The organism is Variovorax sp. KBS0712 (genome assembly GCF_006323185.2).
In the GTDB taxonomy this organism is placed as follows: Bacteria; Pseudomonadota; Gammaproteobacteria; order Burkholderiales; family Burkholderiaceae_C; genus Variovorax; species Variovorax boronicumulans.
Window position 1 is genome coordinate 1,184,244 of sequence record NZ_VCCD02000002.1, and the last position, 54,565, is coordinate 1,238,808.

Annotated in this window: 62 protein-coding genes and 4 pseudogenes (1 of these 66 running past the window's edge); 22 read left to right on the forward strand and 44 right to left on the reverse strand. The window is 62.5% G+C overall.

The window, feature by feature from the left end; translation table 11 throughout:
- Positions 1 to 284: 284 nt before the first annotated feature.
- From FFI97_RS22425 to FFI97_RS22460, 8 genes are all read right to left on the reverse strand, one after another.
- Positions 285 to 1,070 (reverse strand): hypothetical protein, encoded by a 786-nt coding sequence (locus FFI97_RS22425; protein WP_260685108.1) that lies wholly within the window; start codon positions 1,068 to 1,070, stop codon positions 285 to 287.
- Between the two features lie 271 nt (positions 1,071 to 1,341).
- The gene (locus FFI97_RS22430) at positions 1,342 to 1,584 is read right to left on the reverse strand and encodes a hypothetical protein (RefSeq protein WP_139701254.1); all 243 of its coding nucleotides are present in this window, start codon (positions 1,582 to 1,584) and stop codon (positions 1,342 to 1,344) included.
- The gene (locus FFI97_RS22435) at positions 1,565 to 1,816 is read right to left on the reverse strand and encodes a hypothetical protein (protein ID WP_144004511.1); all 252 of its coding nucleotides are present in this window, start codon (positions 1,814 to 1,816) and stop codon (positions 1,565 to 1,567) included. The genes FFI97_RS22430 and FFI97_RS22435 overlap by 20 nt, the downstream gene beginning before the upstream one ends.
- Positions 1,817 to 1,830: 14 nt before the next feature.
- Positions 1,831 to 2,142, reverse strand: coding sequence for a hypothetical protein (locus FFI97_RS22440; RefSeq protein WP_139701252.1), 312 nt, complete (start codon positions 2,140 to 2,142; stop codon positions 1,831 to 1,833).
- Positions 2,139 to 2,678: a hypothetical protein gene (locus FFI97_RS22445; RefSeq protein ID WP_139701251.1), complete on the reverse strand. Its 540-nt coding sequence runs from the start codon at positions 2,676 to 2,678 to the stop codon at positions 2,139 to 2,141. Before FFI97_RS22445 ends, FFI97_RS22440 begins: the two co-directional genes overlap by 4 nt.
- A 187-nt stretch (positions 2,679 to 2,865) precedes the next feature.
- Positions 2,866 to 3,162 carry a hypothetical protein gene (locus FFI97_RS22450; protein WP_139701250.1) on the reverse strand — a complete coding sequence of 99 codons (297 nt, stop codon included), beginning with the start codon at positions 3,160 to 3,162 and terminating at the stop codon, positions 2,866 to 2,868.
- Positions 3,149 to 3,754, reverse strand: a complete 606-nt coding sequence (locus FFI97_RS22455; protein ID WP_139701249.1) for a hypothetical protein — start codon at positions 3,752 to 3,754, stop codon at positions 3,149 to 3,151. Before FFI97_RS22455 ends, FFI97_RS22450 begins: the two co-directional genes overlap by 14 nt.
- On the reverse strand, positions 3,745 to 4,143 hold the full coding sequence (locus tag FFI97_RS22460) for a hypothetical protein (protein ID WP_139701248.1): 399 nt from the start codon (positions 4,141 to 4,143) through the stop codon (positions 3,745 to 3,747). The genes FFI97_RS22455 and FFI97_RS22460 overlap by 10 nt, the downstream gene beginning before the upstream one ends.
- A 140-nt stretch (positions 4,144 to 4,283) precedes the next feature.
- Here FFI97_RS22460 and FFI97_RS22465 point away from each other — a divergent pair, with 140 nt between their 5' ends.
- On the forward strand, positions 4,284 to 4,514 hold the full coding sequence (locus FFI97_RS22465; protein ID WP_139701247.1) for a hypothetical protein: 231 nt from the start codon (positions 4,284 to 4,286) through the stop codon (positions 4,512 to 4,514).
- 11 nt (positions 4,515 to 4,525) lie between these two features.
- Here FFI97_RS22465 and FFI97_RS22470 read toward each other — a convergent pair whose 3' ends face one another.
- The 4 genes from FFI97_RS22470 to FFI97_RS22480 form a co-directional block, all read right to left on the reverse strand.
- Complete coding sequence (locus tag FFI97_RS22470; protein ID WP_185993683.1) at positions 4,526 to 5,230, reverse strand: YqaJ viral recombinase family protein; 705 nt, start codon at positions 5,228 to 5,230, stop codon at positions 4,526 to 4,528.
- Positions 5,231 to 5,355: 125 nt separating this feature from the next.
- Positions 5,356 to 5,484, reverse strand: coding sequence for a hypothetical protein (locus tag FFI97_RS34055; RefSeq protein WP_260685109.1), 129 nt, complete (start codon positions 5,482 to 5,484; stop codon positions 5,356 to 5,358).
- The gene (locus FFI97_RS22475) at positions 5,481 to 5,939 is read right to left on the reverse strand and encodes a DUF945 domain-containing protein (RefSeq protein ID WP_139701245.1); all 459 of its coding nucleotides are present in this window, start codon (positions 5,937 to 5,939) and stop codon (positions 5,481 to 5,483) included. Before FFI97_RS22475 ends, FFI97_RS34055 begins: the two co-directional genes overlap by 4 nt.
- A 364-nt stretch (positions 5,940 to 6,303) precedes the next feature.
- Positions 6,304 to 6,546 (reverse strand): hypothetical protein, encoded by a 243-nt coding sequence (locus FFI97_RS22480; protein ID WP_139701244.1) that lies wholly within the window; start codon positions 6,544 to 6,546, stop codon positions 6,304 to 6,306.
- A 180-nt stretch (positions 6,547 to 6,726) separates the two neighbouring features.
- Between FFI97_RS22480 and FFI97_RS22485 the strand changes: the two genes are divergently transcribed.
- The gene (locus FFI97_RS22485) at positions 6,727 to 6,972 is read left to right on the forward strand and encodes a hypothetical protein (RefSeq protein ID WP_139701243.1); all 246 of its coding nucleotides are present in this window, start codon (positions 6,727 to 6,729) and stop codon (positions 6,970 to 6,972) included.
- Between the two features lie 22 nt (positions 6,973 to 6,994).
- On the opposite strand, the gene FFI97_RS22490 is transcribed toward FFI97_RS22485, so the two are convergent.
- The 4 genes from FFI97_RS22490 to FFI97_RS22505 form a co-directional block, all read right to left on the reverse strand.
- A complete protein-coding gene (locus FFI97_RS22490) occupies positions 6,995 to 7,576 on the reverse strand; it encodes a TetR/AcrR family transcriptional regulator (protein ID WP_139701242.1) in 582 nt (193 codons plus the stop codon).
- 195 nt (positions 7,577 to 7,771) lie between these two features.
- Positions 7,772 to 8,338, reverse strand: a complete 567-nt coding sequence (locus FFI97_RS22495; RefSeq protein WP_260685111.1) for a cupin domain-containing protein — start codon at positions 8,336 to 8,338, stop codon at positions 7,772 to 7,774.
- Positions 8,339 to 8,393: 55 nt separating this feature from the next.
- A complete protein-coding gene (locus FFI97_RS22500) occupies positions 8,394 to 9,401 on the reverse strand; it encodes a fumarylacetoacetate hydrolase family protein (protein WP_260685112.1) in 1,008 nt (335 codons plus the stop codon).
- 10 nt (positions 9,402 to 9,411) lie between these two features.
- The gene (locus FFI97_RS22505) at positions 9,412 to 10,410 is read right to left on the reverse strand and encodes a fumarylacetoacetate hydrolase family protein (protein ID WP_260685113.1); all 999 of its coding nucleotides are present in this window, start codon (positions 10,408 to 10,410) and stop codon (positions 9,412 to 9,414) included.
- Between the two features lie 224 nt (positions 10,411 to 10,634).
- On the opposite strand from FFI97_RS22505, the gene FFI97_RS22510 reads away from it, so the two are divergent.
- From FFI97_RS22510 to FFI97_RS22520, 3 genes are read left to right on the forward strand one after another with little or no spacing between them, the layout of a single operon-like run.
- Positions 10,635 to 11,519: a 3-keto-5-aminohexanoate cleavage protein gene (locus tag FFI97_RS22510; protein ID WP_139701240.1), complete on the forward strand. Its 885-nt coding sequence runs from the start codon at positions 10,635 to 10,637 to the stop codon at positions 11,517 to 11,519.
- Positions 11,520 to 11,522: 3 nt separating this feature from the next.
- Positions 11,523 to 12,005 (forward strand): PaaI family thioesterase, encoded by a 483-nt coding sequence (locus FFI97_RS22515; protein ID WP_139701239.1) that lies wholly within the window; start codon positions 11,523 to 11,525, stop codon positions 12,003 to 12,005.
- Positions 12,002 to 12,475, forward strand: coding sequence for a MarR family winged helix-turn-helix transcriptional regulator (locus tag FFI97_RS22520; RefSeq protein WP_139701238.1), 474 nt, complete (start codon positions 12,002 to 12,004; stop codon positions 12,473 to 12,475). Before FFI97_RS22515 ends, FFI97_RS22520 begins: the two co-directional genes overlap by 4 nt.
- A 779-nt stretch (positions 12,476 to 13,254) precedes the next feature.
- Here the strand turns inward: FFI97_RS22520 and FFI97_RS22525 are convergent.
- Together FFI97_RS22525 and FFI97_RS34445 are read right to left on the reverse strand one after the other, a co-directional pair.
- Positions 13,255 to 13,422, reverse strand: coding sequence for a heme-binding protein (locus FFI97_RS22525; RefSeq protein ID WP_139701237.1), 168 nt, complete (start codon positions 13,420 to 13,422; stop codon positions 13,255 to 13,257).
- A gap of 54 nt (positions 13,423 to 13,476) precedes the next feature.
- Positions 13,477 to 13,611, reverse strand: a complete 135-nt coding sequence (locus tag FFI97_RS34445) for a hypothetical protein (RefSeq protein ID WP_409574641.1) — start codon at positions 13,609 to 13,611, stop codon at positions 13,477 to 13,479.
- Between FFI97_RS34445 and FFI97_RS34065 the strand changes: the two genes are divergently transcribed.
- The 4 genes from FFI97_RS34065 to FFI97_RS22545 are packed head-to-tail and all read left to right on the forward strand — an operon-like array spanning position 13,610 to position 17,308.
- Positions 13,610 to 13,957: a hypothetical protein gene (locus FFI97_RS34065; protein ID WP_260685167.1), complete on the forward strand. Its 348-nt coding sequence runs from the start codon at positions 13,610 to 13,612 to the stop codon at positions 13,955 to 13,957. The genes FFI97_RS34445 and FFI97_RS34065 overlap by 2 nt on opposite strands.
- Before the next feature lie 23 nt (positions 13,958 to 13,980).
- Complete coding sequence (locus FFI97_RS22535) at positions 13,981 to 15,153, forward strand: pyridoxal phosphate-dependent aminotransferase (RefSeq protein ID WP_260685114.1); 1,173 nt, start codon at positions 13,981 to 13,983, stop codon at positions 15,151 to 15,153.
- Between the two features lie 38 nt (positions 15,154 to 15,191).
- The gene (locus tag FFI97_RS22540) at positions 15,192 to 16,073 is read left to right on the forward strand and encodes an alpha/beta fold hydrolase (RefSeq protein ID WP_139701236.1); all 882 of its coding nucleotides are present in this window, start codon (positions 15,192 to 15,194) and stop codon (positions 16,071 to 16,073) included.
- Positions 16,070 to 17,308, forward strand: coding sequence for a M20 family metallo-hydrolase (locus FFI97_RS22545; RefSeq protein ID WP_139701235.1), 1,239 nt, complete (start codon positions 16,070 to 16,072; stop codon positions 17,306 to 17,308). Before FFI97_RS22540 ends, FFI97_RS22545 begins: the two co-directional genes overlap by 4 nt.
- Positions 17,309 to 17,358: 50 nt before the next feature.
- Here the strand turns inward: FFI97_RS22545 and FFI97_RS22550 are convergent, their stop codons facing one another.
- Positions 17,359 to 18,075 carry a GntR family transcriptional regulator gene (locus FFI97_RS22550; protein ID WP_139701234.1) on the reverse strand — a complete coding sequence of 239 codons (717 nt, stop codon included), beginning with the start codon at positions 18,073 to 18,075 and terminating at the stop codon, positions 17,359 to 17,361.
- Positions 18,076 to 18,435: 360 nt separating this feature from the next.
- Here FFI97_RS22550 and FFI97_RS22555 point away from each other — a divergent pair, with 360 nt between their 5' ends.
- The 7 genes from FFI97_RS22555 (at position 18,436) to FFI97_RS22585 (ending at position 25,874) form a co-directional block, all read left to right on the forward strand.
- Positions 18,436 to 19,284, forward strand: a complete 849-nt coding sequence (locus FFI97_RS22555) for an SDR family oxidoreductase (RefSeq protein ID WP_139701233.1) — start codon at positions 18,436 to 18,438, stop codon at positions 19,282 to 19,284.
- 174 nt (positions 19,285 to 19,458) lie between these two features.
- Complete coding sequence (locus tag FFI97_RS22560; protein ID WP_139701232.1) at positions 19,459 to 20,283, forward strand: ABC transporter permease; 825 nt, start codon at positions 19,459 to 19,461, stop codon at positions 20,281 to 20,283.
- A gap of 55 nt (positions 20,284 to 20,338) precedes the next feature.
- Positions 20,339 to 21,118 (forward strand): ABC transporter ATP-binding protein, encoded by a 780-nt coding sequence (locus FFI97_RS22565; protein WP_139701231.1) that lies wholly within the window; start codon positions 20,339 to 20,341, stop codon positions 21,116 to 21,118.
- Positions 21,119 to 21,168: 50 nt separating this feature from the next.
- A complete protein-coding gene (locus FFI97_RS22570) occupies positions 21,169 to 22,179 on the forward strand; it encodes an ABC transporter substrate-binding protein (RefSeq protein WP_139701230.1) in 1,011 nt (336 codons plus the stop codon).
- 68 nt (positions 22,180 to 22,247) lie between these two features.
- Positions 22,248 to 23,240, forward strand: a complete 993-nt coding sequence (locus tag FFI97_RS22575; protein WP_139701229.1) for an isopenicillin N synthase family dioxygenase — start codon at positions 22,248 to 22,250, stop codon at positions 23,238 to 23,240.
- Between the two features lie 8 nt (positions 23,241 to 23,248).
- Entirely contained in the window at positions 23,249 to 24,409 is a 1,161-nt protein-coding gene (locus FFI97_RS22580; protein WP_185993684.1) for a thiamine pyrophosphate-dependent enzyme, read from the forward strand.
- A gap of 28 nt (positions 24,410 to 24,437) precedes the next feature.
- Entirely contained in the window at positions 24,438 to 25,874 is a 1,437-nt protein-coding gene (locus tag FFI97_RS22585) for an amidohydrolase family protein (protein ID WP_139701227.1), read from the forward strand.
- 433 nt (positions 25,875 to 26,307) lie between these two features.
- Here FFI97_RS22585 and FFI97_RS22590 read toward each other — a convergent pair whose 3' ends face one another.
- The 5 genes from FFI97_RS22590 to FFI97_RS22610 are packed head-to-tail and all read right to left on the reverse strand — an operon-like array spanning position 26,308 to position 30,721.
- Entirely contained in the window at positions 26,308 to 27,099 is a 792-nt protein-coding gene (locus FFI97_RS22590; protein ID WP_185993685.1) for an IclR family transcriptional regulator, read from the reverse strand.
- A 19-nt stretch (positions 27,100 to 27,118) separates the two neighbouring features.
- Positions 27,119 to 27,811, reverse strand: coding sequence for an amino acid ABC transporter permease (locus tag FFI97_RS22595; RefSeq protein ID WP_139701225.1), 693 nt, complete (start codon positions 27,809 to 27,811; stop codon positions 27,119 to 27,121).
- A complete protein-coding gene (locus FFI97_RS22600; protein WP_139701224.1) occupies positions 27,808 to 28,575 on the reverse strand; it encodes an amino acid ABC transporter permease in 768 nt (255 codons plus the stop codon). Before FFI97_RS22600 ends, FFI97_RS22595 begins: the two co-directional genes overlap by 4 nt.
- Before the next feature lie 33 nt (positions 28,576 to 28,608).
- A complete protein-coding gene (locus FFI97_RS22605) occupies positions 28,609 to 29,508 on the reverse strand; it encodes a transporter substrate-binding domain-containing protein (protein WP_139701223.1) in 900 nt (299 codons plus the stop codon).
- A gap of 34 nt (positions 29,509 to 29,542) precedes the next feature.
- Positions 29,543 to 30,721 carry an aminotransferase class V-fold PLP-dependent enzyme gene (locus tag FFI97_RS22610; RefSeq protein WP_139701222.1) on the reverse strand — a complete coding sequence of 393 codons (1,179 nt, stop codon included), beginning with the start codon at positions 30,719 to 30,721 and terminating at the stop codon, positions 29,543 to 29,545.
- A gap of 659 nt (positions 30,722 to 31,380) precedes the next feature.
- On the opposite strand from FFI97_RS22610, the pseudogene FFI97_RS22615 reads away from it, so the two are divergent.
- Together FFI97_RS22615 and FFI97_RS34070 are read left to right on the forward strand one after the other, a co-directional pair.
- A pseudogene (locus FFI97_RS22615) lies at positions 31,381 to 31,962 on the forward strand (alcohol dehydrogenase catalytic domain-containing protein); the annotation flags it as partial.
- Between the two features lie 47 nt (positions 31,963 to 32,009).
- Positions 32,010 to 32,279, forward strand: a complete 270-nt coding sequence (locus FFI97_RS34070) for a glutathione binding-like protein (RefSeq protein ID WP_409574642.1) — start codon at positions 32,010 to 32,012, stop codon at positions 32,277 to 32,279.
- A gap of 66 nt (positions 32,280 to 32,345) precedes the next feature.
- On the opposite strand, the gene FFI97_RS22620 is transcribed toward FFI97_RS34070, so the two are convergent.
- The 14 genes from FFI97_RS22620 to FFI97_RS22685 form a co-directional block, all read right to left on the reverse strand.
- Positions 32,346 to 33,698 (reverse strand): NAD(P)/FAD-dependent oxidoreductase, encoded by a 1,353-nt coding sequence (locus tag FFI97_RS22620; RefSeq protein WP_139701221.1) that lies wholly within the window; start codon positions 33,696 to 33,698, stop codon positions 32,346 to 32,348.
- A 217-nt stretch (positions 33,699 to 33,915) separates the two neighbouring features.
- Positions 33,916 to 34,578 carry an amino acid ABC transporter permease gene (locus tag FFI97_RS22625; protein WP_139701220.1) on the reverse strand — a complete coding sequence of 221 codons (663 nt, stop codon included), beginning with the start codon at positions 34,576 to 34,578 and terminating at the stop codon, positions 33,916 to 33,918.
- The gene (locus FFI97_RS22630; RefSeq protein WP_139701219.1) at positions 34,575 to 35,237 is read right to left on the reverse strand and encodes an amino acid ABC transporter permease; all 663 of its coding nucleotides are present in this window, start codon (positions 35,235 to 35,237) and stop codon (positions 34,575 to 34,577) included. Before FFI97_RS22630 ends, FFI97_RS22625 begins: the two co-directional genes overlap by 4 nt.
- Before the next feature lie 58 nt (positions 35,238 to 35,295).
- Positions 35,296 to 36,168, reverse strand: coding sequence for a transporter substrate-binding domain-containing protein (locus tag FFI97_RS22635; RefSeq protein WP_139701218.1), 873 nt, complete (start codon positions 36,166 to 36,168; stop codon positions 35,296 to 35,298).
- A 54-nt stretch (positions 36,169 to 36,222) separates the two neighbouring features.
- Complete coding sequence (locus FFI97_RS22640; RefSeq protein WP_139701217.1) at positions 36,223 to 36,996, reverse strand: amino acid ABC transporter ATP-binding protein; 774 nt, start codon at positions 36,994 to 36,996, stop codon at positions 36,223 to 36,225.
- Positions 36,997 to 37,030: 34 nt separating this feature from the next.
- Positions 37,031 to 37,807 carry an amino acid ABC transporter ATP-binding protein gene (locus FFI97_RS22645; protein ID WP_139701389.1) on the reverse strand — a complete coding sequence of 259 codons (777 nt, stop codon included), beginning with the start codon at positions 37,805 to 37,807 and terminating at the stop codon, positions 37,031 to 37,033.
- Between the two features lie 61 nt (positions 37,808 to 37,868).
- Entirely contained in the window at positions 37,869 to 38,510 is a 642-nt protein-coding gene (locus FFI97_RS22650) for an amino acid ABC transporter permease (protein WP_139701216.1), read from the reverse strand.
- 9 nt (positions 38,511 to 38,519) lie between these two features.
- Positions 38,520 to 39,173, reverse strand: coding sequence for an amino acid ABC transporter permease (locus FFI97_RS22655; RefSeq protein WP_139701215.1), 654 nt, complete (start codon positions 39,171 to 39,173; stop codon positions 38,520 to 38,522).
- A gap of 30 nt (positions 39,174 to 39,203) precedes the next feature.
- On the reverse strand, positions 39,204 to 40,031 hold the full coding sequence (locus FFI97_RS22660) for a transporter substrate-binding domain-containing protein (RefSeq protein ID WP_139701214.1): 828 nt from the start codon (positions 40,029 to 40,031) through the stop codon (positions 39,204 to 39,206).
- 47 nt (positions 40,032 to 40,078) lie between these two features.
- The gene (locus FFI97_RS22665) at positions 40,079 to 41,074 is read right to left on the reverse strand and encodes a glutamate cyclase domain-containing protein (RefSeq protein ID WP_139701213.1); all 996 of its coding nucleotides are present in this window, start codon (positions 41,072 to 41,074) and stop codon (positions 40,079 to 40,081) included.
- On the reverse strand, positions 41,071 to 42,354 hold the full coding sequence (locus FFI97_RS22670) for a selenocysteine synthase (protein WP_139701212.1): 1,284 nt from the start codon (positions 42,352 to 42,354) through the stop codon (positions 41,071 to 41,073). Before FFI97_RS22670 ends, FFI97_RS22665 begins: the two co-directional genes overlap by 4 nt.
- 12 nt (positions 42,355 to 42,366) lie before the next feature.
- Complete coding sequence (locus tag FFI97_RS22675; RefSeq protein ID WP_139701211.1) at positions 42,367 to 43,446, reverse strand: glutamate cyclase domain-containing protein; 1,080 nt, start codon at positions 43,444 to 43,446, stop codon at positions 42,367 to 42,369.
- A 13-nt stretch (positions 43,447 to 43,459) separates the two neighbouring features.
- A complete protein-coding gene (locus FFI97_RS22680) occupies positions 43,460 to 44,959 on the reverse strand; it encodes an aldehyde dehydrogenase family protein (RefSeq protein ID WP_221937710.1) in 1,500 nt (499 codons plus the stop codon).
- 33 nt (positions 44,960 to 44,992) lie between these two features.
- A complete protein-coding gene (locus tag FFI97_RS22685; RefSeq protein ID WP_260685160.1) occupies positions 44,993 to 45,907 on the reverse strand; it encodes an NAD(P)-dependent oxidoreductase in 915 nt (304 codons plus the stop codon).
- A 220-nt stretch (positions 45,908 to 46,127) separates the two neighbouring features.
- Between FFI97_RS22685 and FFI97_RS22690 the strand changes: the two genes are divergently transcribed.
- Complete coding sequence (locus tag FFI97_RS22690) at positions 46,128 to 47,063, forward strand: LysR family transcriptional regulator (protein WP_139701208.1); 936 nt, start codon at positions 46,128 to 46,130, stop codon at positions 47,061 to 47,063.
- A gap of 128 nt (positions 47,064 to 47,191) precedes the next feature.
- Here FFI97_RS22690 and FFI97_RS34075 read toward each other — a convergent pair.
- A pseudogene (locus tag FFI97_RS34075) lies at positions 47,192 to 47,413 on the reverse strand (IS701 family transposase); the annotation flags it as partial.
- Positions 47,414 to 47,543: 130 nt separating this feature from the next.
- Between FFI97_RS34075 and FFI97_RS34450 the strand changes: the two are divergent.
- The 3 genes and pseudogenes from FFI97_RS34450 to FFI97_RS22705 form a co-directional block, all read left to right on the forward strand.
- The gene (locus FFI97_RS34450) at positions 47,544 to 47,732 is read left to right on the forward strand and encodes a PhzF family phenazine biosynthesis protein (RefSeq protein ID WP_144004512.1); all 189 of its coding nucleotides are present in this window, start codon (positions 47,544 to 47,546) and stop codon (positions 47,730 to 47,732) included.
- Positions 47,729 to 48,205 (forward strand): annotated as a pseudogene (locus FFI97_RS22700) (IS3 family transposase); the annotation flags it as partial. The gene FFI97_RS34450 and the pseudogene FFI97_RS22700, both read left to right, overlap by 4 nt.
- 170 nt (positions 48,206 to 48,375) lie before the next feature.
- Positions 48,376 to 48,694: pseudogene (locus tag FFI97_RS22705) on the forward strand (DUF3363 domain-containing protein); the annotation flags it as partial.
- A 264-nt stretch (positions 48,695 to 48,958) separates the two neighbouring features.
- Here FFI97_RS22705 and FFI97_RS22715 read toward each other — a convergent pair.
- The 5 genes in view from FFI97_RS22715 to FFI97_RS22735 are tightly spaced (at most 19 nt apart) and all read right to left on the reverse strand, a layout consistent with a single transcriptional unit that may run on beyond the window.
- The gene (locus FFI97_RS22715; protein ID WP_139701205.1) at positions 48,959 to 50,506 is read right to left on the reverse strand and encodes a gamma-glutamyltransferase; all 1,548 of its coding nucleotides are present in this window, start codon (positions 50,504 to 50,506) and stop codon (positions 48,959 to 48,961) included.
- 11 nt (positions 50,507 to 50,517) lie between these two features.
- On the reverse strand, positions 50,518 to 51,369 hold the full coding sequence (locus FFI97_RS22720) for an ABC transporter permease (RefSeq protein WP_139701204.1): 852 nt from the start codon (positions 51,367 to 51,369) through the stop codon (positions 50,518 to 50,520).
- A gap of 14 nt (positions 51,370 to 51,383) precedes the next feature.
- Complete coding sequence (locus FFI97_RS22725; RefSeq protein WP_139701203.1) at positions 51,384 to 52,913, reverse strand: ABC transporter substrate-binding protein; 1,530 nt, start codon at positions 52,911 to 52,913, stop codon at positions 51,384 to 51,386.
- Positions 52,914 to 52,932: 19 nt separating this feature from the next.
- Complete coding sequence (locus FFI97_RS22730) at positions 52,933 to 53,877, reverse strand: ABC transporter permease (RefSeq protein ID WP_139701202.1); 945 nt, start codon at positions 53,875 to 53,877, stop codon at positions 52,933 to 52,935.
- Positions 53,871 to 54,565, reverse strand: the 3' portion of a protein-coding gene (locus tag FFI97_RS22735) for an ABC transporter ATP-binding protein (RefSeq protein WP_139701201.1). It continues 322 nt past the right edge of the window; the window shows 695 of its 1,017 coding nt (coding positions 323-1,017); its start codon lies off the right edge, out of view; the stop codon is at positions 53,871 to 53,873. Before FFI97_RS22735 ends, FFI97_RS22730 begins: the two co-directional genes overlap by 7 nt.

Genomic DNA, 54,565 nt, shown 5'->3' on the forward strand with positions numbered 1-54,565 from the left:
GTCCAGGAGGAGCAAGAGAGGGATCGGGGGAGGCAGCTTCCTGGTGCCAGCCGAGGACCACATTCATAGCGGCTTGCTTCGGACAGGTTCTTCGTCTGACAACTGAAGTTGTCGCAACCTCGCTTCCTCTTCGGTGGCACGCCAGCCCGCATCCTGTTGGAACGGATCGGTTTGCTTGCGCCGCAGCATCGTGCGGTCCACACGCTGAAGAAACGCCTCGTCGAGAGTGAATACCTCGTTCTGGCGGGTCGGGCGCGACGCCGGGAACTGCTCGGGGCCCCTTCTCATGAAGACTTACCCTCGAAGAAGATCGCCTGCACGCGCTGCGCACCTGCCCCATGGGCCGGGAAGCCCACGATGGCGACGCGATCGCGTTGCTGACAGATGCCGCAGTTCAAGCAATCGGAATTGCCGGTGCTGGCAGGGCAAACGATCACCTGGCGTCCCGCCGGCGTCCGAGTGGGCTTGGTGACTCCCTGGGGCAACACCACGACCACCGGCGCGATGCCAAGGTCGGCATACGCGTCGGCCTGCGCCAAAGTCTCGGCACTCAGGTTGACCGTGAAGCCCAGCCTGTTCGCGTTGAGGATCGCCGCCTGGTTGCAGGGTGTCGGTGGATAGTGGGTGTAGGTGAATCCACGTCGCCCCCGATTGGCCATAGCCAGTCGCGTGAGCATTCGGGCGTCGATGACACCGGGAGCTTCGGGGGTCAGATCGCCCGCCTGGTTGTGGCGCCACAGGGCATGGCGCCGCAAAGTGGCGATCTCCTGGAGCAACTCACCGAAGGTGCCACCTCGCCGCCCGTCGGACACGTGACGCCAATGGATGGCCAAGGGACCGCTGTCGGCATAGCAGCCGTTTCCCTTGAAGCTGCAGGTCGGTGGGCACGAGTTCGCACTCGTCGTCGTCACCGGGATTGGCCCCGTCTTGCGGTTGCGGCTGGCGCGTACCAGGTGATAGGTGCAGGTGTCCTGCTCGGAAGAAGCTCCGCCAGAGTGATCCAACCGCTTTGGCGGCGGTCGGTTGGAGTACGGGCGAGCTTGTGCCCGCGCCATGATCGAGATGGACAAAGTTGATCCTCTATGTTGTGAGCGCAGCCGTTGAGGGCGACGCCATGAAGTGCCGGCCCCCAAGGGGCGAGCCAGACCCACGCGCGCACATCCACCACGCTTCAGGCCAGAGAGGCCGGGGTGTGGTGGGGGCGTGCGTGGGGATGAAGACGGACCGGGAGGTCCGATACGGGGCGTGGGGGCCCGCTTTCTGTTTGTGTGTGCAGCTGCAGCGAGTCAGCTGCTGCCGCGAGTCAGCTGCTGCCGCGAGTCAACGCTCGTGCGTCGACGACTATGCGGGCGGTCGGCCTGCGTCGTTGCGACCAAGCCTTCTGGCCAGCTTGTCCCGCACCTCTACCGCGCAGCCATGCCAGGCGTGGCCGCTGACCATCGGTGTATCCAGTGCTTCCGGATCCATTGCAGCCACGCGCTGGGCGTACTGCTCCAGCGCCTGCATGATGAACGCCTGGATGAGCGCGCCGTGGGCGCTGAACTCCATCAAATCGGTGACGAACTCAACGTTGGTCGACGGCATGCTCGCTCACCTCGCTCACCTCACATGTCGACTGCAGGATCTCGAAGCCTGCATCGGCCACCAGGCCCGGATCGAGCAGCATGATCAAGTCATCGCAGATGCCCGAACGCATCGATGCCCACACCTCATCGTCCAGGCCATCCTCGCGCGCACGAGCCATGGCAGCGCGAGTCAGTGCGTTCTCGTCGAAAACCGCAAGCTCGATGCTGAACATCACCACCGTGCGGGGCATGGACGGCGCGCCACTCATGCGCCCTCCCCTGCATCGATGCGCGAGATCTCCGCGCCGAATGCCAGCGCCGCGTTGTCTGGGCTGGGCAGCCCGTTCTGGCGAATCCACCAATCGGGCGGGCTGTACGGCACGGTCATCACGCCCAGGTAGCCGCCTTGCGAGGCGTAGCCCACAACCTTGGCGCGGCCGATGCCGTTGATGCGGATGATCACGTCTTCGCCGATCGAGGGAACTTCGAAGTCGGCAGACCACTTGAATACGTCTTGGGCGAAGGGGTCGCGGGCATGGGGCGGCACTGTGGCGTGCCGTCGGAATCTGGTTTTCATGGATGTTTCTCTTGTGAATGTTTTTCTTGGAACGGCAACACCGTCGCATTGCCGAGTTGTCTGGATTTCAGGCGGAAGACGAAGCCGTCGCTTTCGCGTGCGACCTCCCATCCGCGTCGCCCGAGGCTGCGACGCAGCACGTAGGCCTGGTAGCCGTACGAGATGCGCGCACCCTGGCGAATGGCTGCACGCTTGGCAGTTCGAGCGACGTGAAAGGCTCGGACCTTCTCGCGCCACGCCCCGGCATAGGGCCCCACAGGTGGATCCGCCTGTGTCAGGAACGTCAGGGGACAGTCGTAGTAGCAAGGCCCACAGGTCTCGTCCATGCACTTAACGGCGGCTTCGCCGCTCTTGCAGTCGATGAGCGCCAGGCCGATCCACTTGCGCCCGGCGCGCTCGCCACTTCGGACCTGGGCCAGAAACCACAGCCGATTGCCAATCACGCGATGTGCAAGCACCGCGGAAGAAGCTCCGACGCTGACCAGTTCATCGTGAACAGCCTGGTCCTTGGTGGCGCGGTAAACGATGCTGCCCATGTCAACGCCCTGGCGCGGAGGATTGCGCTCGCGCAGACCAGGTGGCAGTCATCGAAGAGACCACCAGAAGGAGAATTTCAAGAAGGAAACGGAGGAGTTGATGCATTGCGTAGACGTAAAAAAACCCGCACAAGGCGGGTTGGGTTGATATTGAGAGTCGTTTGAAGTGAAAGGCTGCAAGGGACTGTCATGGAGGCGGCGTAGCTTCTGGATGGATCGCTGCACCGCTATCACGCCCAGACACCCACAGCCAGCCCATGACGAAAGCCCCCGCCTCGCTTTCACAGACCAACGAGGCGTCCGCGTCGATCTGGATGTCGTCGTCCTGGTAGAGGTCGATGGCGCGTTCGATCAGTTCTGCATGACGCTCCCTGTCTTTGGCGATGTCTTGCAAGTGCCGGTCCAACGCATTCACGGCCTCGGCAAGATCGCCATACTCCCAGCGCGCCACGACCTCGCGGGCCAGGCGTTCAAGCAGGTGCATGGCATGCCTCAACACCGTGGACATAGGCCTCGATGCGCGCGTACTCTGCTGGAGACGATGCCTTGAGGATGTCGATCACCTTCAGATGCAGTGGCGTGGCCCGGGTCCAGACCCGCAGCCAGGCGGCCGCATCGTCGGGCAGCGCACCGTCCCCCTCGTCGGGGCTGTCGATGCGCTCGAGCCGAAGCTCGAGGGTTTCGCGCGAGTGCATGAAAAGCGACCAACCCTCGGCACAGGCCTCGGCGTTTTCTTCAGCGCTGAGCAAGGAGTCGCCGTCTTCCGACTCCAACTCCGACTCCCGCGGCAAGGCGTCGTTGTACTCACGCGCCGAAGCAACGATCTCGCGCATCGCCTGCGGCCCCATCGCATCGGCGGCCTCGCGTTGCGCATCGTCGATCTCGCTGCGCTCCACGGAGCCACCGCCGCCGTTGGCGATGTCGGCGATCTCGTAGGCACGCGCCACGCTGTGCGCGCAGTGAATGGCCCTTTGCAGCTGATGCCCGGTGTACACATTGGCTCCCAGCAGGTACTCGCCATCGGGATCGATGGAGATGGAAGTCGCGCAAGGGGATGCTGAGCGGTTCAAGGCCATGGGAAGACCTCGAACTCCAGAACAGCTGGCAGCACCAAGTTGCCTGGGGCGACTTCCAGGGCCTCGCATTGATATGTCTGCGCCAGTCGCAGCAGCCGGCGCAATGCATGCCACCCCAGCACCCGGGCCGCGGCGATGTTGTCGGCCGTGACATCGGCACGCCAGCTGAAGTCGTCGAGTTCGACGATTTGCAGGCCGGCACGATGCGATGACGCGGCTTCATCGAACTCGCTCGCTTGGAACTCAGTGTGGAGTTGATTCGCGATCTCCCATGGAAGATGGTGAGCACTGACGCGCAGCGTTCGGGCGATGTAGCGATGAAGGCCTACAGACTGCAACGCAGAAGGCCCGTGCCCCCATGGGGCAGAAGGGGTTGATTCGTTGTTCATTTCGATTTGGACTATTGAAGAAGTAAGAAGGAGCACAGAAGAGGGAAGGATCGGCGGGCCACCACCCCGGGCGCGCGATGTCTCATGGACGCATCAGGACATCTGTCAAAATTCGCTGGCCGACGCGGCACAATCGGTGCATGACAACAAAGCAGGAACTGCCCGACGAGGCATTGAGTGCAATGGCCATCGAGTGGCGCAGGAAGGCCCTGGCGGGAGACCTTCACGCACGCGGCATCGCCCACGAACTCGAGACGGAATTGCGCCGGCGCGCTGGGGGCCCATTCACGAACTACGACACCCTGGATCTGCGCCCCCTGGAGATGAGATCAGAGCCACGCCGGTGGTGGTCGTTCTGGCGGGAACGCTGATGCCCAGTGCATCAGGACGCAGGAACACACACTGACACGTCCTTATCCCGCGAAGGCGGCGCTTGGTCTTGCTCCACACTGCGCCAGAACATCCGCTCCTGCCTGATCAGCCGTGCGATCTCGGCCTCGTCGCGTTCGATGCGGTAGATTTGCAGATCCTGACCGCCCAACAGCACGACCACATCGACCGCACGCAGGCCGGTGACGGCCAGCAGGTGCAGCAGCCGCAACCGGATGTGTGCGGGCACGCCGTGGTTCCACAGCGGGGCAACGTTCATGCCGACGCACAGGCACTCCAGCAGTTGGACCTCGGGCGAGGCCACAACCTCGCGCTTGACGGCGGCGACCATCCAGGGATAGCGCGGATGGTGCAGCTTGGTGTCGGTGCGCCGGATCTGGCGTCCGGTGCGCTGGGTATAGTGCGCGGCCACAATGGGCTCCAGCAGGCCGCTCCAGTACGCCGCGCTGTCGTCCCGATCTTGTTGCGGCTGCAACAGGTCCTGGCGGCCCGTCTTCTCCGCCCAGAGGCGCGCCTCGGACTTGAAGGGATCCAGGCCGAGAGCGGCGGCGGCATCCAAGTGTGAAAGGCTGGTTTCGGATGGATCGGATGTTGGAGGTCGACGATCGCGATCGAACGTCGAGACCAGATGCAGTGCAGCGCGTCCTGTCGATGAAGGGCGCATGGTTCGTAGGCGCTCTGCGCGTGTGTAGATCATGGTTTTTCCTTGGGTGTTCATGCCCAACAACACGAAGCCCCGTTCTCCACAAGGAGAGACGGGGCTTCGTGTTGTTGGGCGGAGTGTTGAGATGGTCGCGGCTCGACTTGCTTGGCGATCACGCCTCAGACGACGAGTTCAAGTGCATGGGCGAGCGCGCGCTGTTTGATCGCAGCCCCCTGGCCGAACCAGGTGCTGTCGAGCCGGTATTCGCGGTTCAGGGCCCGGCGCACGGAATCAACAAATTCGGTCATCGCACTGAGCAAGCCCACGCGGTTTCTCTGGCTGCGCTGAGCTCTGCACCACGGCCATGACCCTCATAGAGGGCCTGCATTTTCGTGAAGGCCCGTTCGTAAGTGATGCCCTTCAGCGCGGCATTCCTCTCTACCGCCCGGCCCTCACCGACGCTCGGCCCGCAAGGCACTTGAAGAAAGTAGTCCAGGGACTCCTTGCTCTTGACCTTGCGCTCGGACAGCGCACCAGAGATGCCACCGCCCGCGCCGGCGACGGTGCCGATGGCCGCACCGGCCTTCTTGCCGGTGTCGCGGGGAACGGTCCGTCGCGACTGGCAGGCGGGGCAAGCGAAGTTGGGTAACTGCGCAAGGGGTTCGTGCTCAAGAAAGGGTTCATCGTCAAAGGTGGTGGATGTGAAGTCGTGGTCTATGAGATGCGGGAATGCGGAGAACCGTCCCTGAAGGAGAGAGAACACGTCTGGTAGACCCAGACAGCACAAAGCCCAGCACGACGGTGAGGCCGGGCTGGGCTTTGTTGGGTGCGGACGGACCTTCTACTGTCTGTCCGCTGTAGTCATATGGGGCTGAAAAATTCTGGAGTCGAGCGGCCTGCCGAAGCTGGAGGCCACAAAGCTGACCTTTGCGGCCCGGCCACTGGTCCGCAACACAGCCAACGAAGGACCCTGCCAAGGTCCGCGTGCGCACCAAGTTGTAGGCGGGCAGGGCCAGCACGAACAACCGGTCGACTTTCTTGATCCCCACCATCACCTGCCGGATGAAGCCGACGAACCTGGCTCAGCGCATCATTGCTCGGGCAGCAGAGGTATCCCGAGCTCGCTGCTACATGCCCGAGCTGTACAAGAAGCTTCCGTACAAACCCACCGACTTCGACGCCATCAGCCAGCTCACCAGCTTGCGCAGCGCGCTCGTCGCCCATCCGGGCCTGCCCGCATCGACTGCATCCTCGTCGACGCACCCGACAACCGCTTCGTCGTGGCCTTGCGCGCCATGCTCACGGACGAAGGCATCGGACCGGACGCCTACGCGCTGGAGCGGGTGGGCGGCGTGCAGGAACGGCACCATGCCATCGTCTCGGGACGTGGCGATGCCACCTTGCTGGGCCCCCCTTCGACGCCATGGCTCTGGAGGCGGGATTGAGCCGCATCGCGACCGTCCAGGAGCGCTACCCCGCATTTCCGGGTCAGCGCCTGGCGGCGAGGGCAGGCGCCCTGGCACGGCTACGCCCCCGCCCTTTCCACTTGGTTGCACGACCTCGAAAAGGCACGCCAGCGCATGATCGGCACGCCGGAGGCCGCTCGCCAAGCATTGGCACCCGCCGGCTTCTCGGCGCTGGCGATGGAAGCGATGCTGCGTGCCACACCGGACTTGCTGTTGCCGGGTCACGCGGGGATCGAGCCACTTGCCGCGCAGCGCCGCCGTTGTGGCCTGCTCGGTGCCGACTTTACGTACGAGCAACTGGTCGACACTTCCGCCTTGCCCGGCGGCTGAAACTCTCCCGCGGGCAGGCGGCTCAGGCGAGCTTGCGCCGTTTGGGCGACGCCGCAGAAGTTTGACCCTCGATGGGTGCCAGCATCTGCATCATCGTGGCGCAGTGTTCGTCCGCGAACTTCTTGTCCAGCGGCAGGTGCCGCATGAGGAGACGGAAGTAGATCGGCGCGTACAGGATGTCCATCTGCAGTTCCGTTTCCACGTCGTTGCGGAACTCGCCCTTGCGGCGCGCGTCTTCGACCACCTCGCGCACGACCGCACGCCGCCCGTACCAGAAACGTTCGCGGAACTCGCGCAGCACGTCCGGGTCGCTCTGCCCCTCGGCCATGATCTGCGAAACGATGCGCCCCGACCAGCCGCTGTACTCCTCGACCAGCAGGTGGATATGCCGCATGAGCGCGTCGCGCGGGCTGACATCCTTCGGCATCGGCGTGTGGGACAGGTGGGTGTGCAGGAATGCCTCGATGACCACCGCGGCCTTCGAGTTCCACCAACGGTAGATGGTGGCCTTGCCCACGCCCGCCTCACGTGCGATCGACTCGATGGAGATCTGGGACACTGGCGTTGTTTCAAGCAGCTTCAGCGTGGCATCGAGAATGGCCATGCGCGATGCATCGCTGCGTGCGCGACCAGGCGAGCGCGTGCGCGAAGCAGCCGGCCCCGGAGCCGCGGCGAGCTTCGCCGCCGAGGAGGCAGCGGAACGGCCGCGCGCTTTGGCTGTGGTCGTTGGAGAAGGAGTTTTGGTCGGCAAGGAATTCTCGATGGCTATTGCGACGAGCCCATTATCCTGGACACGCCATCACACCTTGGCACCCGGCTCCAGGTCCAGCAGCACGAAGGCCATGCGGCATGTCTTGCCGGAGCGATTCGCCCAACTGTGGTTGGTGGCCCTCTGGATCAGGATGTCGCCAGCGCGCATGAGCGTCTCGCCCTCATCCATCAGCGCATGGATCTCGCCGTCCAGCACGATCGCATAGTCAAGAGACTGCGTCTTGTGGAACCAGAAGTGACGGGCATCGCCGGTGTCCCGCACGCCGTGCTCGTCAAGAAAACGCGCCAGCTTCGCGGTCTCGTAGGTTTCGTCCGGTGGAAAATCCACAACCCGCAGAAGCGAACCGCCTTTGGAATGAAAACCGAAGGCTTGACCGGCAGGCGCCGGATCGGTCCCGGGCGCCGCGGCTTCGCCCGTCGCCCACACCACCCGCGCGAGCGGCGTGCCCGGATCGGTTGTGTAGTTCGGCGCAGGTCCGTCGGACACGAAGACGGATTTGCCCTGCGCGTTCTCGCCGGTGACGATGCGCCGCACCGGCCGCGCGTTCGCCGGCGCCTTCGCTTGTTGTTTCTCGATCGTTGCTTCGGTATTCACGCCGAGGGGCCTTTCTTCTAAAGATGGATGAGGGGTTTGCATTCGCTATGCGCGATCAGGCGGACTTCGGCGCTGGCGGCCGTACGCACACATTGCGCTGACTGCCCAGCCCTTCGATTTCCGAGTCGAGCACGTCGCCGTCCTGGAGAAATCGGTTGTAGTGGGTGCCGTTCCCGGCAGGCGATCCGGTGGCGATAAGGTCGCCCGGCCAGAGCTCGATGTGTGCGGAGAGGTATTCGATCTGCCGTGCCACGTCGAACAGCATGTCCGCGGTTGACTCGTCCTGCATGGTCTGTCCATTCAGCTTCAAGGTCATCCGCAGGTTCTGCGGGTCCGCCACGAAGCATGCGGGCACCAGCACGGGACCGAACGGCATGAAGCTCGGGGCGGACTTCGACCTGAGCCAATCGGTGCCCAGCATCTTGTAGTCGGTGCGGGCGATGAGGTCGCGCGCCGAAACGTCGTTCACGATCGCGTAGCCGGCGACGTGATCAAGCGCATCCTTGCGGCGCACGTTCCTGCCACGCCGACCGATGATGACGGCGAGCTCCAACTCCCAATCGGGCTTGCCGGTCGTTGCCGGAAGCAGGATCGGATCGAAAGCACCCGTGACGGCCGAAGGCAACTTCGGGAACGCGTACGGCTCGCCGTGCGCTGCCCGTTCGTCCATCATATCTTCCGCCCACTTGCGCAGCGCAGGGCCATCGAGACCTTCCGGCCCGACGCCCATGTCGAGCGTGAGATCGACCACATGCTTACGGTAGTTGGCCCCTGTGCAAAGCAGCTGCCGCGGCAGGTCCACGGGAGGATGCACCCTCAGGCGGGCCACCGGTATCTGGGCCTCGTGTTCGTCGGCGATGGTTTCCCGCAGCGCCCGCAGCGCCACCAGGTTGCGATCCCAGTCCTGCAGCAGGTCGAGCACCGACGCCTTCTCGGGCCACGCTGCTCCGCAGCGCAGCGCCTGCCCATGCAACGCGTGCAAGGGCAGCACCCGATCGCCGATGCACATGGCGGCAAACCGCTCGCCCCTGTCGTGCGAGAAAGTTCCTAGGGAAAACTTCACGGCCGCCTTCTCACATGAAAGGCTTGCGCGGCGTCGGCCACCATGTGCCCTTCTCGGGCTGGCCCATGCGGTTGCGCAGGACGCCGACACCGGACACCTCCAGCTCCACCACATCGCCCGGGCTGAGGCTTCGGCCGAGCTCCAGCGCCGAGCCGTTGCCCATCGTTCCCGAACCGATGACATCGCCCGGCTGCACATGGTCGCCCAACGACACGTAGGCGACCAGCTCCTCGACGCTCCACAGCATCTCCGACGTGTCGCCCTCGCCCCAGGTCTCGCCGTTCACCCTCACGGCCATGCGGATGCGGTCCAGGTGCGGAAACTCGTCGATCGTGGTGATCCAGGGCCCGATGCCGTAGGCAAAGTCCTTGCTCTTGGTCGGTCCCATGCCGATCGCGAATTCGTTGGCCTGCAGGTCGCGGGCCGAGAAGTCGTTGAAGATCGTCACGCCGAACAGATGCGAGCGGGCCGTGTCGGGCGTGATGTTGTGGGCGGTGCGCCCCACGACCCAGCCGATTTCCAATTCATAGTCCATCTTTTCGGCGCGTGCCGGCCAGGGCACCTCGGCCTCATGCCCGATCACCGTCCATGGGGAACCCTTGAAATAGCCGGGCACCTGCAGCAGCGCGGGTGCGGGCGTGAGCTTCATGCGCTCATGGAACTGCCGGATGTGCTTGACGAAAGTGAGGCCGTCGCGCACCACCGACGGGTCGCAGGCAGCGGCCCAATGCAAACCTTCAAAGGGCCTGGACGCGTCGTCTCCGTAGCATGCCGCCGCCTCGTGTGCCGTCTCGAGGAACTGCTCACCAAGAGCGATGGCCGCCGACATGCTTTTGGGAAACACCGCAGATGCGTATCGCAGCGCGGCATCGCGACTGGCACCGCGCGCCTGCTGGCGCAATGCCTCCGCCGCGCGCAGATCGATAACACGGGACTGCTCTGGCAACACCATGCAGATGCGCTGAATCGGGCCATCGAGCCCCTGCACGACAAACCTTCCAAGCTTCACGGCAACTCCTGTCTGAACATTTTTGATACTATACGTCTCGTTTATATGTAAAATTTGAGTGTTTTCCCTTGGAGACATAGGCATTACCTAGCGGACGTTTTCCTTGACCAACCTATTTTTGGCGTCTACATTCAACTCGATACGACTCGTCTCTTAATATCCCGGCAAGATTCAATCCATGAATGCCGGCTTTGTCACTTCCATTGCCAGCCTTGGCCTCACACATGAGCAAGCGCCCTCCCGTCATCATTTCCTGCGCCTTGACCGGCGCGGGGGACACCCGAGCAAAGAACCCCGCCGTGCCCGCCTCGCCCCGGGAGATCGCGGACCAGGCCATCGATGCTGCGCGCGCCGGCGCATCCATCGTCCACATCCATGTGCGCGAGCCCGAGACAGGCAAGTCCTCCACGAAGTTCGCCTACTACGAGGAGGTCGTGCAGTGCATCCGCGCATCCCGCTGCGATGTACTGATCAATCTCACGACCGGTCCGGGCACGATGCTGACGGTGCCGACCGACGCGCCGTTTCGTGTCGTCCCCATTCCCGACGCCGAACTCATGACGCCGCATGAGCGGGTTGCGCACGTGGTCAGCCTCAAGCCCGACATCTGCAGCCTCGACGTCGCAACCATGAGCTTCGGCGACGCCGTCTTCATCAACCCCGCGAACCACCTGCGCGAGATGGCCGCACAGATCCACGCAAGCGGTGTGACGATGGAGTTGGAGGTCTTCGACTTGGGCCACACCCGCCTGGCGAGTCACCTGATCGCGACAGGTGCAATTCCGAAGAGCGCATATTTCCAGCTGTGCATGTCAGTGCCCTGGGGCGCACCGGCCACGCCGACAGTGTTGGCCGAGATGCAGCGCCTGCTACCGACCGGCTCGCACTGGAGCGCGTTCGGCATCGGCTCGGACCAATTCCCGATGGTCGCGACTGCCGCGATCCTAGGCGGGCATGTGCGAGTCGGACTCGAGGACAACCTATATGTCTCGCCGGGCAAGCTCGCACGCGACAACGCCGAACTCGTCGCCAAGGCGGCCAGGATCATCGAGGACCTCGGGTATGACGTCGCCACGCCCGATCACGCGCGCACTACTCTGCTAGGCTGAACCGTGAAACCCGGCGAGATTTCCGACATTCCGCTGCAGGGGGACAACCCCACCCGCGCATTCATCGCGGACGCGGTGGCGTCCAGACGCCGACACCTCCCACTGGAGGTGAATCCCGCGCTGGCCAGTCTGTCGGCCCTGCTGGTGGAGAGCGGTAAAGACGAACTGGTGATCCGGTTCACCGCGCCACGCGATGCGACGCAGGGCAACGGCGTAGTGGGCGGAGGCACGCTGGCGAACATGCTGGACCTGGCCATGGCGATGGGGGTCTTGTCGCAACTGAAGCCTGGCCATACATGCGCCACCGTCAGCCTGACAGTCAACATGCAGAGCGCTGGCCACGAAGGTCATTTCATTGCAGTGGCGGGGGTGGACCGGGTCGGGCGGCAGATCGCCTTTGCGCACGCGAAGCTTTACGACGCAGAGCGCTCCCGCCTGATCGCGAATGCCACCTCGTCGCTGGCCGTGATGGCAGTCCGGCCGTGACGTTCGCAAGCTCTTCGGCCCTCTCGGGCTATGACATCGAAGAAGACCTGAATCTCCTAATTCGCAGAATCCTTGCACTCGCCAGCACTGCTGTGAACGCGCGGCTGCGCGGCATCGGCGGACCGACGGAGTCGCAATGGCGGCCACTGCATTTCCTGTACATCCGCGGTCCGTTGCGGATCATCGAACTGGCCCTGCTCTGCGAAATTGATCCGGCCGGCATGACCCGATTGATCGATCGCCTGGAACGCAAGGGGCTTTGCCGCAGATCGCGGTCTCTGTCGGACCGCCGAGTGGTCGAAGTTCTTCTCACCGAGCGCGGCGCGGAATCTGCGCAGCGGGTCGCTCCTGTGCTCGAGCGCGTGCGACACGAACTACTGGCTGACTTCAACACGGCACAGCGGAAGAACCTGCTTCAACTGCTTGTGCGCCTGGCGAACAATGCGCGAGGCGGTAAATCTTCTGCGTAGCGTTCGTTCGACCGGCCCGCGCGGTCAGCGCGGTCAAGGGCCGCTTCGCACAGTCGAGCCATGCGCTTTCTCTAGCATGGCCATTAGCTTTCATTGCATGGCCCCGCTCGCAGGCCGCCGCTATGGTTGGCCGAGGGGATCAACGCGCTGGTCAAGCCGAAGATCCGTATCAGTTGAAGCACAGCAGCAGTCTGCCTTGTGAAGGCAGAGGCACCAATCCCAAAGAAACATGATGAACGCCCTAGAAAGTAAACCCAAGCCATACGGCCCACCGAGATGGTGGGAGACAATGGCAGGCGCACCGTTGGCGTATTTCCTAGTCCTCGGTGGGTTCTTCGGGGTACTTTTTCTTCTTAAGAAGCTGCTCGTGGCCTTGGGATAGTGCAGGCCTGGCGCAAGGCCTGTTACAGGCCCGTGGGGCGGTTGCAATGCGCGCGGACACCTGGAGCGCAATGAGTACTGCAGTTCAAGCGCTGCTGGATCAGCGATACGACCTGATCGACGTCCTCGGAGGTGTTGAAGAGGCCGCAGGAGATGCGGATGCCGCCGCGCTCGGGCGATACAGTTCCTGAATCACTGCCCTCCCCTTGGGAATAGTGATGGTCCGCCCTGAGCTCGCGAGTTGTACCTCAAAGCTCTCATCACCTTCGGCAGGCCCAACGTGTGCGGCGAAGAATTCGTAGTTCAACTGCTCTTCCGGCTAGCTCTTTGCACGGGCTTCGACCAGAACAGCGTCCATGAACCCCTTTGGGCCACAGCCGTAGAGATGAGTACCAGGCTCAGGCTTCGCGAGGCGGGAACATGCTCGCTCCGTCTTCGCTGACGTAGGCCTTCAGGTTGCCGGCCTCATCCAGGACTGCAATGCCCATGGGTTTGAAGCCCTTGGCCTTCGAGCGGACCAGTGCCGCTTGGATGATTTCGTTCGCTTGCGCCAGGGTGATGCTCATAGTGTTTTCAATCCTTCAAAAGTGTCTAGAGGCCCGCCCGGCGCATGAGGGTGGTCAGTCCTCGGGGGTGAAGCCAGTTGCTTTGACCACTTGTTGCCAGTAGTCGTAATCGCGCTCGGTCAGCGACGCCAAGGCCGTCGGCGCCCCGTCCAGGGGCTGAAGCGCATTCTTGTCGAACATTTCACCCATGGCCGAGCTTGCGAACGGAGCGTTGACTGCCGCATTCAGTGCATTGACCTTTGCAGCAGGTGTGGCCGTCGGAGCAAACCAACCGAGCCACTCGAACGAACGAGATGTCCTTATAGCCGAGCTCAACCATGCTGGGCACATCGGGAAGGGCCTTCCGCCGCTCCGGACTCGTGACCGCAAGGAGCAAGGCAAGCGGATGAACTGGTGGTTCTTCCCCGGGCTGCGGGCGCTTCGACAATTTATCCCAGGCGAAACCTACTGGATACATAGTGCACTGTTTTGCATTCACAAAGCCGATGCAAGTTTTTCTATTTCGCACCATTTGTATGCACACATGACCCTCTAGTGGGCAAAAAGCAGCGATTTTGTATGGCACACATCGTGCTGCGTGAATGGGAAAACTCGGACCACCTCATGCGCCCTTTTGAACAACGCAACCGCTACTTCGACCAGCTCTGCAACACGCCCGGCCTGATGTGGCTGGGACAGAACACCAACCACTTCGACCCCCACCCCAGCGTGCTCCACGCCATCGCCGACGCGCTGAAGGACGGCAGCTACCACGCCTATGCACCGCCCTGTGGCTTCGAGGAGCTGCGCCAGCTGATCCTCGAAGACCTCGGCCTGCCCGAGGCTTGCGCCTTCGTCACCGACGGTGGCGTGGAAGCCCTCTTTAACGTCTGCAGCAACATCTGCAAGCCGGGCCAGGACTTCGTCACGACCGACCCGAGCTGGGCTTGGCCGATGCACTTCGCCCGCAAGTTCGGCTCGAACGTCGTCGAGCTGCCAATCTTCAATGAAGAACAAGACTACAAGCTCACCGCCCACCAGCTGAGTGCCGCCGTCGGCCCGAACACCGGCGTGATTTACCTGGTGGACCCGAACAACCCGCTGGGCACTTGCCACACCGCTGACGAGATACGCGAGCTCACCGATATCGCCCGTTCGGTCGGGGCGTATTTCGTCCACGACGCCACCTACTCGCAGTTCGCCGAAGGCTTCACGCCCGCGGCCAAGTTCTACGACAAGAGCATAGTCGTCTACAGCTTCTCGAAGTGGCTGGGCCTGGCCGGCATGCGCCTGGGCGCCGTTGTCTCCGGCGCGGAAATCATCGAGCTGCTGGCCACCGCGCCGCCGAACAACCTGGGGAGCAACGTGCTCTCGCAGCGCGCCGCCATCGCCGGCCTGAAGACCAAGAACGAGTGGTTTCCGCTGGTCAAGCAGCGACTTCGCCGCAATCAGGCCGCCGTGGCCGAGACCGTGAAGGCAGTGCCGGGCCTGCGCGTACTGGTGTACCCCTCGCACGCCAACCTGCTGGTGATCGACACTGCCGAAGCCGGCGTGAACCCAGAATCGCTGGTGGCTGCTTACGGCGAGAAAGGGATCATGATCCGCCAGGGCACATACCACACGAAGCGTTTTGGCGACAACTTCATCAAGGTGAGCCTGTCGGTGCCGGAAGAATGGGCCGACCGCTTCTGCGCACTGCTGCCCGCCATGGTCGAGCGCGCACGCACGATACCCGCCCCTGCGCTGTTCTGAACCCGCAGCCGCCCCCCAGCCACCTTTAGGACACGACCATGCCCTTCATCACCGCCCGCGACGGCACCCGCCTGTACTACGAAGAAGCCGGCACCGGCACCCCGATCGTGTTCGTGCACGAGTTCGGTGGCGACCACCGCAGCTGGGAAGCGCAGATGCGCTACTTCACGCGCCGCTACCGCTGCATCACCTTTGCCGCGCGTGGGTACACGCCGTCCGACGTGCCCACCGACGTGGAGCGCTACTCGCAGCAGATCGCCGTCGACGACATCGCCGACGTGATGAGCGGCCTGGACATTGACAAGGCCCACATCGTGGGCCTGTCGATGGGCGGCTTCTCCACGCTGCACTTCGGCTTGCGCCATGCTTCTCGTGCGCTGTCGTTGGTGGTGGCGGGCGCCGGCTACGGCGCAGAAAAGGAGTTCGAGGACTACTTCCGAAACGTGTCGCTCGAAGTGGCGCGCAAGTTCGAGGAGGTGGGCGCGCCCGGGTTCTCGAAGACCTACTCGCAGGCCGGCTCGCGCATCGTATTCCAGGTAAAGGATCCGCGCGGCTGGCAGGAATTCGCCAACCAGCTCGCCGAGCATTCGTCTGTGGGGTCGGCCCGCACGATGCAAGGCGTGCAGGCGCGCCGCCCGTCCATCTACGACCTGGAGGCTAAGCTGCGCCAGATGGCCGTACCCACGCTGGTCGTCGTCGGCGATGAGGACGACCACTGCCTGCAGCCCGGCATCTTCCTGAAGAAGACGGTGCCGGCGTGCGGCCTGCTCGTGCTGCCCAAGACCGGCCACACCCTCAACATCGAGGAGCCGGCGTTGTTCAACCAGTTTGTTAGCGACTTCCTCGCCACCGTTGAACAGGACCTATGGCTACCTCGCGACCCGCGCAGCCAGCCGGCCCAGATCATGAAGACCGAATGACCCAGGCGGCCCTGTTCGTCGACGAACGCCGCCTGAGCGAGCGCCTGGCCGCGCTCGCGCGCATCGGTGCCACGCCCACCGGTGGCGTGAACCGGCCGGCGCTGTCGGCCGAAGACGCCGAGGCCCAGGCGCTGATGGCCTCGTGGGGCCGCGCGCTGGACCTGACGCCCAGCCGCGACGACGCCGGCAACTTCTTCCTGCGCCTGAACGGGCAGGACCCGGACGCCGCGCCGGTGCTGAGCGGCTCCCACCTCGACAGCCAGCCCACCGGTGGCCGATACGACGGCGTGTTCGGCGTCGTGGCCGCGCTCGAAGCCGCGCAGGCCCTGCGCGAAGCCGGCATCACGCCGCGCCGTTCGCTCGACGTGGTGGCCTGGATGAACGAGGAAGGCTCGCGTTTCGCGCCCGGCATGATGGGCGCGGCCGTGTTCGCCGGCGATCGCACGCTAGCCGACATCGGCAGCGTGCGTGATGCCGACGGCATCTGCGTGGCCGACGCGTTGCAGGACACCGCGATGCGCCTGGCGCAGTTGCCGCACCGCCCACTCGCCGGAGCGGTGCACGCCTACGTCGAGGCCCACATCGAACAAGGCCCGGTGCTCGACCGCCTTGGCATCCCGGTCGGTGTGGTCACCGGCATCCAAGGTAAGCACACCTTTCGCGTGGTCGTGGACGGCGAGGCCGCTCACGCCGGCACCTCCAGCCGCACCGAGCGCCGCGATGCGCTGCTGGCGGCGCTGGCGATGGTGCAGGCGCTCACCGCCGAGCTGCACGACGCCGAGGATCAGGTGAAGTTCACCGTCGGCCGCTTCGAGGTGACACCCAACGCACCCTCGGTCGTTCCCAGTCGCGTGCTGTTCTCGATCGACCTACGCCACCCCGACACCGATACGCTGCGCCGGCTGAGCGCAGCCGTCGAACCGCTCTGCCAGGCTCACGCAGGCCCGTGCAAGGTGACGGTGACGCGGCTGTCCGCCGCCGACTCGCTGGTGTTCCCCGACGCGATGCGCGCCCGCGTGAAATCGGCCGCCGACACGCTGGGCATCGCGTCGATGGAGCTGCGTTCGGCCGCCGGCCACGATGCTCGTTACCTCCACTCAGTCACGCCTTCGGCAATGGTGTTCGTGCCCAGCCGCGATGGCATCACGCACAACGAGACCGAGTTCACAGAACCGGCCGACCTCGCCGACGGCACTCGTGTGTTGACCGAGGTACTGCAAGGCTTGGTGGGTTGACCTAATGGTGGTGCCGCGACCGATACGGCGAATGACACCGCGCCTGGGGCTCACGCCGGCATGTAGGCGGACACCGCCGAGATCAGGTCGACCATGTCGTCCTGCAGCAGCGTCACATGGTTGGCCGCTGCGGAGAACGCAGCCTCCGGCTCGTTGCGCTGGATCGCATCAATGATGGCTTGGTGCTCGCCGATGGTCGCCAGCATGCGGCCCGGCTGGTAGGTCACGTAGCGGCGGTAGAAGCTCACGCGCTTGCGCAGCAAGCGCGTCTGCGCAGACAGATGGTGCGTGTTCGATGCGTCGTACAGCGCGTCGTGGAAGTTCTGGTTCACCTGGTAGAAGAGGTCGCGGTTGTCGCTGTTCACCAGCGCCTTCAACTCGTCCTGGATCTCCAGCAGGCGCTTACGCTGCTGCGGCGTGGCGCGGCGCGCGGCGTAGCGCGCACACAGGCCTTCGAGCACCGACATTATCTGGAACATCTCGATGATCACCGGCATCGACAGGCTGGCCACGCACACGCCGTTCGGGCCTTTCATCTCGACCAGCCCGGTGCCGGCCAGTGCGCGCAGCGCCTCGCGCACCGGGGTGCGCGAGACCTTGTAGCGCTCGACCAGCTCGGCCTCGTCGAGCCGGGCGCCCGGCTTCAATGCACCGCTGACGATCTGCGCCTCGAGCGACTCACGCAGGTCCTCGGTCAGCGTGACGGATTTGTCCCGCACACGCTCGCGCATCGGCGCGGCGTCATTGGGCGGAAGGGTTGGCTTCATGGGGTCTCCGGATGCTGAGTGTCTGTTCACTGGGACTCGCGGGCCCGCAGGATACGGGATCCCGTCTAGCAGTATTCGCGCCACGAATCCCGAGCCATCCATTCGCGGATCACGCGCCGGCTCGGTGCATTCGCACGCCATTTTGAATCCAATTTTCTAAGTTTTGTATTCACATGCATCAATTTGATGCTAATTTTTGCGCAATTTCGAATACTGAAAGCTAATTTCTGGTGTTTTCCACGTGGCACGGTTAGTGCAATGCCTATCGAAGCCGTGTACGCAACCCCTCGGGGCCTGCGTCACCGCCGAGCCCGGCCCGTGCGCCCCGCCTTCCGACCCTTTGAACACGACTGCACTGACATGACCTCTCTGAACCTGACCCACAAGACCGCCCTCATCACTGGCGCCTCCAAGGGCATCGGCCTAGCCACCGCCTGGGCGTTCGCGAAGGCCGGCGCCCACCTGCACCTCGCCGCCCGCGACAACGCCGCCCTCGAAGCCGCCCGCAAGGAGATCCAGTCCCACCACGACGTGAACGTGCAGGTCCACGCGCTCGACCTGTCGGTGCCCGGCGTAATGAAGCAGCTCGACGCCGCCGTCGGCGACGTCGACATCCTGATAAACAACGCCGGCGATATGCCCTCTGGCCCGATCGAATCGCTCGACTGGGAGGTGGTGCGTCGAGGCTTCTCGCTGAAGGTGCTGGGCTACATGGAGCTCACGCAGCACGTCTACGCGCGCATGAAGCGCCAGGGCCACGGCGTGATCGTCAATGACATCGGCAACTCGGGCGAAAACTGGGATGCGAACTACATCGCCGGCTCCACCTGCAACGCTGCCGTGATGGCCTTCACCCGCGCCCTGGGCGGCGTGAGCCTAGACGACGGCATTCGCGTCGTGGGCGTGAACCCCGGCCCGGTCGCCACCGACCGCATGATCAAACTGATGAAGCGCCGCGCGCTCGACAACTACGGCGACGAAGGCCGCTGGGAAGAGCTGTTCTTGCAATACCCGGGTGGCCGCCCCGCCGAAGCCTACGAAGTGGCCGACCTGATGCTGTTCCTGGCCTCGGACCTGGCCCAGTACATCACCGGGACCATCGTCACCATCGACGGCGGCATCGCCGCCCGCGGCTCGATCATCAAGACGGGCAAGTTGGCGCAGAACCAGCAGGCAAAGCCGCCTGAGCCGGACCGAGCTTCCTATTGATTTGCATGAGTGTCATCGACTCCTGGATTCACCAAAGTGCGACGCCATGCCTTCCTGCAAGGCACGGCGCACACAAATCACTGGCACTGCTCTTGCGGAGTCCCGTGAGCCTGCATTCCCACCACCAGCCCGGCTGGCACTGACCGCGCCCCCGGACAACGACCGCCCCACGCCATGTCGACCCCCCTTCCCCTCCCTGCCATCCACGAGTCCCCGGCTTCGACGGGCAGCGCCGCATCGCCATCGCGCCCGCGGCTGCCGCCCGAGGTGCTGATGAGCATCTTGTCGGTGCTGAGCATTGTTGGCCTTTGGTACTTCGCCACGTTGTTCCTGCCGCCGTCGGTACTGCCGCCGCCGCACACCGTGCTGACGGCCATGCACGAGCTGGCCAACACCAGCGAGCTGTGGAGCGACATCGGCATTTCGCTCTGGCGCATCGCACTGGCCTTCGTGATCGGCATGGGCATCTCGCTCGTGCTGGGCTTCGCGATGGCGGTCTCGCCGCGCGCCGGGATGTTCTTCCGCGTGTGGGTGGTGTGCGGTATCACGGTGCCGGCCATCGTCACCATCCTCACCGTCTACATGATCATCGGCATGAACGACCGGGCCGCCGTCATCGGCGCCGCCATCACTGTCGTACCCTTCCTGACGATCAACATCCGCGAGAGCATTAAGGGCATCGACACGCGGCTGATCCAGATGGGCCGCATCTTCCGCGCCGGCCGCATGCAGATGATCCGCTCGGTGATATTGCCCCAGGTGGCGCCGATGCTGCTGGCCTCCTCGCGCTTCGGCCTGGGCCTGGTCTGGAAGATGGTGTTGTTCGTCGAACTGCTCGGCCGCAGCAGCGGCGTGGGTTACCGCATCGAGTACTACTTCCAAATGTTCGACATGACCCAGGTGCTGGCCTACGCGCTGAGCTTCCTCGTCGTGATGATGTTCATCGAGGTCTTCGTCTTCGGCCTCGTCGAGAAGCACATCTTCCGCTGGCGCCGTTGAGCACGCCCCCGCCCCCCGCCCCCCGCCCCCCGCAACGCTTCCACAGGACATCCCCATGGCGCAAATCGACCTCGTCAATGTCGGCAAGACCTATCGCAGCGCGCAGCGCGAGCCGCTGCACGTGCTCAACGGCATCAACCTCAGCATCGAGGCCGGTGAAGTCGTCGGCCTGCTCGGCCCCTCGGGCTGCGGCAAGTCGACCATCCTCAACATCGTCGCCGGGCTGGACACGCAGTACAGCGGCAGCGTGACGATCCAGGACCGCCCGATGGCGGAGCAGCTCGCCTCGGGCTTCCGCGTCTCCTACGTGTTCCAAGAATCGCGCCTGCTGCCCTGGTACACACTGACGCAAAACATCGAGTTCGCGCTGCGCGCGGCCGACTTCCCCCACCAGGAATGGGCCGACCGCACGAACGCGGTGCTCGACCTCGTCGGCCTGTCCAGCTTCAAGGGTTTCTACCCCGGTCAGCTCTCGGGCGGCATGCAGCAGCGCGCCTCCATCGCCCGCGCCTTCGTGGTCGACCCCGACATCCTGCTGATGGACGAGCCGTTCAGCGCGCTCGACGAGCTGACCGCGCGCAAGCTGCGCCAGAGCCTGCTCGACATCTGGTCGAAGTTCCGCTCGACCATCCTCTTCGTCAGCCACAACGCCTACGAATCGACCTACCTGGCTGACCGCATAGTCGTGATGACCTCCGATCCCGGCGGAAAGATTGCAGAGCAGATCAACCTGCGCGGAATCGCCCGCCCGCGTTCGTACGACGACGCCTCGCTGTTCGAGAAGAGCAAAGACGTGATCCACATTCTCGACCGCCGGCCCGCCGCCATGGCCTGAGCTTTCCGTTTGCCCTTCCTCCCGAACCATACCGCACTGGAGTTCCCGCCATGAAATACCCGAAGTCGTTCAAGTTAGTCGTCGGCAGCCTCGCCGCGACGCTGGCCCTGGGCGTTGCTCCGATGTGCCAGGCCCAGACCGTCAACACCGCCAAGGGCGATGGTGGCACGGTTCGCATGCTGATCAACCCGGCTGGCACGATGTCGATTCCGCCGCTGGTCATCAAGCAGTTCAACCTCGACAAGAAGTACAACATCAACGTCGAGACGGTGCCCTACAGCAACAACAACTCGGCCGCCGTAGCGCTGCAAAGCAAGAGCACCGACGTCGTGATCCTCGACTGGCTGGCCACCGCGCGCCTGAAGGCCGGCGGCGTGGGCGTAGTCGGTGTCGCGCCGTTCATGACCTACGTGAACAGCATCATCGTGCCAACAAACTCGCTAGCCAAGACCCTGGCCGACCTGAAGGGCCTGAAGGTCGGCGTACAGAACAAGACCGGTTTCGACTGGATCATCACCGTTGCCGCCGCGAAGAAGAAGTTCGGCATGGACCTGAACAAGGAAGTCACGCTGCACGAAGGCGCGGTGCCACTGCTGCGCGGCTTGATGGAACGGGGCGAATTGCAGGCCACCGGCATGTGGAACTCGCTGGCCCCTGAAATGCTGGCCAGCGGCAAGTTCCGCACGCTGACGACGATCCGCGAGATCTCCGACAGCACGGGCCTGCCCACCGTGCCCTTCCTGTTCTTCGGCTTCCGCGAGGAATACGCCAAGGCCAACCCGGCCAACGTGCGCGCCTTCGTTGCCGCCTACCAGGACGCGGTGAAGATCATGAAGTCCGACGACCAGCTGTGGGAAGAACAGGGCAAGCGCATGAAGCTGTCGCCCCAGGCCACCCAGTTCTTCAAGAAGCAGGTGCGCAACAACTTGTTGACGGTGTTCACGCCCGACATGGCCAAGGGCCTGTCCGACTCGCTCGACGCGATGGTCGACGTGGCCGGCCCTGAAGTCATCGGCATGAGCAAGCTGCCCGCCGGCCTGATCACGCTGGACTACCAGTAAATCGTTCGAAACGCCGCGCCCCATTTGCTTCCAGGGGCGCAGCGCCTTCCCTTCCCAGGAGACATCCCGTGAGTTCCCTTCAAGCCAAGACCGTATCGACCGTGAGCCTGCCGGTGATCGACATCAGCGGACTGTCCTCATCGAACCTCGCCGACCGCCAGGCCGTCGGCCGCCAGATCCGCGCCGCCTGCATCGAGTACGGCTTTTTCTATGTCGATGGCCACGGCGTGCCGCAAGGCTTGCTCGACGCCGCCCTGCAGCAGGGCGAGGCGTTCTTCAGCCAGCCCGACGACGACAAGGCGAAGGTGGCGCGCACCCACTCGTTCTGCAACCGCGGCTGGGACCCGCTGAAGGCCGAATCGCTGGGCCTGGACGTGCCCGACAACAAGGAAACTCTGTTCCTCGGCCTAGACCTGCCGCTGGACCACCCCGCCGTCGTGGCCGGCCGCTTCAACCATGGCCCGAACCAGTGGCCAAGCGACCTGCCCGGCTTCAAGCCGACCATGCGTGCCTACCACGCGGCCCTGCGCGACGTCAGCGAACGCATGATGGTCGGCCTGGCCCTCGCGCTGAACCTGCCGGAAGACCACTTCAAGGACTTCAACGACACCCCGCTGTCCACCGTCCGCATGCTGCACTACCCGCCGCAGGCGGTGGGAGCCTCGCAAGACACCATCGGCGCCGGCTCCCACACCGACTTCGGCGCCTTGACCTTTCTGTTGCAGGACAACAACAGCGGTCTACAGGTGCAAGGCCTCAATGGCGATTGGATCAGCGCACCGCCGATCCCTGGCACCTTCGTGTTCAACATCGGCGACGCCATCGCCCACTGGACCAACGACCTGTTCCGCTCGACGCTGCACCGCGTGGTCAACGTTTCGGGCAACGAGCGCTATTCGGTGCCGTTCTTCTACTCCGGCAACCCCGACCATCAGCTCGAATGCCTGCCTGGCTGCCTAAAGGAGGGCGAATCGCCGAAGTACCCACCGACCACCGTGGAAGCGCACATGACCGAGTGCTACCACCGCGCCCGCGCGGCCGCGCCGTCCTACCTCGGATGACCGCATCCATGACTGCCTCGTTCAAGAGATATGACTTCCTGACGGCGCTCGCGTCGGTGGCCCGTGACGACCTCGTCGTCACCAACTTGGCCAACACCGCGACCGAGTGGCATGCGGCGCGTCCGTCGCATGCCAACCTCTACGCGGTGGGCATGGGCCTGGTGACGCCCTATGCGCTGGGCGTGGCCCTGGCCCGTCCCGACCAGCCGGTGATCGCGCTCGACGGCGACGGCGGCATCTTCTTCGACACTTCGGTGCTGGGCACCATCGCCGCAGCGGCTCCGGTCAACCTGACGATTGTCGTGTTCGACAACAGCGGCTACATATCCACCGGCAAGCTGCCCGACGTGGCCTCGTTGGCCGCCCAGGTCGATATCGCCACGCTGGCGCGCGCCTACGGGCTGGCCAACGTGCACACAGTGGACCACCCCGAGGCGCTGGTCGCCTGCGTGCGCGAAACCTCGGCCCATGCCGGCGCGAAGCTGATCGTGGCCAAGGTGAACGTGGAACAGGCCTTCGTCGGCGCACTGCCGATGGACCTGAAGGAAAACAAGTACCACTTCGTTCGTCATATCGAGCAGGCCGTCGGCATCCGCATCTTGAAGCCTTCGGCCAAAGAACACGGCGCCCGCCCCGCGGCCGACCCGAGCGGCAACGCCGGCGCCAACGGCAGCTTTGCACAGACGCTGTACGCCGCGCTGAAGGACAACGGCATCGACTTCGTCATTGGCCTGCCCTGCAGCGGCTTCAGCGGCGCGCAGTCACTGCTGATGCAGGACCGCGAGCTGCGCTACCTGCCGGTCGCCCATGAAGGCACCGGCTTGGGCATCTGTGCCGGCGCCTGGCTGGGCGGCAAGCGCCCGGCCGCACTGATCGAGAACTTCGGCCTGTTCGCCTCGGTGTACCAGTTGCTGCGCGGCCACTTCAGCCACGGCATTCCCACGCTGCTGATGACCGAATGGCGCGGCGACACCGGCGACCAGGAGTTCTTCGCCGAGACCGGCGAAGTGACGCGCGCGCTGCTGTCGGCCATCCGCGTGAACCACCGCGTAGTGGACGACGCCGCGCAGCTGATGCCCGCGGTGCGCGACGCGCTGCGCTGGATGGACGCCTGCCTGCGCCCCTTCGCGCTGCTGCCCACCTTCGAACTGACGCGCCAGAAGCGCTAGCTCGCCCCCTTCACCCGATCGCCCACCCATGCGCACCCTGCTCTCCAACATCGGCCAGCTCTACACCTGCGACAGCAGCGACCGCGTGCTGGCCAACTCCTATGTCGTCGTCGACGACGACCGCATCGCGGAGGTTGGCCAGGGCATGCCCGAGGGCCACTTCGACCAGCGTCTGGATCTGCGCGGCCAGATCGTGATGCCTGGCTTCATCAACCTGCACCACCACTTCTTCCAAACACTGACGCGCGCCATCCCGCGCGCGCTGTCGGGCCACCTGCTCGACTGGCTGAAGACGATGTACCCGCTGTGGGCCGGCATGACGCCCGACGACCTAGACGCCGCCACGCAGGCCTCCATGGCCGAACTGATGCTGACTGGCGCCACCACCACCGCCGACCACGCCTACCTTATGCCGGGCGGGCGGGCTGAGTACACCGATGCGCTGGTGCACGGCGCGCGCACCGCCGGCCTGCGGCTGCACCTGGTGCGCGGCTGCATGACGGCGATGGAAGACACGCTGGAGGCCGACCTGAGCGCCGTGCTGGGCCCGCGCGCCGGGGGCCTGGTCGACGACGAGGAAGCCGTGCTGGCCGACATGGCCCACGGCATCCGCCAGCACCACCAGACCGGCTGGGGCGCACGCATCACGATGGCGCTGGGCCCCACCACTGCCACCTACCAGCGCATGGACTTCATGAGCCGCATCTCCGAGCTGGCCCACGCCAACGGCTGCGGCCTGCACATGCATTTCCACCCGCGGCCTGACGAGCGTGTGTGGTGCCGCGAGCAATACGGCAAGCGTCCCATCGAACTGCTGCAAGACGCCGGCTGGCTGGCCCCCGGCACCTGGTTCGCGCACAGCACGCGTGTCGATGCCGAGGACATGGCCCAGATGGCCGAGGCCGGCGTGGCCGTGGCCCACTGCCCGCGCATGCTCGTGCGCCTTGGCGCGCGGGTGACGCCGATGCACGAAATGCTGGCCGCCGGCGTGAAGGTCGGCTTCGGAGTCGACGGCGGCGCCAGCAACGACAGCGGCTCCATGCTCGGCGAAATCCGCCTGGGCATGCTGCTGCACCGCGCGGCCGGCGGCGAAGGCACCGTGCCGTGGCAGCAGTGGCTGTCGCCCTATCGCGCGCTGACGATGGCCACGCGCGAGGCCGCGGCCATCCTCGGCCGCAGCGACATCGGCCGCATCGAGGTGGGCTGCTGCGCCGATATAGTGGCCTTCGACATGTCGCCGATCGGCTTTGCCGGTGCCCGCACCGACTGGATCTCGGGCCTACTGGTGGCCGGCGACGACACCCGCGCGTCGCTGACCATGGTGGGCGGCGCGATCCGGGTTCTGCACGGCCGCCTGGCGTGGGACGACGAACGCGCGCTGCGCGGCCGTGTCGACACCATCACGCACCGTCTGATCGAACGCGCCCACGGCCTCACCGGCCTGGACTACTCTCAGATGGCATGAACGGGCATTGTCACGTTGGCGGTCAGTCGACGCGCGATGCGCGACCGATGCCTTCTTGAGCGTTTCGATCTCGGCGCGCACTTCTTTGCGAGCAACGCGGGAGATTTCGGCTCTAAAGATCGAGGCGATGTTTGGCATGGACGCATTGTGCCGCGCCGTTGCAGCGCTGCAGTTCTGCCGTCGGACCTTCAAGGCCGGGCATGAAAAGCGACAGCGGTCGGCATCGAGGCGGTTCCCTGAGCGGCTTTTTTCTCCCTGGCCTCTACCAGCGCCGAACCACTGTCGAGAGGCAGTGTGCGTGACCCAAGTGAAATCGGAGTGAAGTCCGTGCAGGAGTTCTGTGAAACGATACTTGCCGTCTTGTTTCGTGCAACTGCTGCCCCTGATGCAGCCAGTCAGAGCTTGAGCGACACTGCCTGCCGCCGCCGAGATCTCACCGGGGCTGGATCGCCCGCCTGATCCGATCCGCGTATGTCGTCAGTGTCGGCACCATCGCCACGACGTCCTCCAGCGTGCGCCTGCTCTTCGGCGCAGAGATCGTGAGCGCCGCCACAACCTGACCCTCTGTGTTCTGTATGGGTACTGCGGCACCAACGACGCCTGCGATGTACTCGGACTCGTTGGCCGCATAACCCTGATTCTTCACTTTCCGAAGGCGCTCGAGAAGAACTTTCGGCTCGGTCACGGTCTTGGGTGTCAGTGGCTCCCAGGGGCCGGAGGCCATGAACTTGGCGAGTTCGTCCGGCGGCAGTGCCGCAAGGAAGATCTGCCCACTGGATGTGCAGTGGAGCGGCGCCTTCTGCCCCGCCTGAAACTGAAGCGTGAGGGGAGACTGCCCCATGACGCTCGCGATGTACTCGACCTCGCCGGAGGACATCAACGCCAGGCCGCAGGTTTCTCCGGTCTTTTGTGCAACGGCCGTCAGCAGCGCTTGAATTGGCGCGTAGACGATGGTGGAGCTCAGGATCGACGTCGCCAGTCCAACCAGCTTGGGGGCGACGGCGTACTTGCCCTTGACGGGCATCTTCTGGAGAAACTGCAGTTCCTCCAGCGTGGCGATCATCCGGTGTGCTGTCGGCCTGGGCAGATCGAGGAGATAGACGATGTCGGCCGCGGAGATCATGCCCATCTTCGCCGCCAGGTTGAGGACCGCAAACAGCCGCTCGACAGGCGTTCCCACGATCGCTGTCGAAGCTTTCTTCGCTTTCTTGGTCGTCGTGCTCATGGCTGCATTATTCAGGTCTCTATCGACGTCCCGGAACTGCATCGCGATTCTTCAGAATGGCCACGAGCTGAGACGTCAGCGAGGAAAGCACCATGTAGATCACGGCGACCGCCAGGTACATCTCGACGAGGCGTCCGTCACGTTGGGCAATCTTCGAGGCGGCTCCCAGCAGATCGGTGACCGACAGCACGTAGACCAGCGACGTATCCTGAAACAGGATGATCGTCTGCGTGAGCAGTATCGGGCTGACGACACGCAGTACCTGCGGCAGGATGATCAGCCGATAGGTCTGCCAGGTCGACATCCCCAGCGCCTTGCACGCACCGTACTGCCCCTTTGCCATCGACTTGAACCCTGCGCGAATGATCTCGGCGTAGTAGGCGGCCTCGAACAGCGTGAACGTCACGAAGGCCGTCCACACCGGCCCGATCTGCACCGGCCTCGAGGCTCCGGCCATCCACATCAGCACGAGCGGCATCAGGAAGAAGAACCAGAAGAGCACCATGATCAGGGGCACCGAGCGGATCAGCGTGACGTACGCACTTGCGAGCTGGGACGCGACCGGAACTTCAAGGTGCCTCACAAGAGCGAGGCCAATGCCGAGCAACAGGCCGCCGAGAAAGCCGACCGCGGTGAGCTTCAGCGAGAACACCAGTCCGTCGAACAGGAACGGCCAGGCCTGCGCGATCACGGAAAAGTCGAAGTGGTTCATGGCTTCGCCGCCTCCTTTCGCATCGGAAAGAAGCGGCGTCTCGTGATCGTGGGCTCCGTGCCGGGCGTGCGGAGGCGCTTTTCCAGGCCGTGCATGACGGCATAGACGGAGAGTGCGAGCAGCAGATAGAGGATGGTTGCCGCGCCGAAGGCCTGGAACGTCTTGAAGGTGAACTCGTTGATCTGTCGAGCCTGGGCGGTGAGCTCAAGAAGCCCGATGGTCAGTGCCACCGACGTGTTCTTGAAGATGCCCATCACCTCGCTGGTCAGCGTCGGCATGATGATGCGCAGCGCCTGTGGAAGCAGGATGGTGCGATACAGCTCCAGTTCTGTCATGCCCAGTGCCCTGGCGGCCGATCGCTGGCCGTAGGGCAATGCTTCGATCCCCGCCTTGACCTGCTCTGCCACGCGAGCGCCGGTGTAGAGCGAAAGCGCAATCAATGCGGGGAAGAAGGCTCCCCAGGGCGGCACCATCTTCTTCATCGCATTGCCGAGGTCGGGCGGCAGCAGTTCAGGCAGCACGAAGTACCAGAGGAACATCTGGACGATGATGGGGATATTGCGGAAAACCTCGACATAGAGCCGCGCGGTCAGCGCGATCGCCCGGTTGGAGGAGGTCCGGCCACAGCCGACCAGCACCCCCAGGACGAAGGCTACGCACCAGCCCGCCAGCGCCAGGGCGACCGTCCAGGCCAAGCCATTGAGCAGCCAGGCGAGATACAGCTCCTCGCCGTCCTGGACTGTCTCGAAAAGAACTTCGAACACATCGAGCTCCAGTCAGCTTCGGATGGTGGTGCTTCAGTCGATCCGGTCGCTGGGGACCTTGATCCGCTCCTTCAGCTTCTCCGTCATCGGAAAGGCCAGGCTCACGTTGCGCGGCGGGATCGGCGCCTCGAACCACTTCTTGTAGAGCTTGTCGTACTCGCCGCTCTTCATGAGGTTGCCGATCACGCCGTCGACGAGGGCCTTGAACGCCGGATCGTCCTTGCGCAGCATCAGGCCGTAGTAGATATTGTCGAAGCCGCCAGGCATGAGGGCAAACGACGCCGAGTTGCGTGAGTTCGCCTTCTCGCCCGCCAGCAGGATGTCGTCCTCGAGCCAGGCGACGGCACGGTTGCTGTCGAGCGTGAGCATTGACTCGCCATGGTCCTTGGCCGCGATCGTCATCAGCGCCACCTTCTGCTCTTCGTTGAACTTGCGCGCGAAGCCGACGGCGTTGGAGCCTTGTGTGACCACGATGGTCTTGCCCTTGAGGTCCGCCGGACTCTTCACGCCGGAGTCCACGCGCACCAGCCAGAGCGGCTGGCTGACGAAGGTGGCGACCGAAAAGGCAACCTGCTTCTGCCGCGCGGCGTTGTTCGCGGTGCCGCCGCACTCGATGTCGACGGTGCCGTTGACGACCAGCGGGATGCGGTTCGACGAGTTGACGGCCACCTGCTTGACTTCCAGCTTGGGCATGTTCAGCTGCTGCTTCACCTTGTCCACAACGGCCGCGCACAGGCCCATCGAAATGCCGACGGGCTTCTGCTGGCTGTCCAGGAACGAGAACGGCACGGACGACTCGCGGTAGCCGAGCGTGATCGCCCCGGTTTCCTTGATCTTCTGCAGCGTATCTCCGCCGGTCTGGGCGAAGCTGGGCATGTTCGCGGCCAGCAGGCATGCGGCTGCGATGGTGAGAAACGACGACTTCGGGTTCATGAAGATTCTCCTGCGGTCAATAAAAAGATGGCAATCAGTCGACCTGGATTGCCGCCGTCGGGTGGGCGCTGCGGCTCAGGCGCTGCTGGATCAGCGATACGACCTGGTCGACGTCTTCGGAGGTGTTAAAGAGGCCGAAGGAGATGCGAATGCCGCCGCGCTCGGGCGATACGCGAACCTGGTTCTGCGTGAAGTAGTCCAGCCATTCGGCGACCGGCAGATCCAGCACATAGATGTGTGCACGGCTGGCACGGGTACGTGGACCGACGAGACGTACGCCGAGCCGTTCAAGCTGTGCGATCAAGCGGTCGCCCAGTTCGAGCACGTGCGCTTCGATTCGCTCGACGCCGGTCTTTCGGATGAGGTTGATCGAGCTCGACAAGGCGTGCAGATCGGGAAGGTTGTAGTTGCCAAACTCGAAGCGCCCCGCATCCTTGCGCGGCGCCAGATCGTCGGGCCGCGCGATGTAGTCCTCGGGGGGATTCGCCAGGCTGCTCATCGCGAGGTAGGCCGGCTGCAGTTCATCCAGACCGGCCTTTACGTAGAGGATTCCCAGGCCCTGCGGCACGAGCAAACCCTTGTGGCAGCCGGCGGCCAGCACGGACACGCCCAGTGTCCTGACGTCGACCGGCAGCACGCCGACAGACTGCATCACGTCGACGACCAGGTAGATGCCCTTCTGCGCGCACAGACGGCCGATGCTGGCGATGTCGTGCCGCTGGCCCGCATGGAAGGTCACGTGCGACAACGAGATAACCTTGGTCCTGGCGTCGATGAAGGGCTCGAAGGTTTCCGCGGTCGCGATTTCATCGTCTGCCACCTTCACGAAGCGCACCTGCACGCCCTTGCGCTTCAGGTTGAGCCAGGCATAGGCATTGTTCGGATGGTCGCCCTCGAGCATCAGGACGGTGTCCTCGTTCGCAAGCGGAACGGCATTCGCTGCGATATTGAGGCCCTCGGAGGTGTTCTTGGTGAAGGCGATCTCGCTGGGCGATGCATTCAGCAGCGCCGCGACGTCCTCCCGGGCACGCTCGACGCGGCGCATCCACACCGGCTTCGGGCCGGCCATTTCGTTGCCTTCCGCGAGAAATTCGGAAAGTGCCAGGCGCACGCAGGTCGCCATGGGTGTCTGGTGCGCGGAGTCCAGGTAGAGCATCCGCTTGGTGACCGGAAATTCCTGGCGGATGGAGTCAATTTCGAGAATGGCGGACATGGTTTCCTCAGTTCATCAATCATTGCCCCGATGTGGGGCGGCGGGTGCATGGAACGCATGACCACCGTGTGACGTGAATCGATGCGACGGTGTCATCCTAGGAGTGCCTGTGAGTCGCCACGTCTCGATATTCGGCCATATCGAAGGTCGAATTTCCAAGGGAAAGTACAGGTAGATCACTCCAAAAATCGCGTCCGGATTTCGAGACAAAATTTCATCGCAGGCAGCCTGATTCAGGCTCTTTCATGCGCTGTTCGCAGGGTTTTGGAGCGTAGAACGAGGGTGATCGACCCCAAGACGGCGCCCTCGTGGGAGTCAACGCCTCGCACCATGCAGGGGCGACGTCCGAACAGGGATCGTCCACTTGAATTTTTTGCGTTGCACTTTTCGGACGCTTATCCGACCAGGGCGTCGCACGGGCGAGCACGATGAAAGAGGCACCTTGCGAGAGCTTGCTCACCAGGCTGCTGCGTGTCGAAATCTGAACACACCCAGTCGACGCAGAGACATACCATCCGCCGCGCTCTGCAACTGCAGGGCTCCGTGGACAGGCTGACTGCAGCGCATGCGCTTCGAGCGCTTGCTGCTCACCATCCGCCACGAGGAAAACGTACGTCGCCGCGCAGTTCCGGCGATTGAACCTTGAGGACCCTTGACCCATGAAAACCAAAGCCGCCGTCGCCTGGAAACCCGGAGCCCCGCTCACCATCGAAACCGTGGACCTCGAAGGCCCGAAGTTCGGCGAAGTGCTGGTCGAGATCAAGGCCACCGGCATCTGCCACACCGACTACTACACGCTCTCGGGCGCCGACCCCGAAGGCATCTTCCCCGCGATCCTGGGCCATGAAGGCGCGGGCATCGTGGTCGATGTGGGCCCCGGCGTCACCACGCTGAAGAGGAGCGACCACGTCATTCCGCTCTACACGCCCGAATGCCGCCACTGCAAGTTCTGCCTCTCGCGCAAAACCAACCTGCGCCAGCTGATCCGCAGCACCCAGGGCAAGGGCCAGATGCCCGATGGCACCAGCCGCTTCAGTCTCGACGGCAAGCCCATCGCGCACTACATGGGCACCTCGACCTTCAGCAACTACATGGTCGCGCCCGAGATCTCGCTGGCCAAGATCCGCGAAGACGCCCCCTTCGACAAGGTCTGCTACATCGGCTGCGGCGTCACCACCGGCATCGGCGCGGTGATCTTCACGGCCAAGGTAGAAGCCGGCGCGAACGCGGTGGTGTTCGGCTTTCCACTGGCGGCGGCGAGGTGATGAACGCCGCGGGTGCTCGCCTCGTGAAGGTGCTCAACTATCCGCTCGACATCGACAAGCTACACACCGGCGCCAACCGGGTGTTCAAGATCATGGACGACCATCTGGCAGACCGCGAGTTCTTGGAGCTGGGCCGTGCAACGATCGCCGATACCGCCTGCTTTCCGTACACAGCACTGGCCGGTGAAGGTGGCATCGACTTGTCACCGTACAAAAACGTGCTTGCATGGATTGAACGGATGAAGAGGCTCCCAGGCTTCATTCCGATGCCGGGTATTGCCGCCGCAAACTAGGCCGTGCCTCCGCGGGCTTCGTGAGTCGAGGCTTACGGATCCCGCACCGCGCCTCGTCGACGACTCCTAGTGCAGTTTCACCTTGGAGCCGGTCGAAGGTGTTAGCGACCTCGCCAGCGTCTCCCGAGCCACGCGCCACCATCCATGCAGGGCGAGCTCGTGCATTTTGTACATGGACTTGTACATGAGCTTGGCGAAGACGCCTTCGATAAACATGTTCCTGCCTACAACGCTGCCCATCAAGTTGCCGACCGTGCTGAAGTCTCCCAAGGAAATCAGCGAGCCGAAATCTCGGTAGCGATAGGGAGGAAGACTCCCCCCTGCAATGAACTGCGAGAGATGACGCGCCAGGAACGAAGCCTGCTGGTGTGCAGCCTGGGCTCGAGGTGGAACGTAGCCCTTTCCATTGGGGCGCATGCATGCAGCGCAGTCACCAATGGCAAAGATGCTGGAGTCCAACGTCGTCTGTAGCGTCGGGTACACCGTCAGCTGATTGAGTCGATTGGTTTCGAGGCCGTCCAGCGTCTTCAACAGTGCTGGGGCCTTCACGCCCGCAGCCCAGACACTGATTTCCGCAGGGATCGTGCGACCGTCTTTCAGCGTGACCTCGCCTTCATCAACGCTGCTAACACTCGCTCCAACGTGGACGTGAATACCTGAGCGGCTCAACAGGTCGTGCGCAGCGGCCGAGAGTCGGGCGGGAAGTGCCGGAAGAATTCTGTCCGAGGCCTCGATAAGGTGAATCTCAAGCTTGGCGCGACCGTTGAGTGCAGCGTCTGCTGAGTTCAAGACCTCTTTCCCCGTTCGATGCAGTTCAGCGGCGAGCTCGACGCCAGTTGCCCCTGCTCCGATGATGCAAATCCGAAGTTGAGCAGCAGTCAAGGGACCATCTTGAGCCTGGGCTCGGAAGCAGGCATTCATCAGCTTCCGATTGAAACGGACTGCGTCGCCAAGCGACTCGAGCTTGAGCGCATTCTTCAGCACGCCTTCGGTTCCGAAGTCGTTGCACTGGCTTCCGACTGCGATGACGAGAGTGTCGTATGGAACGTTCCGTCGAGGCGTTACCCGCTCTCCCTCCGAGTCCACATAGGGGTCAACGCTCACCAACCGAGCCACTCGGTCGAGGCCGGACATCTGTCCGATTCGGAACACGAAGCCGTGCTTGCGTGCATGTGCAAGATAGCCGACTTCGTGCCGGCTGGTGTCCATGCTCCCGGCCGCGATTTCATGAAGCTTCGGCTTCCAGACATGTGTTCGAGACTTGTCTATGAGCGTGACTGCGAGACGTCTGTTCCTGCCAAGACTGGTCGCGAGTTCAAGGCCTGCCGCCCCACCGCCAACGATGACAACCCTATGGCGCTCAGGAATGCCGCCATCCTTTTGTCCTTCTGTGGACGGTACTGACCATCGACTGAGCATGACAGAACCTAGTTGTAGCCAAGGACGGCCACGCCATCCAAGATGACCTCGAGGTCCCTTCTTTTGGCTTCAGCTGCCATTACGGACATCGGCAGGTCTCGCAGGCGAGGAACGGCCAGGAGACCTTGCACACCAACCAATGGCGACGGAGCAGGACAAACCGTGGTCGTGGCAGGCCTGCCTCGTTCTTGGGTAGGGATATCGCTGTTCATGATGGTTAGTTTCGGAGCCGACGTTCTAGGTAGTCGGAGAGCAGGGTTAGCGGATAGCAGATGACGAAAAAGACAACGAGGACACCACAATAGATTTCGACCGCATGAGCGTCATTGCTCACGTATGCCAGCCGTTCGATCATTTGTCTCGCCGACCCCAGCAAGTCGGTGACGCCGACGACGGATGTGAGCGCGCTGGCCTGAATCAGCACGGTGAGTTGTCCGATGTACGGAGGGAGGAATCGCCGGAGCGCCTGGGGCATCACTGCAAACACGAGTGCATCGAGCTTGCCCATACCAAGAGCGCGGGCGGCTTCCGTCTGATGGGACGAAATCGACTTGAGCGCACCTCGTGCGGTCTCGGCGATGTTCGCGCCGCCCCAGAGCGCGAGCCCAAGTACCGACGCCGTGATGGGCCCGGTGCTGATGCCGACGTGTGGCAATGCGAAGAAGACAAACAAGAGTGTTATCAGCGAAGGAACACCCCGGAAGACATCGATGTAGATCCGCACGACGAACTTTACCCAAAGCGTCGTGCTCGCGGAGAGCGCTCCGACGGCTACTCCGATGGCTGTCGCGACGAGCGTTGTCAGCAAGGAGACCCAGAGCGTGACGTATAGCCCGCTGAGCATGTGCGATGCGACGGGCCCCATCCATTCCTGGTTCATTTCACGGCTCCCAAGCCGGGCACTGCGACCGCCTTCTCAAGCCTGCGGGAGGCCATCGCAATAACGTTTGAGACGATGAGATAGGCAAGCGCTGCAATGCCGAACACCTGGAACACCTTGAACGTGTCTGCCACCATGCGATTGGCTACGTACGTAAGCTCCTGATAGCCAACTGCGATCATGAAAGACGACGATCGAAACTGGGTGATCGCCATAGTCGTCGCAGCAGGAATTGCTGCACGCGCACCAAGGGGAACGGTAATGTCCAGAAAGGCCCGAGGAGCAGACATTCCGAGCGCTCGAGCAGCGAGCACCTCGTTGGGGTTCACAGCACCAAAGCCTGCTCGGAAGATTTCCGTGTGGTATGCAGCCCCCCAAAGTCCCAGCGCCAGCCACGACGTCTCGAACGGCGAGAGCTTTACTCCAAGGTCCGGCAACGCGAAGTAGAGCATCACGACCTGGACCAAGAGCGGCGTGCACCGGAAGAGATTGGCGTAGCAAGCGATGAGCTGGCTCAGCACCGGAATGGGCGCGTGGCGCGCTGCCCCCATCAGCATGCCCAGCGCCATACCGAGGGTGATGCCGATGCCACTAACAAGCAGCGTCCGGCCTAGCCCGTCGAGCAGAACGAGCAGTTCGTTCGTGAAATTCGGTGTCATATCGGTTCCTCCCGGCGATCCACCCTACGTGGTCGGATGGGCGCTCTTTTTGGATTCCTTACTTCAAGCAGTCGAGCGCGCCGGACTTTGAGTAGTCCATCTTCATGCTCGGTCCGGGAACAATCTGTCGATACTTTGCAGCGAACGCAGGATCCTTCACCTCCGCCGAAAAAGCCTTGTAGAAGGCATCTTCGCCACGCATCTGCTCGAGCACCGCATTAACCCAATCGAGCATCGGCTTGTTGCCCTTCTTGACCCCCACGCCTTGAACTGCGGTCGCGGCCAATGTGCCGACAACCTTGTAGTTCTTCTGCATCTGAGTGAAGTTGAAGCCATACACATCGATGTAGGCGAAGGCATCGGTACGCCCTTGCGTGAGCATGGTGGCGCCTTCTGCTGCGGTCTGGGCTGTCACCAAGTTTGCTTGCGGGTAGCACTTCTGCAGCCAAGTCTGGTACGTGCTGCCAGTCGGCGTCACGACTGTCTTGCCGGCGAGGTCGGCGTAGTCATTGATCTTCGAGTCCTTGGGGACAATGAGCTGAAGATTGCTGGCCCAAATTGGATTGGAGTAATCGAGTTGTTCTGCACGCGCTGGTGTATATGCGAGCGAGGCCAGAATCATGTCGATCTTGCCGGACTGAAGGAATGAAACGCGGTTTCCATCGTTGACGCACTGAGTCTTCAGGCCATCACCGGTGCCGAAGGCGGCTTCACCGATACGCTTCACCAGCGTGTACTCGTACCCGGCAGGTTTGCCGTCGATGCCAACGAAACCAGCGGGCGGGTACGTGCAGTTGATACCGACGGTCAAGAAGCCGGTTGCCTTGACCTCTGGCGGCAGCGGAACGTCCACCTTGGGCGCGGCGGCCATTGCTGCAAGAGGGGCGAAGCTCATGGCGGAGACCAGGGAAGCAATCAGCGATTTCTTCATGACAAGCTTTCAGGACAGACAGGGGGACGTTGAGAAAAGAACAGCGGTATCGAGCTAATGCCTGGTCATGCGAGACAGGAACTGCTTCGTGCGCTCGTGTTGGGGACGGTCGAGCACTTGAGCAGGAGGGCCCTGTTCGACGATGTTTCCGCCGGCGACCAGGACGAGCCGGTCGCCGACCTCCCGAGCGAAGCCCATCTCATGGGTGACAACGAGCATGGTCATGCCGGACTTGGCCAGATCTTTCATCACCGCCAGCACCTCGCCCACGAGCTCCGGGTCGAGCGCGGACGTTGCTTCGTCGAAGAGCATCACGTGCGGCTGCATCATCAGTGCCCGGGCAATGGCAACGCGTTGCTGCTGGCCACCGGAGAGCTGGTCCGGATAGCTGTTCGCCTTGTCGGCAAGACCGACCTTCCGCAGGAATTCGTGCGCGCGCGCTTCCGATCTACCCGTCGACTCCTTGAGCACTCTTCGCGGAGCGAGTGTCAGATTTCGAAGGACGCTGAGATGAGGAAACAAGTGGTAGTGCTGGAACACCATGCCCACGCGCTGACGAATCTGGTTCTCGTTGAGTGAACCTCCTGTAAGGTCCTCTCCCTCGAGAAGGATCTGACCAGAGTTGATTCGCTGCAGCAGGTTCGCGCAGCGAAGTAGCGAACTCTTTCCGCCGCCGCTAGGCCCCACGATCACGACGACTTCCCCTCGGCGAACCGAGAGGTCCACACCCTTCAGTACGGCGTTATTGCCATAGGAGAGATGAATTTTCTTCATCTCCAGAATGGGTTTCTCACCAGCGAGAGCGACGGATGAAGCAAGTGCGTTCATTCTTTTGGAGGTGGGAGATTGACCTGAAGAGGGACTAGGCAGCCGTCGCCGCGCTCTGGAAACGCTTCACGAACGCTTGAAAACGTTCGGTTTTGGGGTTCGCGAACACGTCGTTCGGAGGCCCGTCTTCGATGATGGATCCTTGGTAGAAGAAAAGAAGTCGGTCCGCGACATCGCGTGCAAACTGCATCTCGTGCGTGACGATGATCATCGTCATCCCCTCTGTGCTGAGATCGCGAAGCGTCTTGAGGACCTCATCGACCAGCTCTGGGTCCAGGGCCGATGTCACCTCGTCGAACAGCATCACCTTCGGCCGCATGGCGAGGGCACGGGCGATGGCCACGCGCTGCTGTTGACCGCCGGAGAGCTGAGATGGATAGTGGTTCGCCTTGTCTGCCAGTCCGACCTTGGCCAGCAACGCCTGGGCATGTTCGCGAGCTTCGGCCTTGGACTCCCCATTCACCAGTACCGGCCCCATCATGATGTTCTGGATGGCCGTCTTGTGGGGGAACAGGTTGTAGTTCTGAAAGACCATCCCCGCCTTGGTCCTGAGACGGGCAATCTCAGTCTCGGATTGCTTGATCCTCTTAGAGCCGCCGGCCGAGGAGTTGTAGCCGACAGCCGCACCATCGACAAGGATTTCGCCTGCCTGGAAATCCTCGAGGTAGTTAATACACCGCAAGAGCGTCGACTTGCCGGACCCGCTGGGTCCGATGAGAACGACAACCTCGCCCTCCTTCACTTCGAAGGAGATGCTCTTCAAGACTTGGTTCTCGCCGAAGCTCTTTGAGACGCCTCGAACTTCGATCATGGGCCGGCTAGTCGGCAGGGGCTGTGCATTGTTCATGGTTTCCAGGCAGTTCGTTTTGCGACTACGCCGCCGCGTAGCGCCGCTGCAGATAGGTCGCGCAGAGTGAGATCGGGTAGCAGATACAAAAATAGATAACCATCACGGTGAAGAAAATCTCGAAAGCGGCCAAAGTACGCTCGACGACCTCACGCGATGCATACGTCAGTTCCCAGACGCCCACGATCGAGGCGTACGAAGTGCTCTTCACTGCAATGGACGCAGTGGTTACCAATGGCGGGAGCGCGAGACGCATCCCAAGGGGAAGTTGAATCTGCATGAGGACTTGTCTCCAACGCAGGCCGATAGCCAATCCGGCCTCCACGGTGCTCTTGGGCACGGCAAGAATTGAACCTCTCACGATGTCGGCCACGAAGGCCGCAAAGTAGATGACCAGGGCGATGGTGGCAGCCACGTAGTTCGGCGCGTCAACGCCCAAACGCGGCAGGCCAAAGTAGGCGATGAAGATGAGGACCAGGACGGGAACCCCTCGCACCACATACACATAAACTGTAAGAACCGATCGGACCAGTCGGCCGCTCAGCGCTGCCGCGACGCCCAGGGCGGTACCAACAATGAAGCTGAGGACGACCGTAGCGACCGCCATCTCCAGAGTGACAAGAGCTGCCTTCAGCAGATAGTTGATATTCAGAAATGCGACGTCCATCTGGTTTCCTCAGTTGCGCTTGCGCGAGAAAATCTCGAGCCAATGAAAACCCGCGCTGGCGAGCGTTGTGAGTACGAGATAGAAGGCAGCGATGACGATGAAAACTTCGTATGAGGCGGCTGTCCGCTCCATGACGAGCTTTCCGCTCAGCGTGAGATCCACCACCCCAATGCCTGCGACAAGAGACGTGTCCTTGATCAGCACGACCACTTGGTTCCCGATGGCCGGTACAACCTTGAGCACGGCCTGGGGAAGGACAACTCGGAAGAAAACGCCCGCAGGTCGAAGGCCGATGGCTCGCCCTGCATCCCACTGGGTCCGGGGAACGGCGCTGACTCCGCCTCGAAAGACCTCTGCCAGGTAGGCGGTGTGCTGAACCGCGATGGCAATTGCACCGCAATAAATTCCGTCGAGCCTGGAGCCAAGCAGCGGCGCGCCGTAATAGACGACAAGTATGAGCAGGAACGTTGGCACGTTTCGCAGAAACTCGATCACTGCGTACGTCGGTGCCCAGATGAGAGCATGGTTCGAGAGCCGCATGAGGACCACGCCCATCCCGAAGGCAACGGCAACAGGAAGGCACATGCCCACCAGCGTGAGCGTGACCAGGAATCCGTTGAAGAACTCCGGCAACCATCCCCAAACCATATTCAACCAGCTCATACTTGCTTTCAGCTCCAGGGGTGTCGTCGATTACTTGACGTAGTATTTCGCGTTCATCGGCGCCTTGCCAAACCACTTCTTGTACGCGGCCGAGTAGTCGTTGAACATCGAACCGGCGCGCATCTCGTTGACGTAGGTGTCCAGAGCCAGCCACCACTTGAAGTCGCCTTGCTTCATATAGATGGCGTTGTTGGTGACTGCCGTCATGCGCTCCTCCAGTACACGCACATCTTTGTTCTGCGTGGCGTACCAGAGGGCGACAGGCTCGTCCAGTTGAGCAGCGTCCACACGCCCGCCCTTGACCGCAGTGAACTGAGCCCCGATCGAGTCGAGCGTGGTCGTCTTTGCTTTCGGGAAGAACTGCGCGGCGCGTGCGGCCTGGACGGGTGTCGAAAGGATCGCTGTCGTCACCTTGTCGGTGTTGAGGTCCGCGAACTTCTTGAACTTCGAGTCGGCCTTGACGATGACAACGATCGACGAGTCGATGTATCCGCGGGTGAATGCAACGCGCGCAATGCGGTCGGGAAGAACGGTTGCGACGTGGATCCCGAAGTCCACTTTGCCGCTGTTCACGTTCTCCCAGCGAGCAGCCGAACTCTGCTTGACGAACTCGATGTGCTTGGGGTCGTCGCTGCCGAAGATCCCTTTTGCGATGAGCTTCGCCATGTCGATGTCGAAGCCCGTGAGCTCACCTTTCTCGTCGACAAATCCGAAGGGCGGCGATTCGCTGCTGACACCGACGATGATCTTGCCGCGAGCAAGAACCTCGTCAAGCTTCGACTTCTCTTGAGCCATCGCGGTTGACGCGATGACCATGCCTGCCAGTAGCAGACCGAACGATTTAAGGAGTTGGCGCATTTGGAGTTCCTCGTTGCGTTGTAAAAATGGGGGAGTTCGGTTCAGGGTCAGCTCAGTGCAGGCCGCACGACGGCACGCACCATCTCGGCAAATGCGATATGGGTTTCGAGAGCCAAGCCATCAACATTGGCATCGACGATGTTCTGCACAGAGTTGATGAGTCCGATGTCGACGCCGCGGGTCAGCAATTGGCGCTCCATCTCCGGCGTATGAAGGAGTCGCGCATCCTTGCGCCTGGCGGCCATGGCGCCTGCAATCGCGTTGCAGCCCCAGTTCGAACATGCGGCGGTCACCAGCACGTCGGCGGAAGTGACGGCAGCGATGGTTTCGCCGAACTTCACGTGTGCGTTGACCGCCTCGGTGACAGCCCCCATGCCGATTTCGTTTCCGCCGTCACCCACTGCAACGGTGGGGATACCTTGTCTGATGGCTTCATCGAACAAGATGTCTATGCGCGACCGCCCCATGCCGTAGTCGATTGCCCGCATGCTGTAGTAGACGCCGTCCTTGGCTCGACCAACACGCTCCGTCGAGAAGAACAGGCTCGGCTTGTAATTGGCGAGCAACTCCTTGGCTGCTGCAGGCGCTTCGTCATCTGACGTCGTGAACGGGAGAAGCGAGGCGATCGCCAAAGTCCCATCCTTGGACGCAATCTGCGCCTGGTCGTACGGCAGCACGGTCAACCCCGCGCTGGTCAGTATGGCCTTCATTCCAGGCAATAGCGTGGCCTCTGCAAGCAGGACGCAATGGACACGCTTGGAGATGGCCAGGGCGCGGATGACGGCAGCGGCTCCTGCGGGGCCGTCGTTCTCACCGATTTCGGTGGAGATCCAGGCGCGTGACACCGACCCCGTGGTGACGAAGACCGTCGCGCCGTCCGGCACCGACAAGAGCGCATCGGCCGCGGCGCCGACGAGCGTCGTGCCTTGCCGGGCGCGCGCGGCCTTGTACAGATGTTCGACACCACGGCCGCCGATGTCCATGCTGACCAGCTTGTCGAGCCGCTCGTCGATGGCGGCAAGCGCGCCGCTCACCGCGGTCATTGCGAGGCTCCCACAATGAGTTCGGCAAGCTCTTTGGGCTTGTCGACGTAGCGGGCCACTTCATCGAAGGAGGCCACCATTGCATCGACAACCTTGGACATGCCACCCACACGCTCGATCGCACCGTGGGTCGGCTTGAGACGGACCGATACACGGGCACCGGGCTGGCCATGGGTATTCACCGTCAGGATGCCGTGGTCACGCAGCAGCACCATGCCGAGCGCCGAGGTGATTTCACAGGGAACCAGATCAGTCCCCGATGGGGCCTTGCCGGCGCGGCGAAAGACTTCCTGGAGGGCGAGGTCTTCTTCAATCATCGGACCAAGATCGCTCACGGCGACCAGATCGGTTCCCATGCGGTCTCGCAGTGCCGCCGCGAGCTGCTTGCCGCTTTCCGCTTCGTCCAGAAGATCCTTTGGAGAGAATCGCTGCAATGAGCGAAGAGCGCTCGCTGCGATGGGGGCGCGCGCCTCCATCCCGAACTCGGACGCTTTTGCAGAAATGCGCGTGATCAACAGCGGTCGGCCTACCAACAGCCCTGAGCGTGGCCCCGACAGACCGGCCTTGTCGCAATTGGTGATGGCGACGTCGCCACCGAGGTGAAGACTCTTCGCACCGCCACGCAGGACCGGCCGCATCCGGGCGCCGTATGCCTCGTCGAAGAGAACCGCCGCGCCGCTTGCCTTCGCCACCGCCGCGACATCCATGGAGACGTTGTCGTCCAGATATTCAAGGCTGCTGGTGACGGTGGTCACGACCACCAATGCGGGGGCCTTTTCTTCTATGACCGACGCCCAGTCCTTGTCTCCCTGGACCTCATGCAGGATGACCTGCGCGATGCCGCATCCGCGGATGACCGACGCGTGCGACCGGCCGCCAGGCGGGACCACGGACACCACCGGCTTCCCGTCGGCGAGCGCTGCAATAGTGGCAATGATTCCAGCGCTCGTCCTGTTCACTGGTGCCACCATGTCGCCGGGCTGTCCGCCCATGTGCTCGATGGCGACCTGTCGGAGTTCTTCGGCGTAGAGCCCAGGCCCCACCCATTCTTCACAGTTCGTTGTGAGGTCTTCGACGTTCAGCGGGAACTCGCGTTGGTTGCCTGTGAACACGCCGATCGACATCGCCCCGAGACGGCGGATGCGCTCTGCCGCGACCGACTGACCTTGGCGCAGTCGTCGCGCCTCGTCGACGCTCGATTGAATGATTTTCCCGCGTGCAAAGCCGACGATAGGGTCGAGCGGATTGCCGAGGGAGTCGGTGGGCTTCTTGACTTGCATTTTTTGTCTTGGTTACGCAGTGGCAGCGGTGCGAATGGACATGCGCGCCACGGCACTCAGAAGATTGACAAAGGCGAGGTGGCCGTCGAACGCAATGCCGTCAACGATCATGGCCTGCTTCGAAGTGGCCCCGTCGCGCGCGCCTGCGGCCACAGTCACTGCTATCAGTTCATGTTCTGTATCGGCGTCGTGCAGCAATTCCTCGTCACCGACGAGCACCGCGAGTGCGGTTCCGACGGCGCACGCGCCCCAGTTCGACACTGCGGCACTCACCGTCACATCGGTTGCCACCACGGTGACCACACCGGACTCGTGCCCTGCCAAAGAGCGGCCACGCAGCGGGAGGACGCCCCGGATGGACTCCCGGACCGCGCCGAAGCCCACCTCGTTGCCGCCATCACCGATGCCAATCGTGACAATTCCAGCTTCCGCTGCGTGGTACGCGAGCAGATAGACGTAGCCAACGGCCAGCGGGTCCCGACAGTCACCGCGAACCCCGTGAAATTGCCCTTCGACGTTGGGACCGTCGCGTTCCACAAAGACCACCGCGCTGGGGCGATGGGTTTCGATCAGGGCCCGGGAGCGCGTCTGCCCGCGATTCATCCCGATGGGGAACGACTCGATGGTGATGGGCTGGACATCGCGACCCGGCTTCTCTTCGGCCCAGACAGCGAGCTTGGCGTTCATCAGATCGACTGCGGCCTTGATGGGCGCGATGTGCGCCTCCTCGGTGACGAAGACGACTTTCGCGCGCAGCCCTTTGACCAGGGCGGCTGCGAGTGCTGCAGCCCCGACCGGACCGTCGGTCTCGCCCCATGGGAGCTTCGGGGACACACCTGCGCCTGTAGCGATGAAGACTGTGCTGCCAGGTACAACCTTCTCCTTGAGGGCAGCTGCAGCGGCCATCGAAAGTGGGCCCTCGTGGTGCGCGCGGCAGACCTCGTACATGGGCACGACGATCCCCGGGGGAAGTCCCCCACTGAGGGGGCGAATTTCGAGCGTCATCAGACGGTCGATTCGGTTTCCCGTCTCGACCTGCTGCGACGACAAGCCCTGGGTCCAGTAGTTCGCCGATGTGGAGGTGCTGTTCACGAGGGTCCCCGGGTCAGATACCAAACGTGACGCTCTTGCGGCTGGTGTAGCTCTCCAGCGCACCTTCGATGGAGTACTCGGCACCGATGCCGCTCTGCTTCGCACCACCGTAGGACATGCCAGGAATCTGGCCACCGGCGCGATTCACCTGGATCCAGCCCGCATCAAGCTGTTCGGTGGCACGCATTGCCGCGCCGATGTCGTTCGTGAAGACGTAGGCAGCAAGACCGTAGTGCGTGTCGTTGGCCATGGCGAGAACTTCGCTCTCGTTCTCCCACGCGATGGCCACGAGGACCGGGCCGAACACTTCTTCGCGGGCAATGCGCCAGGTGTTGTCGACACCCGTGAAGATGACGGGTGTCGGAAAGTAGCCCTTGGCATCGCCGGCAGCCGGCGGCAATGCGCCGGTCTCCACTTTCGCGCCGGCATCCATGGCTTCCTTGATGAAGCCGCAGACCGCGTTGTAGCGTTCGGCATTGATGACGGCGCCGATGTCGGAGGTTTCGTCGAGGGCGTCGCCGACCTTCAGTGCATTGACCTTTTCCACCAAGCGTGGCATCACCTTGTCCCAGATGGACTTGTGCAGGAACAGACGCGAGCCAGCGGTACACGATTGGCCCTGACGGGCGAAGCGCATCGCCGCGATGATGTTGTTCACCGTGGTGTCCAGCATTGCGTCGGTACCGGCGTCCGGGTAGACGATGCAGGGGCTCTTGCCGCCGAGTTCCAGGGTCAGATGCCCGATGCGGTCCGCAACGGCGTGCGCGACCTTCTGACCCACTTCGTGAGATCCCGTGAACGACACCTTGGCGACGTCGGCATGAGTGCTCAGCGGGGCACCGGCCTCCAGTCCTTCGCCGGTCACGACGTTGAAGACGCCAGGCGGGAAGATGTCCGCAGCGAGCTCGGCGATGCGGATGACGGCGAGCGGTGCGTCTTCTGCCGGTTTGAGAACCAGCGTGTTGCCCGTTCCGAGCGACATGCCGATCTTGACCGCGGCCAGGACGAGCGGCGAATTCCAGGGGATGATGGCCCCGACCACCCCGAAAGGCTCGCGGGTGGTGTAGCTAAAGAGGCCAGGCCCAAGCGGGAGGGTCTCGCCCTTTTGCTCTGCAATAACGCCGCCGTAATAGCGAAGGACTTCGGCGGTGCTGGCAACCTCCGGCCGGCTCTGGGTGCGCAGCGCATTACCCGTTTCCGCGGCCAGGATCTTGGCGATTTCTTCGGCGTTTGCGGTGATGCGGTTGCCGAACTCGATCAGCATGGCGCCGCGTTCGCGTGCTGCCTTGCGGCGCCATTTCGGGAATGCCGCTTTGGCAGCCGCGACAGCGACATCGATGTCGCGCGAGTCGGCCGCGCCGACGGTGGCGATGGTGTCGAGGCGGCATGGGTTAATGACATCGAGCGTCTTGCCGCCGATGGGCTTGCACCATTCGCCGTTGATGAAGTTGCCGGCGAGACCGGACGTGGGGAGGCTGACAGTGCCGTAGGTGGACTTGGAGATGGTATTCACTTGGATGCTCTTGGCTGGATGGGGGAGGCGCGCTTACGCGGCGGTTTGCAGGCGAACGCCCAGAAGTTCCTCGTAGATTTCGCTGACGCTGGTGGAGTCCTTGCCGCCCATGCCCTTGGCACGAGCGGCGTTGTAGGTCTGCTTGACCAGCTGACCCAGGGGCATCGGGTAGTTGGAGAACTCATCGAGGCACAGGCCCAGGTCCTTGTTCATCAGGTCGATGGCGAAGAATGCCGGGCGCTCTGCGGTGAACAACGTCTTCTGGAACCAGTCGAGCATCTTGCTGCCGGCCATGCCTGCACTCATCACGTCGCACAGCACTTCCAGGTTGCCGCCAGCTTTGACGCTGGCTGCAAGAACTTCGCCCAGCGCGACGGTGTTGATTGCCACCACAAGGTTGTGGCTCAGCTTCGTGAGCTGGCCGGCACCGATGGCGCCGCAGTGGACGATGCGTCCGGCCAGGTTGTTCAGCAGCGGCGTGACGCGTTCGAGGACAGCGGCATCGCCACCGACCATCACGACCAGCTTTCCATTCGTTGCACCTGCAACGCCACCGCTGACGGGCGCATCGAGAAAGTCGACACCTTTCTTGGCTGCCTCGGCAGCCAGAGCCTTGGTAGTTTCAGGGTCGACGGTGCTGAAATCGATCAGGACCGCACCCTTGTCCAGCGATGCGAGCACACCGTCGGCGCCTGTGATTGCCGACTTGAGGATGGCGGGCGTAGGCAAGCTGAACAGAACTGCATCAGCCCCCTCAGCGGCTGACTTGGGATTTGCGGCCGCGGCCGCCCCCTTGGATACCAATTCGTCGACAGCGCTGCGGTTCGGGTCAAACACCGTGACCTTGAAACCCGCCGAAACCAGGCGCGCAGCCATTTGCGCGCCCATCTTGCCGATACCGATAAATGCAACGTTCTTCATTCCTAAGCGCTCCTGTTTGGATGCGATGGACTGTAGGGAGAGCGTGGCGTGTGGATAAGACCACCAATGCTTACGGGAATCGTTAGAATTTCTTTCCTATTGTGGTCCTCCAAGTTGGTGCGTGTATAGAGGCATCAAAATTGCGTGCGTAGGCCCCCTTGCGTCATTTCATTGGGGAATACCCTGATGCCAAGAGCTCGAGGGATATTGCTGCGAGAGTGGAGGCGTTAGCTTTTCTGTCGTTCAGATGCTCAACCTGTCTCGCCTTCACCTTCTCAGCGAACTTGCCGTTCTAGGGACCATCGCCAAGGTGGCGGAGGCTGTGAACCTCACACGTCCCGCTGTCTCGCAGCAACTGGCCATCCTGGAACAGGAGACGGGCACGGTGCTGTTTGAGCGCTCAGGCCGAGGTGTTCAACTGACGCTGGCGGGTGAAAGCCTGGTTGCAAGGGCCGGAAAAGTGCTGGATCTGGTGAGCGAGATCGAATCGGACCTCGCGTCGGCCAAGGGCTCCGTGGCGGGCGAAGTCCGGATATCGGCGTTCGGCTCGGTTGCGACGACCTTTATCCCGGCGGTGTTCGAATCGTTGATACGCGAATACCCCCAGCTTGACCTTCGTTTCGAGGAACTCGAGCCCGGCGAGAGCCTGAAGGCTGCCGCTGCGAAACAAGTCGACCTAGCACTGGTCGATGACTCCATCAGTGCCGAGGCCCTCTCGAGCATGCTGTACTTCCGCCCCGTCTACGAGGATCATTTCGCCGCAGTGATGGCCGCGAGTCATCGACTCGCGGGAGCTTCTTCGGTCGGCGTGACTGACCTCAAGGCCGAGAACTGGGCCATCAACAGAAATGCGCAGACATATAAGACGCAAATCGTGAATGCCTGTCATGAAGCCGGGTTCGCCCCGCGCGTAGTTGCAAGTTGCCGAAACATGGCTGCGACGCTGGCGATGGTGCGCACTGGCTATGTCATCACCGTCTTGCCGGCGCTGGCGCTGAGGGCGGTGGTCGCAGACAGCGCATTCCGCGTCATTCCCCTACAGCCACTGATGGCACGACGAATCTTCGTTGCAATGGCCCAAGGGACCTTTCGCCGGCCAGCCATCGCCGCCGTACTGAGAGCTCTGGACGGAGTGATTCCAAGCTTCGCGGACGGCTTTGGCACTCTCAGTGTGATGAGCTAAAAGTTCATTGACCTATTCTTGAGCATCGCGGCCTCTCCTGTACCGTACGTACTCAACGAGGCTGCAATGAGCGGAAGACCTAAAGCGATGCTGGTTTTGACGTACACCGAACGCGAAGAACTCTAGTCTTACTGTGTCACAAGAGTAGTTTTGCACTTGCCCTTCCGCAGCAGGGGCACTGGCCGAGACGAGCGATCAGCTGATAGCTCAGTCGATGGCGCAGTGTCGTGATCGACGTCCGTACATGGCGCTGCGCGCGCAGGACTTCCGCGGGGGATGTAATCCACAGGAAGGACAGGCACCTGGCGTTTGATGTTTTTTTTACCGCCGACAGACTTGTCAGCGACGAGGCGTTCGCCCGCGGTGGCTTGCTAACCTGTCTAGCCTAACCATGATCGGGGGCTACTCCCGCGGGAGTATGTAACGACGCCGTTCAGCATAGTAAAAAACGTCAATTGCGCGGCCTTTTGGAGTTGTTTCTTGCCTAAATCAATAATAAAAAATCTACGCATCAATCTGTACGATGCATTCGCACACGAGCTGCACGGAGGCAACGTGGCCGGGGTCGTCTACGGTGAGGCCCCTCTTGCTGCCGAGCTGATGCAGCGCCTGGCCGCAGAACTGGCCGCGCCGACCACCGGCTTCGTCTCGCGCGAGCCGAATGATTGACCGATGTGACCGAGTTCAAGGTGAACCACCAGAAGCTGTACCTATCGCCGGTGATGGACCTGTACAACCGCGAGATCGTGTCGTACGAGATTGCGGAGCGTCCGCTGCCGATCATGATCAAGAACATGCTCACCAAGGCATTCAAGCGGCTCGACTCAGGCCAGCAACCGATCCTGCATTCGGACCAAAGATGGCAGTACCGCATGCCCGCGTACCGCCAACGCCTGCATCAAAGCAGGGTCGTTCAGAGCATGTCGCGGAAGGGCAATTGCTATGACAACGCAGCCATGGAGAGCTTCTTCGGAACGCTGAAGTGCGAGATGTTCCATCTCAACAAGTTCGACACGACCGAGGCGTTGAAAGACGCCCTTCACGACTACATTCGCTACTACAACGTGGATCGCATCAAGCTCGGGCTCGGAGGCCTGAGCCCAGTGGCGCACAGGATGCAGGCCGCCGCGGCGCCCGCATGAGACCACAACTGTCCAAGGTTCGGGGGTCGGTCCAATACTTGGTGGACACCATCGTCATAGACACAAGGCGGCAACTCAAGACGGGATCACCGCGCACTTACGTTAATTGACCGCATACGGCGCCTCGCCAACCTGCCGGGACCATCGAGATCGATGTCGGCGGTGTGCGGGTGGGGCCGCGCACCGAGCTGGAGATCCAGCAGACGTTGCGGCGCGAGGTGCAACAAGAGCGGTGGACGAACCTAGATCGAACCTTGAAGCGTGAGGCTGGTGACGATGGCCGGGTGCAGATCGAGCGCTTCAACGAATTACGGCTGCAACGCCAGCGCCTGCTGTTGATCGGCCGCCTGCAGCGTTTGCAGCGCCTAGGTCTGGCCGATGAGGTGCACCTGGGCCGTTCACGCCGATGCCGAGAAGACCTTGCGCACCCTGGGCGAGCGTGGCGACATCATCCGCACCATGCAGCGGGCCATGAGTGGTGACCTGCGCGTGCATCGCCGCCAGGACGTCGGGATGCCCATGCCCAAGACATGACACCGCGGCACCGCCGGATGCATCGATGTAGCGCCGGCCTTAATTGCCGAAGATCTCAATGCCGCGGGCAGCGAGCGCCGTCGGCGGGAGGCTGCGCAAAGAACGGTGAATGATTTTTCTCAAGTTGGTCCTACCTGATATCAAAGTACGAGTTCAAAATGGTTCCTGCCGCACCGCCAGCCCGTAGAGCGTCGCGACCTGTCGTCTGCCGTCAGCCGCTTATGCGACCCGACATGTCCCATCCCATGAGGGGTCTGCTGCGCCGTCGAGGCGTCCATCCGCGCGTTCTCCGACAACCTGGACGATTCCAAGGTGGCTCTCGTGCCCAAGAGCATGGACTTCCACGCGCGACCAATGAGAGCGCAGTGCCTCGATGACCTCGTGGCCTGCATCTGCGTGTACCCTTGGACAGCCATCCTTGAAATTGACGCGCGGCGCTCGCAAGGCTTCGGGCAACCCCAGCCCTCGGTCCACAACGTTGACGATGGTTTGGGCGACGGCACCGGGAATCCGTTCGCTTCCGGCTCCACCAAGGGACAGAAGCACGCGACCTCCACGAGAAACGATGGTCGGCGTCATTTCCGTCACATCGCGGGCACCTGGCACCGGGTCGGAGCCCATGCGGTAGCTCTTTGCAGGAAACAGACCGAAGGAGGTGTCAGTGCTGCGAAGGCCGAAGTGAGGTCCGATCGACATGGTCAAAGCGACAGCCATGCCGCTCGCATCCAGTGCCGACAAGTGCGTGGTGTCCTGGTCCTCGCGTAGCGCTTGAGTCGGGAGTTCGGACGCAACGCGGGCATGCGGGACACTCCCATTGATCAGGCTTTGCGAAATTGCATCCCCCCTCTTGGCAACGAAGTGCGGGTCGATGAGCGCTTCAAAGGGCAGTCCGTCGGGCTTAGGTTCGAGCGATCCCAGTCGTTGTGGGCGGTCTTCGAAACAGGTTTCGATGATTGCAGCCAAAGTGCATGCTTCACGGCCGGTAAGCGCAGGGCCGAATTTTGGGAGGCGATCGAGGATCGCCAGCATCTCCAGCAGCGTGTGCCCCCAGCCTTGGCGGCCAATGGTCGTGACTTGGCAGTCGCGGAATTGGCAATGCAGGATTTCACCTTCCCGTGCATCGGCAGCTTCCAAGTCCTCAATCCGCCAATGCCCACCGCGGGCACGAATGCCATCGACGAGCCGGTTCGCGGTCGCACCTGACATGATGGCGGGGGCGCCACCTTCACCGTAGGCCCGCAACAGGCCCGCAAGCTTCTCGTGCCGGAACAGCGCTGGCGGGCTTCCCCCATCCAAATACGGACCCGCTCCCGCTTCCACCAGTTCCGACGCACGAAGCGCCCAAACGGCGGCAAGGTGGGGAGGTGCAGAGGATCCTTCGTCCGCGAGCCGAGCCGCCGGCGCGACGACCTCCGCCAAAGGCAATCGGCCATGATCGTGATGGAGCTTGCAGAGGGCGTGCGGCAAGCCAGGAATGCCCGCCCACCGCAGAGGCCCTGAGCCTAGATCGCGCGGCAACGAGGCAGGAATCGAACTTGCCCCGTCAATCGCAAAGAAGCCACCTTGTTCGGTTCGAACAACAATGTGGCAGCGACCGAGCAGGCTTGCGTTTGCAGGATCTGCAACGCAGAGCGTCAGGGCAGCCGCCACCGCTGCATCGGTGGCATTGCCTCCCGCCCTGAAGATCGCTTCACCGGCCGCTGTTGCCGCCGGTGAACCCGTAGCAATGACGCCGCCTCTCGAATCTGTTTGACCACGCGCAGACATGTTTCTGCCTCCTAATTTTGTCGAGCTGTCCGGGGGTCGAAGACGTCGCGTAAGCCATCCCCCAGGAAATTGAAACCGAGGACGGTTACGAAGATCGCCAATCCGGAGTAGATCGCTATAGAGGGCGCAATTTCCATCACCGTCGTAGCTTCCTGCAGCATCCGTCCCCAGGAGGGGGCAGGTGGCGGCAAGCCGAGACCCAGGAAGCTGAGCGCAGCCTCACCCAGCACGGCTCCAGGGAAGACGAGCGTCGTCTGAATCAGGATCGGCCCAGAGCAGTTTGGAAGGATGTCCTGGACCAGAATCTTCACGGGCCGTTTCCCCAGAGCTCGGGCGGCGAGCACGTAGTCCTCTTCCTTGCGCTGCAGCACTGTCGCGCGAACGACCCGGGCAAATCGAGGGATACCAACGATCGTCAGCGCAAGAACGATGGCCCAGAGGCTGTCGCCAAGCGCGGCCACCAGAGCAAGGGCGAGCAGAAGACCGGGAAACGCGAGCAATGCGTCCATGGCACGCATTAGGGACGCGTCGGTGGCGCCGCCGGCGTAGCCTGCAGTGCCGCCCAGAGCGACACCGAGAACCAGCGAACAGAGCGTGACGAGCAATCCCACCTGCAAGGAAATCCCGGCGCCGTAGACCAGGCGAGTCAGCAGATCTCTGCCGAACTGGTCTGTCCCCAACCAGTGGCCATTGCCTGGCGCACCAAGCGCATTGTCAATGTCCATGCCGTTCGGGTCCCAAGGCAGAACCAAGGGAAGGACGAGCGCGGCCGCAACCACGAGCAGGACCAATGCGACACCTATGAAGGCCAGCCGGTTACGCAGGATGCGCAGCCCAAGCGCCTTTGTTTCCGAGGAGAGCATATTCAAAAGTCCCTTTAGCGGTTCAACCAGGTTTTTGCAAGACCACCGTCGGCAATTGACAGGTCACCGTCTGCGTTGGTGTTGAAGTCCTTCAATTCCTCGCGCCACGCGAGTGTTCGCGGTTCGAAAAACAGCATGAGGCTGGGCACGTCGCGCCCGATGATGTCGAAGACTTGCTGATACGACTCCTTGCGCTTCAGGGGATCAGACTCGACTCGGGCGGCATTAAGCAATTCGGTAACCTTGGGGTTTTCGTATCCGCCTGCCAAGTAGTTCGCAGGTCCCGCCTTGAGGTAGAACCGGCTGAAGCGGAAATCGGGGTCGTTGTAGCCGCTGGCCGCGGAAATCGCGAACTGGAAGTTGTAGGCTTTCATGCGCTGGTTCAGCGCCACCCAATCGGAAACTCGGATCGTCGCCTGGAAGCCGACTGCATTCAACTGGCTCTGGATCACCTGAGCATCGCGTCGGTACTCCGGTTTGCACTCGATCGTGATGGGAGGCCCGTTCTTGAATCCTGCTTCCGCCAGAAGTGCCTTGGCTTTCGCGGGGTTGCTCTTCACTGGATCACCCTCCAGTCGCCAGAACGATCCCTTTTCCCAGTTCTGGTTGTCGACTCGCCCAAATCCGGATGTCAGAGCCTGAACGAGCATGTTGCGGTCGATTGCCAGATTGGCGGCCTGCCGAACCCGTGGGTCATTGAAAGGCGGCTTCGTCGTGTTCATGATCGCCGTGTGCCAGACCGCGCTGGGGGCAACGAGAAGTTCGAATCCACGGGATTTGTTGGGCGCAAGGGCCGGCAGCAACTGATTGGGCACAGACGTGATCAGGTCGACCGCACCGGTGCGCAGCGCGGTCATCCGCGCGGCGTCATCGGGCACCGGCAGAAAAGTCAATGAGTCGATATACGGCTCGCCCTTGCGCCAGTAGCCTTCGAATTTCTTCATCGTGACGCGCTCTTTACTGCCTTCCGTCAGCGCAAAGGGGCCCGTGCCGATCAGATGCGTGATCGTCCCATCGGGATTGAGGGTTTCCTTTGGAATGATCGCGGCCCACACGCCTGAAAGCGTCGTCAGGAACGGAGCGAATGATTCCTTGAGATGCACCGTGACCGTGTTCGCGTCCACCACCTCGATCTTGTCGATCACGGACAGTTCACCACGACGGCGTGAGCCGGTCTTCGGGTCAAGCATTCGGTCGAGGCTGAATTTCACGTCACCGGCGGTCATAACACGACCGTTGTGAAACTTCACGCCCTGGCGGAGTTTGAAGGTATAGACGCGCTTGTCTTTCGACACCGTCCAGGATTGCGCCAGCCAAGGGACAAAATCGCCCTTGAGATCGCGGTTCAGCAAGCCTTCGGCGATCTGGCCGAGAATCCAGCCCGTACTGTCACCCTGGATAACCGCTGGATCGAATCCGTTGGTCAGTGAACTTGTCTCTAGACCTACCTTCAGGGTGCCCCCATTCTTAGGCGCCCCTGGCGATTGCGCTGATGCTGCGGCAGCAACCAGGGCCAGCGAGGCAGCGAGGTGCTTGAGTTTCATGGTTATGTTTCCTGGGCGTTCAATGGAGTTTCACGCGTGGATCGAGGAGTCGGTACGACAGGTCGACCAGCAAGTTCACGAGCATGCAGACCGTGGCCATAACGAGCACGATCCCTTGGATCATGGGGTAGTCGCGTTCCGCAACGGCGCTCACCGCAAGCTTGCCGAGACCCGGCCATGCGAAGATCGTTTCAGCGATGACGGCGCCTTCAAGCAGACCGCTGAACTGAATGCCGATCAACGTGACGGTTGGAATCATCGCGTTCTTCAACACATGCAATCCGATCACCATGTTTTCTGGTGCGCCTTTTGCGCGGGCCGTCCGGACATAGTCGCGCCCCAGCTGCTCAATGACCTCGGCGCGTACCAGACGGGTTATGTTCGCCGCCATGGCGGTTCCTAGTACGAGCGTCGGCAAGATGAGGTGACGCAACGCATCCAATGGTTGAGAAAATGGCGCATACCCCATCGATGGCAGGAGACCCAGGTACTGGGCAAAGACTAGGATCAACAGGATCGCGAACCAGAAACTGGGTACCGAGATGCCGATCAAGGCGCTTCCCATAGCGAGAAAGTCAACGGCGGTGTTTCGGAACAGTGCCGCCGTTATGCCAAGCGGTATCGCGATCAGAACTGCGAGCAATGCAGAAGAAAAGGCGAGTGTCAACGTCGCGGGAAAGCGCTCGGCGATCATTTCCAGCACGGGGCGCTTTGTCGATATCGATGTCCCGAAGTCACCTGAAACGACGTTGCCGATCCAGGTGATGTACTGTGCAGGTAGCGAGCGGTCAAGGCCATACTTAGCTCTCATCTGGGCCTCGACCACGGGATCGCTGTTCCCTTCGCCCATCAGCACCTCGATGGGGTCGCCCGGCACGAGGTGCACCAGCAGAAATACGAGCATGGAAAGCAACACCAAGACCGGAACCAGTTGCAGTACCCGGCGCAAAATGAACTTCAACATAGACTGGACTCCTTGCTTTGCGTCCAGACTGGGCCGCGGTCAACGTCATTGAGCCGGATACATGCAACTTCTCGGCCATCGCCCTGCGTGCTCAGTCGTGGCACGACCTGGGAACAGGCGTCGGCGGCATAGAGGCAGCGGGTGCGAAATGCACAACCCGCCGGAGGGTACAGGGGGCTCGGCAACTCACCACGCAAAGGCACGTGCTGATGACGTCGAGTTGGATCCGGAACAGGGACAGCCGACATCAGGGCACGCGTGTAAGGGTGCGCTGGATCCGTGAACAACTTTTCGGTCGGCCCGATTTCGACGATGCGTCCCAGATACATCACTGCCACGCGGTCGCAAAACGCACGCACCACCGAGAGGTTGTGGCTGATGAAAAGAAAGCTCAACCCAAAGTCGGCTCGCAATTGCGAAAGAAGGTTGAGGATTTGCGCCTGAACCGATACATCGAGCGCAGAAACGGCTTCGTCCGCGACCAACAACCGCGGCTGCGGCGCCAATGCCCTAGCAATACAGATGCGTTGGCGTTGTCCACCTGAAAATTCGTGAGGATAGCGAGCGTAGTCTTCCGCTCGCAAACCCACGCGCTCAAGAAGTTCTCCTACGCGCGCGCGTATGTTGCCGCCGTCCAGGCCATCTGCGATGCTCGAGCCAACGCTCCTTCGCGGGTTCAGGGCCCCGA

Coding starts and splice junctions, on each gene's coding strand:
- FFI97_RS22430 (WP_139701254.1), bottom strand. CDS start 1,584: ATGCCGTCGACCAACGTTGAGTTCGTCACCGATTTGATGGAGTTCAGC.
- FFI97_RS22435 (WP_144004511.1), bottom strand. CDS start 1,816: ATGCCCCGCACGGTGGTGATGTTCAGCATCGAGCTTGCGGTTTTCGAC.
- FFI97_RS22440 (WP_139701252.1), bottom strand. CDS start 2,142: ATGAAAACCAGATTCCGACGGCACGCCACAGTGCCGCCCCATGCCCGC.
- FFI97_RS22445 (WP_139701251.1), bottom strand. CDS start 2,678: ATGGGCAGCATCGTTTACCGCGCCACCAAGGACCAGGCTGTTCACGAT.
- FFI97_RS22450 (WP_139701250.1), bottom strand. CDS start 3,162: ATGCACCTGCTTGAACGCCTGGCCCGCGAGGTCGTGGCGCGCTGGGAG.
- FFI97_RS22455 (WP_139701249.1), bottom strand. CDS start 3,754: ATGGCCTTGAACCGCTCAGCATCCCCTTGCGCGACTTCCATCTCCATC.
- FFI97_RS22460 (WP_139701248.1), bottom strand. CDS start 4,143: ATGAACAACGAATCAACCCCTTCTGCCCCATGGGGGCACGGGCCTTCT.
- FFI97_RS22465 (WP_139701247.1), top strand. CDS start 4,284: ATGACAACAAAGCAGGAACTGCCCGACGAGGCATTGAGTGCAATGGCC.
- FFI97_RS22470 (WP_185993683.1), bottom strand. CDS start 5,230: ATGATCTACACACGCGCAGAGCGCCTACGAACCATGCGCCCTTCATCG.
- FFI97_RS34055 (WP_260685109.1), bottom strand. CDS start 5,484: ATGACCGAATTTGTTGATTCCGTGCGCCGGGCCCTGAACCGCGAATAC.
- FFI97_RS22480 (WP_139701244.1), bottom strand. CDS start 6,546: ATGGTGCCGTTCCTGCACGCCGCCCACCCGCTCCAGCGCGTAGGCGTC.
- FFI97_RS22490 (WP_139701242.1), bottom strand. CDS start 7,576: ATGGCCATTCTCGATGCCACGCTGAAGCTGCTTGAAACAACGCCAGTG.
- FFI97_RS22510 (WP_139701240.1), top strand. CDS start 10,635: ATGAGCAAGCGCCCTCCCGTCATCATTTCCTGCGCCTTGACCGGCGCG.
- FFI97_RS22525 (WP_139701237.1), bottom strand. CDS start 13,422: ATGAGCATCACCCTGGCGCAAGCGAACGAAATCATCCAAGCGGCACTG.
- FFI97_RS34065 (WP_260685167.1), top strand. CDS start 13,610: ATGGCCGAGCTTGCGAACGGAGCGTTGACTGCCGCATTCAGTGCATTG.
- FFI97_RS34445 (WP_409574641.1), bottom strand. CDS start 13,611: ATGGGTGAAATGTTCGACAAGAATGCGCTTCAGCCCCTGGACGGGGCG.
- FFI97_RS22535 (WP_260685114.1), top strand. CDS start 13,981: ATGGCACACATCGTGCTGCGTGAATGGGAAAACTCGGACCACCTCATG.
- FFI97_RS22540 (WP_139701236.1), top strand. CDS start 15,192: ATGCCCTTCATCACCGCCCGCGACGGCACCCGCCTGTACTACGAAGAA.
- FFI97_RS22545 (WP_139701235.1), top strand. CDS start 16,070: ATGACCCAGGCGGCCCTGTTCGTCGACGAACGCCGCCTGAGCGAGCGC.
- FFI97_RS22550 (WP_139701234.1), bottom strand. CDS start 18,075: ATGAAGCCAACCCTTCCGCCCAATGACGCCGCGCCGATGCGCGAGCGT.
- FFI97_RS22555 (WP_139701233.1), top strand. CDS start 18,436: ATGACCTCTCTGAACCTGACCCACAAGACCGCCCTCATCACTGGCGCC.
- FFI97_RS22560 (WP_139701232.1), top strand. CDS start 19,459: ATGTCGACCCCCCTTCCCCTCCCTGCCATCCACGAGTCCCCGGCTTCG.
- FFI97_RS22565 (WP_139701231.1), top strand. CDS start 20,339: ATGGCGCAAATCGACCTCGTCAATGTCGGCAAGACCTATCGCAGCGCG.
- FFI97_RS22570 (WP_139701230.1), top strand. CDS start 21,169: ATGAAATACCCGAAGTCGTTCAAGTTAGTCGTCGGCAGCCTCGCCGCG.
- FFI97_RS22580 (WP_185993684.1), top strand. CDS start 23,249: ATGACTGCCTCGTTCAAGAGATATGACTTCCTGACGGCGCTCGCGTCG.
- FFI97_RS22585 (WP_139701227.1), top strand. CDS start 24,438: ATGCGCACCCTGCTCTCCAACATCGGCCAGCTCTACACCTGCGACAGC.
- FFI97_RS22590 (WP_185993685.1), bottom strand. CDS start 27,099: ATGAGCACGACGACCAAGAAAGCGAAGAAAGCTTCGACAGCGATCGTG.
- FFI97_RS22595 (WP_139701225.1), bottom strand. CDS start 27,811: ATGAACCACTTCGACTTTTCCGTGATCGCGCAGGCCTGGCCGTTCCTG.
- FFI97_RS22605 (WP_139701223.1), bottom strand. CDS start 29,508: ATGAACCCGAAGTCGTCGTTTCTCACCATCGCAGCCGCATGCCTGCTG.
- FFI97_RS22610 (WP_139701222.1), bottom strand. CDS start 30,721: ATGTCCGCCATTCTCGAAATTGACTCCATCCGCCAGGAATTTCCGGTC.
- FFI97_RS22620 (WP_139701221.1), bottom strand. CDS start 33,698: ATGCTCAGTCGATGGTCAGTACCGTCCACAGAAGGACAAAAGGATGGC.
- FFI97_RS22625 (WP_139701220.1), bottom strand. CDS start 34,578: ATGAACCAGGAATGGATGGGGCCCGTCGCATCGCACATGCTCAGCGGG.
- FFI97_RS22630 (WP_139701219.1), bottom strand. CDS start 35,237: ATGACACCGAATTTCACGAACGAACTGCTCGTTCTGCTCGACGGGCTA.
- FFI97_RS22635 (WP_139701218.1), bottom strand. CDS start 36,168: ATGAAGAAATCGCTGATTGCTTCCCTGGTCTCCGCCATGAGCTTCGCC.
- FFI97_RS22640 (WP_139701217.1), bottom strand. CDS start 36,996: ATGAACGCACTTGCTTCATCCGTCGCTCTCGCTGGTGAGAAACCCATT.
- FFI97_RS22645 (WP_139701389.1), bottom strand. CDS start 37,807: ATGATCGAAGTTCGAGGCGTCTCAAAGAGCTTCGGCGAGAACCAAGTC.
- FFI97_RS22650 (WP_139701216.1), bottom strand. CDS start 38,510: ATGGACGTCGCATTTCTGAATATCAACTATCTGCTGAAGGCAGCTCTT.
- FFI97_RS22655 (WP_139701215.1), bottom strand. CDS start 39,173: ATGAGCTGGTTGAATATGGTTTGGGGATGGTTGCCGGAGTTCTTCAAC.
- FFI97_RS22660 (WP_139701214.1), bottom strand. CDS start 40,031: ATGCGCCAACTCCTTAAATCGTTCGGTCTGCTACTGGCAGGCATGGTC.
- FFI97_RS22665 (WP_139701213.1), bottom strand. CDS start 41,074: ATGACCGCGGTGAGCGGCGCGCTTGCCGCCATCGACGAGCGGCTCGAC.
- FFI97_RS22670 (WP_139701212.1), bottom strand. CDS start 42,354: ATGCAAGTCAAGAAGCCCACCGACTCCCTCGGCAATCCGCTCGACCCT.
- FFI97_RS22690 (WP_139701208.1), top strand. CDS start 46,128: ATGCTCAACCTGTCTCGCCTTCACCTTCTCAGCGAACTTGCCGTTCTA.
- FFI97_RS22715 (WP_139701205.1), bottom strand. CDS start 50,506: ATGTCTGCGCGTGGTCAAACAGATTCGAGAGGCGGCGTCATTGCTACG.
- FFI97_RS22720 (WP_139701204.1), bottom strand. CDS start 51,369: ATGCTCTCCTCGGAAACAAAGGCGCTTGGGCTGCGCATCCTGCGTAAC.
- FFI97_RS22725 (WP_139701203.1), bottom strand. CDS start 52,913: ATGAAACTCAAGCACCTCGCTGCCTCGCTGGCCCTGGTTGCTGCCGCA.
- FFI97_RS22730 (WP_139701202.1), bottom strand. CDS start 53,877: ATGTTGAAGTTCATTTTGCGCCGGGTACTGCAACTGGTTCCGGTCTTG.